Raw genomic sequence first — 57,671 nt, forward strand, 5'->3', positions numbered from 1 at the left:
TGAAGCTGGGACACCTGCAATTGGAGAAGCGATCGCACTTGGTGCTGCCATAGATTATCTTAGCAGTATCGGCATGGATAAAATTCACGCCTACGAAGCAGAATTAACGGCTTATTTGTTCCAACAATTAGAGCAAATTCCCCAAATTAGAATTTACGGCCCCAAACCAAATGCTAAAGGGGAAGGTAGAGCAGCTCTTGCATCATTCACCGTCGGAGAAGTCCACGCTAACGACTTATCTACATTATTAGATCAAGAAGGCGTTGCAATTCGTTCTGGACACCACTGTACTCAACCATTACACCGTTATTTAGGTCTTGCTGCAACCGCACGAGCAAGTCTATCTTTCTACAACACCCGCAAGGAAATTGATATTTTCATCAAAGCACTGAAAGAGACTCTGGAGTTTTTTGCAGGTTTCCTTGCTTAAAATTAGAAAATATTCAGACACTAATTGTGCCAATTATCAGCAACATATCTTGCTAATAATTGGCACAATTTAATTATCTGGATTTTTTACAGGAGCAACTAAAGTGTCATACAGTGACTTTACTTTAGATAGAGTTAGAAAAACCTTTGGTTTAACGATTGCTGATAAAATTGATATATTTGCATCTGTACATGAAGTAGAGTGTCCACCATTACTTACAGAAGTACTGCGGGAAAATGTACCATTAGCGCTTGCTAGTAATACTGAAAAATCCCGTTCAGAGATGATTATTGCACCTATTTTAATTGCTGTAAGGAAATATTTAAATAATCAAATAAGTTTATTTTCTGGTATCGATTTTACTGTTGATTCCGCACAAGGTTTAAATGGAAATTGCGATTTTCTTATTAGCCGTTCACCAGAGTTACTAATTCTTAACGCGCCAGTTGTCACAATTGTAGAAGCTAAAAAAGAAAATATCAATGCCGGATTAGGTCAGTGTGTAGCAGAAATGTTAGCAGCTAAATTGTTTAATGAACGTGAGGGTAATAACATTCAGACAATTTATGGAACTGTCACCACAGGAACTAACTGGAAGTTTTTGAAACTTATAGGCCAAGTGATTGAAATTGACTTGAGCGAGTATTATATTAATGACATAGGTAAAATTGTCGGAATTTTATCTAACATCCTCACAGAAGAAGTATTTTAACTAATTCTAGGGATTTGATAAGTTTTGTGACAGAATCCAAATACCGTTACAAATCTTAATTACGAACTTGTGCCGAGCGTACCCCTGCGGGGAAGCAAGCTACGCGTAGCGTCTCGTAGAGAAGTCGAGGTATTACGAATTACGAATTATTTTATATGCTTGTCAAGTCAACGTCTGCTGAACAAAGAACAGTGCTACAGAACATTCGCTGGGAAACCTTTGAAGCCTTGCTGAGAGATACAGGTGAGGACAGAGGCTCAAGATTTGCTTATGACTGCGGTGTTTTAGAAATCATGACTCCACTTTTTGAACACGAAAATCCTAAAATTCAGTTTGACCGATTGATATTCGCTTTAGCAGTGGAATTAAAAACTAAAATTAGAAGTGCTGGTTCTACAACATTAAAACGTCAACCAATAACAAAGGGAATAGAACCCGATAGTTGCTATTATATTCAAAATGAGCCACTAATTAGAGGTAAGCAAGAATTAGATTTGACAACAGACCCAGCACCGGATTTAGCCGTTGAAATTGATATTACTAACAGTTCTGTTAATAAATTTAATATTTATGCGGCTTTAGGTGTAGGAGAATTATGGAGATATGACGGTAAAGTTTTAAAATTTTATCAATTAGTAGAAGACGAGTATACTGAGATTAAGTTGAGTATAGCTTTTCCTTTAATTTCTGTTAGTGATATGAAGAGATTTATCCAGCAAAGTAAAACTATGGATGAAATTGATTTAGTAGAATCCTTCCGCGCTTGGGTGCGTGGAAAGATAGCTTAAAATCATAAATTAATTACGAATTACGAATTACGAATAACGAATTATTTTATATGCTTGTCAAGTCAACGCTTGCTGAACAAAGAACAGTCTTACACAACGTTAGCTGGGAAACCTTTGAAGCCTTGCTGAGAGATACAGGTGAAGATAGAGGTTCTCGGTTTGCTTATGACTGCGGTGTTTTAGAAATTATGACCCCACTTTTTGAACATGAAAACCCCAAAAGTAATTTTGGGAATTTTATTATTGCTTTGGCTGAAGAATTAGGGATTGAAGTGAGAAGTGCTGGTTCAACAACATTGAAGCGGAAAATATCAAAGCGGGGAATAGAGCCAGATACTTGCTACTATATCCAGAATGAACTAGCTATTAGGGGTAAGCAAACTTTAGATTTAGAAAATGATCCGCCGCCTGACTTAGCAATTGAGATTGACATTACCAGTAGTTCAGTTAACAAATTGCGGATTTATTCAGCGTTGGGTGTAACTGAACTTTGGAGATATGATGGACAAAATTTAAAATTTTATCAATTGATAGAGGGGGAATATGTCGAGTGTAAGTTTAGTCTTGCCTTTTCTATAGTATCAGTGAGTGAGATAAGCCGATTTATTGAGCAGAGTAAAAGTATGGGTGAAATTGCCTTACTGAAATCCTTTCGCGCTTGGGTGAGGGGGAAGATAGGGTAGATTGGTGAATTATTTGTACTGGAAAGACTCTACGAAAACATTAAAATATGAATAAAAGATTACTTTGTTATGAGAATATTCGCTTAGTAAATAAGGTCGATTTGTGCCACCTTAGTAATTATTATAAAAACTATTAAAAGCTTGTATCTATTAATTTAATCTTCTAACTGTACTTGGAGAAAGACGTTTACAAAATTCTTCTTGCTCAACGCTATTAGCATAGCAAATGTTAACTGGTATAGAGCCTAAAAATAAGATTATATTGAGCAAGTACATTAACAACAACCATGCACCCCATATTAAAAGTAGATATTTCCGAACTAAGTGTATCTGAACGTATACAGCTTGTCGAGGACTTATGGAACAGTATTCTTCCCACAGCCGATGAAATTCCTCTTAACGATGAGCAAAAACAAGAATTAGATAGACGCTTGGAGATGCATCGCCAAAACCCAAACCAAGGTTCAACCTGGCAATCTGTCAAGGAAAGACTAGGTTTATCTGAATGAACTATCAGTTAATCAAAGCGATCGCACCCCACAAAATTAACTCAAAGAATCTGGATCTATCCCCAACCTCCGCAATTCTTTTGCCAGCCGTTGAGCGCGTTGTTCCGCAGTCGTAGCGCGTTCTTCGGCTGCTGTAGCCCGTTCTTCTGGTGTTAAATATCTGACTCCTTGTTTGTCATACCAATACAACCAATCCCGCGTAATTCCCTGATAGGTTCCCCGTTCATAACCAATTGCTAAACCTATCTCTGATAACCAAAGGAGATTTCCTGGTTGCAATACATATTCACCATTTACAAAGCGATAAACTTCTAAAGGTGGTTTTCTCCGGCGTTGAGGATTGTAGACAACATAATACAAAATCTCCATATCCGCATAAAGTTTCTTTTTGTTGGTGTATTCTCCACGTCGTCTGTGAGAAACAACTTCTAAAGCCATAATTGGCATCACTTTTTCTTCCCACAACACATAACTTAAACGCAAGTTCTCATCAAAAACTCGCTCAACTCCTAAACTTAAAAATCCATCAGGCACAATTGGCGGTAATTCGGGATCATAATATATGCCCATATCAACCCCAAAAAACCAATCCATCCGGTTTGCCCACAGCCAAGCTAAAATGGCTTCTAGCAAGCCCGGAATCAAATGTTGTAGTTGATTATCCACAGGTTCATCGTCAGAATCGGGCAGATCCTCGGCGGAGGGTAAGCAGTGCAATGGGTTGTAATTTAACATGATGGGTGTGAGGCAAACTTATAATATTGATGATATCTATCCACCTCTGACTTTTTCTTGCGATAATTCCCAAGGGGGACGCGCTCTCCACTGGTTAGTAAAAGAGGGATAGATGACACTCAAGCGGTTAATTTTAGTTTTTATACTGACGCCCATAGCAGTTCTGTTTGCAGTTTCGGCTTTATTCAGTAGTTGGCAAGAACCTCAGTTTCAAAGTCGCCTGGAACTCTACCAAACCAATATTGCTCTCCAAGCCCAAGCTTGGCAATCAGAAGATAGCAGCGATCGCAATCTCCAGGCGATTCGGGAAGCAATACTTGGTGAGCAACCCCTGGAGGGCGCTACAAAGCAGTATCAGGAGGCGCGTCAATCAGTTCAAGCTAATTTAGACAAAGTTAACAACAAACTTGCACAATTACGCTCTCAATCGGAAATAACTCCCACACCTCCCAAACCTTTACCGGACGTTCCTCCCACTACTAAAACCTCTCGACGCGGACAGCACCAAGAGTTAGAGAAGTCCCTCAAGCAATTACAAAAATTACTGGCTGAGTTAGACTTGCGCCTGGGAATTTTGCAAGCACAGCAAGGACAGACGGATACAGCCCTCAAAACTTGGAACGAATTACAACAACGCTCAGATATTAATCCAGAATTTGGACAAACTGCTGCTGTATTAAGTGGACTGTGGAGCAATCCTTCCCGTATCCTCCCAAATCCCCAAGAAGCGATTCAAAAGAATTTAGAAGGTTGGTTTCGCTCTACTGCTTTGGTTCAGTTATACCAACTCCAACAACGACAAGATGCTTTATCAGCAGTTAAAGCTGCACAACAAGAATCTTCTGCTCAAGCAGTGTTAAAATTAGCGGTTATTGGCACTATTCCCACCTTGGCAGCTTTAATTGGTTTAATACTGCTGATTTTCTTATTTGCTCAACGCTTGTTGAAAGGAAAAACCTCATTACTAGCTCAAAATGCTGATATTCCTTGGTCAACACCTTGGGATGGTGAAACGGTTTTGCAGGTTTTTATTGTCGGCTTTTTCTTTATGGGGCAACTTTTTGTGCCCTTAGTGATATCGCTGCTACCCATCCCGCGTCCCATCGTCGATGTGCGACTTCAGGCGTTTTCTGTTTTGGTTAGTTACCTGTTGGTAGCATTAGGGGCGCTGTTAGTGCTGTATTTCTCTCTCAAGCCCTTTTTTCCACTACCGCAATTTTGGTTTCGCTTCCGTTTTCAAGATAACTGGTTTTTCTGGGGACTAGGAGGCTATTGCACGGCTTTACCTATAGTTGTGGTGGTATCTTTGATCAATCAACAGCTATGGCAAGGACAAGGTGGGAGTAATCCCCTGTTGCAACTAGCCCTAGAAAGCCAAGATGCTGTAGCACTTGGCATATTTTTCTCTACAGCTGCGATCGCCGCTCCATTTTTTGAAGAAATTCTGTTTCGCGGCTTTTTGTTACCCTCTCTGACTCGTTACTTACCCGTGTGGGGATCAATTCTGATCAGTAGTTTGTTGTTTGCGATCGCTCACCTCAGCTTGTCAGAAATTCTTCCCCTCACCGCCTTGGGGGTTGTCTTAGGAGTAGTTTACACGCGATCGCGCAACCTTCTGGCTCCTATGCTCCTCCATAGCCTCTGGAATAGTGGTACACTGTTAAGCTTATTTATTTTAGGTAGTAATTAATGCTTGCTACGTACGGTTGCTTAAAACAGAAATATCTGTTTTTATCTCCATAAGTAGAAACAATTTACGAATTACGAATTATTTTAATTGTCTTCCCGAACCATTTTTAGCTGTCATGAATTGGATTGCAATTCCATTTTGCGCTCATGGAAGTAGGGATCGGCAACTAAAGAGGGGTTAGAAAAATATGGAAGATGCCTCTTGCGCTTCTAGATTCCCACTAGCCACATAACTTAGTGTGATGGCGTTTTACGCCCGATGCAAGCGATGTCTATGACGGGCTACATTTACGCAAAAGAATCCGGAAATAATACTGATGGACTTGTAAAAAGTTGTGTATGTAGCAGCTTCTGCTGATGATTGAGGTCTGACAATTCAGGTTATGTGGAAAAGTCCACCAAAAACCCAACCCCCTAACCCCCAACTCGTCGCGGGAAGGGGAAAATTCAAAGTATTTCTCCTTTTAGGAGAGAGATTTAGAGAGAGGTTTTCTAGATGCCATGAAAAATCAGTGATTGAGGTTTATTCTTCCCAAGATAAATGTCTTACCTAAAAATCAGCAAAACTGCCGCACCAGGGTTTGCAATCATCAAATCCACCCAAAGTAAGGAGCGCCAGATTTTTAGACTATGCTGCAAGACATCTTAGCATCCGCTCTGCAATAGAAGCACGCTAATTTTGGTTATTTGTCTTGGGGCTTACTCATACTGAAAAAATTAAAAATCTATTTATTAAGCACGGGACTTACGCAAAATCATGAAAAAACGAACCGCAAAGGACGCAAAGGAACAAGAGTTTCAGAGAGTTTTTGCGTAAGTCCTAAAGCAAATACATTTACTTGCTTTCATTACTATAAGTAAGTCGGCAAGAATAAATCAAACTATGTTACGAAACGTAAATACACCTTAAACCCTTACAAATGACGAAGGACAAATGACAAATGACAGCCTTAGCCAGTTAGCTTTATTTGCGTCGCTCTACTTAAGTACTTTATTTCTATACTCACTTATCAAGGAGAAGCACTCATATGACAAATCTCAACCCCAGTCACCCCACCAAACAACTTCTAGCTGGTTACTGTGGCATTATCCTGGGGGCATTTGGGGTTCATAAGTTCATTCTAGGATATGCCCCAGAAGGCTTTATCATGTTGGTGATTTCTGTGGTTGGGGGTTCTTTCACCTACGGCGTTGCCTTATTGATTATGCAACTTCTGGGTTTAATTGAAGGCATGATCTATTTGAACAAGTCCCCTGAAGAATTCGTAAATACCTACTTTGTAAATAAGCAGGGCTGGTTCTAGAAACTTATATTTCACACTTGGGTTCCTGTGTGAATTTATATATCTTGAGTGTCTCTTTGAAACAGATCCGTCAATGTAAACATTGACGGATCTGTCTAGTGGACGAGAGTTTGTGTAGTGGCGAATTCTATTCGCCGAATACTTTTCAAACATCCTCTTAAATATGACTAAATATTCTAGCTAAAAAATTATGAATACTACTGATACGCTAACCATAAAACGTAAACATCTGACCTGGATCATCTTCTTGTTGTTGGGCTTTGGCTATTTCAGTGCCATGTCTAATTTAGAAGTTCACAATTTTTGGAAAAGCCTAATTGTCTTTATGCCAATGCAGGTTGGAGCTATTATTTATGTAACTTACCTACGCTGGAGCCGACGTTGACCCTCAGCTAGGTATGAAAAATTAATAATTTAAATATGGTTGACATTCGGTCATAGTTCCAGATTTCGCCTACGCTCAAATTAGAGACGCTTTTAGTCAGGCGTTGAATTTCTGTAGCGAATCTAAACACTTGCCATGCAACTTCTCCCGAAAACTAAGCTAGCCCCAGAACTTGACCCAATCTTAGAGAAAATTATTCTCGATGTTGGGGGCATGAAGTGTGCTGGGTGTGTGAACGCAGTAGAGCGACAGCTAACCCAATATCCAGGAGTCAAGAGTGTCTGTGTGAACTTGGCTACAGAGGTAGCAGTTGTAGAGTCAGAAAGTGGTGCAGTAGATGCAGATGCACTGGCACAGCGATTAACAGCCGTTGGATTCCCGACTCAAGAGAGAAAAGCTAGCGGCACAGTAGCAGGCGAGATATCTAGCTTACCAGACCCAGCAGAACGACAACGCCGAGAAATGCGCTCTTCTGTTAGGCAGTTAGCGATCGCCGCGATGTTGCTGTTATTGTCCGCAAGTGGACATTTTGGTAATTTTGGTAGCTCCGTGCTGCCAGTGCTAAATAATATCTGGTTTCACTGTGGACTGGCGACAGTAGCGCTATTAATTCCCGGTCGCCCGATTTTAGTAGATGGCTGGCTGGGCTGGCGGCGAAATGCGCCGAATATGAATACATTGGTGGGATTAGGAACACTGACAGCCTACATTGCTAGTTTAATAGCGCTACTCTTTCCCCAAATGGGTTGGGAGTGCTTCTTTGACGAACCAGTAATGATGCTGGGCTTTATTCTTTTGGGAAGGACATTAGAGCAACAAGCTAGAGGTCGCGCCGCCGCCGCATTTAGGAAATTGCTAGCACTCCAGCCACTCTTAGCGCGATTGATTGCCAACCCAGAGAAAGTTGCAGTCGGGTCTTCTAGTGTAGAGATTCCTGCTGAACAGGTGCGTGTCGGTGAATGGTTACAAGTGCTGCCAGGTGATAAAATCCCTGTGGATGGTGAAGTGGTAGTTGGTCAAACAACGGTCGATGAGTCAATGCTGACTGGGGAAGTTGTGCCAGTAATCAAGCAATCAGGAGATATGGTGACAGGAGGGACGCTAAACCAGTCAGGAGCGATCGCTATTCAGGCAACCCGTACTGGAAGTGATACAACTCTAGCTCAAATTGTCGCTTTAGTAGAAGCCGCTCAAACTCGGAAAGCCCCAGTACAGAAATTAGCAGATACAGTAGCTGGTTACTTTACCTACGGGGTGCTGACAGCATCTATATTAACATTTGTCTTTTGGTACTTTTTCGGCACTCACATCTGGACTAATATCACCATGTCTGGTGGCATGGAAATGATCAGCCACGCTCCCAACTCCCAACTCCCCACTCCCCACTCCCCTCTATTAATCAGCTTAAAACTAGCGATCGCAGTTATGGTCGTCGCCTGTCCCTGTGCTTTGGGACTTGCCACACCAACAGCCATTCTTGTCGGGACTGCTATGGGTGCAGAACGGGGTCTGTTAATTAAAGGCGGCGACGTTTTAGAAAAAGTACACCAACTAGACACTGTAGTATTTGACAAAACTGGCACTCTGACCACAGGTAATCCCATCGTCACAGATTGCCTGTTAATTGGAGGAGATGAGGGAGATGAGGGAGTAGGGGGAGATGAGGGAGTAGGGGGAGATGAGGGAGTAAGCGAACATTATTATTCTTCCTCATCCCCCTCATCCCCCTCATCCCTAATCCAAGTCGCAGCAGCCGTAGAAAGCGGTACTCACCACCCCCTAGCAAAAGCGATTCAGCAAGAAGCACAACGGCAACACTTATCTATTCCAGAGGCTGTGGACTTTCACACGGAAGCAGGACTAGGTGTATCTGCTGTGGTAGATGGCACAGTTGTACTATTAGGCAACTGGGAATGGTTGAGTTGGCATGGTATTGCTATTAGTGAAACTGCGCAACAGGTAGCACAGGATTTGGCAACAGATGGTAAAACAGTCGTTTGTGTCGCAATTGGGGGAACTTTAGCCGGACTAATTGGTGTTTCTGATACCCTCAGACCAGATGCCCGATCCACTGTAGATAAGTTGCGTCAGATGGGCCTACGGGTAATGCTGCTCAGTGGCGATCGCAAAGAAGCAGCTAGTGTCATAGCCAAACAACTAGGATTAGATAGCGCTGATGCGATCGCAGGTGTTCCCCCAGCGAAAAAAGCGGCTGCAATCCAGTCTCTACAACAAGCCGGAACAAAAGGAACTCCTCAATCTGTTGTCGCAATGGTAGGAGATGGAATCAACGATGCTCCAGCTTTATCCCAAGCAGATGTAGGAATTGCTTTACACTCCGGGACAGATGTGGCGATGGAAACTGCTGAAATTATTTTGATGCGCGATCGCTTAAACGATGTCGTCGAATCTATTCAGCTCAGTCGCGCCACCTTCAATAAAATCCGCCAAAACTTATTCTGGGCTTTTGCATATAACACAGTTGGTATTCCTTTAGCAGCCGGTCTTTTGTTCCCTAGTCTGGGTTTTGTTCTTAACCCATCTGGTGCTGCTGCATTAATGGCTTTTAGCTCTGTTAGCGTCGTCACAAACTCAATATTATTACGGCGATTAGCTCATCACCCGTAGAATACTCTTTTATGCGTAAAATTTCCAAGCACAAATCTTGGTTATTCCCATATAAAGTTCAAGGGTACAAAGCTATCTTGAGACAGTTAATTTCTTCATAATAGCTTGAAAGAGTAGAAGGCCATATTCTACTCTTTCAAGCTATTATGCAATTTTAAAGCTTATTTAGGTCAGCACCACAGAACTTATGGTGCGCGAAAATGGCAGAATCCGAAACAAATCTTGATTATTCACAGTTCTACCGATTTGTCAATGGCAGCAGAAACCAATGAAAACCATCTATTGATTATTGAAGACGATCAAGGTCGCAAAGAATTTTCTCTGGATCAACCCGTCTACTCTATCGGTAGAGACCGTGAGTGTAATATCCGTTTGATATCGCAGTTTGTCTCCCGCCGCCATGCCACATTAGTGAGATTGCCACGAGAGCATAATAGTCATGCCTACTACTACCGGATTGTAGATGGCGATGCCAAAGGTAAACCTAGTTCCAACGGTTTGATGATTAATGGACGTAAGATACCATCTCACGATCTCAGAAATGAAGACGAGATCATTTTTGGTCCTCAAGTACGTGCCATTTATTACCTTTTAAGAAATACTCAACGTTTGTCCCAAACGGATTCGAGTGAGTATGATATTACACTAATAAACCCCGGTATGGCTGAGGATTTAGAGGAGATAGGAGAGTGAATTATAACTACCAATTACAGTCTGACATTCTCAGAGTTTCAATGGGTGAGAGTGTCTATAGAATCATCAAAGTATCTATCCTGCAAGACTTTCAATCAAATGCCAATGGCGGCTACTTTCAATTGTCTGCTTGATGAATTCAAACATTTGTCGGCAGTAATTATTTAATTGGAGTGGTAGTTCTTGATTTTTAATCACAATACTCATCCGGGTTTCGGTTTCAGTAGATTTTGATTTATCGATCAGTACTTCTACGGTTACCAATTTAGGAAAAGGAACATTGCCAGGAACCTGACGAGCGATAATGTAATCGGGTGTGTGGTATTGAATATCCAACTGACAGTCCTGTAGAAGTTCTACAAGTAACGGCAACAGATGGTCACTAGGAACAGAAACAATAAATAAACACGTATACCGAGCCATAATAGCCCCAGGGCTTGCAACACTCCGTCCATCCTATGATACCGAAGCATCTGAGCAGAAAGTTATTAAAAAAGCAAAGTTTTTGAGTTTTGAGATCAGGCATTAAGTAGGTCGGCGCAATTAAAGTTAACTGGCTAAGGCTGTCATTTGTCATTTGTCATTCGTCATTTGTCATTCGTAAGGGTTTTAAGCACCAACGTACTTACATCTGTTTTAGCCACAAGGAAAGTCCCACAAGCTAAAAGTTTGATCAAAAACTTTACAATAAAGCTTTGGCTGAGGTAGAAAATGAAAGTCGCAATTACTGGAGCAACAGGATTTGTCGGTAGTCGTTTGGTACAACGACTTCATGGAGAAGGTCATAAAATAGTAGTGTTAACTCGGAACACCGTCTTTGCTCAAAAGGTTTTTCCATCTGAAGCTTACGCCAATCTAGAAATTGTTGCCTATACACCAAATACTTCTGGTTCTTGGCAAAGTGTCATCGCTGGTTGTGATGGCGTAGTTAATCTAGCAGGAGAACCTATTGGTGAAGGACGCTGGACACCAGAACGCAAACAAGAAATTCTCAATAGCCGAAAACTAGGTACACAAAAAATAGTTGAAGCAATAGCCAAGGCTAACCCCAAAACAGCAGTTGCGACAACGGGCAGCCACACTCTCGCGGAAGTTCCCGACCTTGAGGGAAGTGGCGTCGGAATCTTTGCAACGCATTGCCTCCCTAGGGTGTTAATTAACGCTTCTGCTATTGGCTACTACGGCACCAGTGAAACGGCAACCTTTGATGAAACAAGTTTATCTGGTAACGATTTTCTCGCCCAAGTCTGCCAAGCCTGGGAAGCAGAGGCGATAAAGGTAAAAGATGCTGGTGTGCGGTTGGTAATTCTGCGTTTTGGAATTGTTCTGGGCAATGGCGGTGCTTTAGGTAAAATGATTCCGCCTTTTAAACTCTTCGCTGGTGGCCCCATTGGCAGTGGTCGGCAGTGGTTCTCATGGATTCATCTAGACGATTTAGTTAACCTGATTGTGCAAGCTTTAACTAAACCGGAAATAGAAGGCGTATATAATGCCACTGCTCCTGAACCTGTGAGAATGACAGATTTAAGCCAAACTTTGGGACGAGTGATGAATCGCCCCTCTTGGTTGCCTGTTCCTGCTTTTGCCATCGAAGCTCTTTTAGGAGATGGGGCTATAGTAGTTTTAGAAGGTCAGCAAGTCATCCCAAAACGTACCGTAGAAACAGGCTTTGAGTACAAATATCCTAATTTGCAATCAGCACTAACACAAATTCTTAATTAAAAGGGAGTGGGGATTAAGAATTTTAGATTTTAGATTTTGGATTTTGGATTAAATTTTAATCTGAAATCCGAAATTGAACGAACTTTGGGGGTTTAAGTCAAGAGTCTCTACAGGCAGAACGTTTTTGGTCGGGGTCTAAATCCCCGGATGCTCTCTACGAGACGCTCTGCGCGTTCGCAGACTCGCTTTCGGCGTCGCTAACACAAAACTTAATTACGAATTACGAATTACGAATTACGAATTATTTTAATTGCCCCATTCCCAATTCTTTGACTATTGACTAGAGAGAAATTTTCTGGAAACCCAACTGATAATACCACTGAGAATAGCACCACCCATGAGGATGCCAATTGCTGGGTTAAACACGGGTTGCCACAGTTTATGCCACAAATCTAAACCCAGGTTTACTCCCGCAGCATCACCGATCGCTGCGATCGCTAACCAGCCAAAGCCAAACAAAACTAAAAAAACATCTGCGACTAAAACCATGTTTAGCCAATTTAACAATTTATCTTTCATGATTGGAATGGGGAATGGCGAATGGGCAGTCGGGAATGAGAAATGAGGAGTTTGTATTACCAAGAAACAAGGTAGGACGCAAGAGAGAGACTCATTCAACAATTTTTCCTTGTCCCCAGTTCCCATCCTCATTCTTCAAACAGCCAATTTTTGACTTTTTTCAAACTCTGCCAATCTGGTTTTCTACTTAAACCGTCTTCAATACTATTTTTTATTTCATCTTGCCACTCTTCATTGACAAAAATTAGCTGTTGTGCTATGTCAATATGTTCTCGCAGACCTTTTTGACCTGTTTCTAGCATTGCTAAGGCAAGATTTATTCTCGCCTGTGGATCTTGTGGGTTTGTCTTGACTGCTTTCTGTGCAGCTTTGTAAGCCAAGTTGGGTTTGTTATCGAGTAGATACAACCACGCTAAACAGACCCAAGCAGCACTAGTTTTGGGAGCGCGATCGCACACTTCTTTAAACACGGGGATTAAAGAATCTACTGCCTCTCCAGCTTTATAGCGTTCTAAACCTGTATCAAACAGGGATTCAACTGTATTAGTCATTGGTCATTAGTCATTGGTCATTGGTTATTGGTCATTAGTCATTGGTCATTAGTCATTAGGCAACTGCAAATAATAAACGACAAATGACAAGGGATAAATGACAAATGACAATATTACACCCCAAATGACTTGCCGCAACCACAAGTTTGGTTGGCATTGGGGTTAGTGAATTGGAAACCACCGCCAATCATGGCATCGCTGTAATCGAGCATTAAACCGTAGAGATATAACAGACTCTTGCGATCGCTGACAATTTTGAAGCCATCATAATCAAAAACTTCATCTTGAGGGGTGATCTTGCTAGTGTCTTCAAAGTCCATCATGTAAGACATCCCAGAACAGCCACCCTGACGTACTCCTACCCGTAAGCAGAAGTCTGTGCCTTGCCTGTCCCGGAGGGATTTTACCTGGTGCAATGCGGCTTCGCTCAACAGAATTCCGCGTTGTTGAGGCTGAATTGCTTGTGTCATCTGCTTTTTCAACTCCTTAATTAGTCTAAACCTTACCCTGTATCGGCTTGTTAATGCCTCTGGGTTTGCCCTTGGTGTTTTTGTATTCATTGTAGCGGCTTAGATGTCCCAAGATGCCAAATTGTAAACACTTCGTCAAAAGCGGCCAAAGATTTTTATTCTAGAATTGAGGGACTCAGTGTGTTTAGACATTCGGTATTTTTGAAGTTCAATCCCTGCGGCAACCTGAGAAGCAACCACCTTTCAGGTGCAGCCATAAAACTTTAACCCCAGGCTAGCTATTCTCCAAAGTTTACTCCCAAATTGCTTCTTTTGGTTAACTTACTCTATGACAAGTTTTAATCGCTCTACCAGTCGTCGGTTGAAGAAATTAACTCAAATTCCTTCTGTATGGGAGGGCGATCGCCGTCCGTTGTCATCACCAAACCAGCAGCACTCAGACTCAGAGGCAAAGGGAGAATGCATTCTTTGGGTAGATTACTCCCAGGGTCTTGTCCGAGGAATGGATGTGGTGGCTTCAGAGATCGGCCCAGAAGCAATAGTTCGCACTTTAATGCAAGCAATGGAGCATCCCCAAAGTCCGGCAAGACCTGCCAGACCCCAAAGAATTGTAGTCAAAGACCGCGAGATTCAATTTTACCTGCGGGGGGTGCTGCAAGATTTGGATATCGCCATTGACTACGCGCCAGAACTGCCTTTAATTGACGAACTATTTCGGGGATTTACCGACCTCCTCGATAGTCAAACCCCCGACTTACCCCCACAGTATGCACAAATCTTGCGAGAGAAAGCATTTGCAATTTGGCAAGCAGCACCTTGGGAATTTTTGGAAGAACAGCAAATTTTGTCAATCGAGATTAATAAGTGGGATGTCGAGACACTCTATGCCTCAGTTATGGGAATGCTGGGAATGGAGTATGGGATTTTGTTTTATCGCTCCCAAGAGTCTTTAAAACGGTTTCGCGCCGCAGTTTTAAGAGATGAACAATCAACGGAGCATCTAGAAGAAGCATTCCTCAAGCAAGATTGCCTGTTTCTTACTTTTGAGAGTACTGATGAAACCGATGAAGATGAGGATGAAAAAGGTGATTTGGCGGATCTGCCATTATCAGAAATTGATCCCAATTTTGGTAATATCCACCCCTTAGAAGGATTACGGTCTGTTTTATATGACGAAGAAGCACTGGTAATCTTCGTTGCCATAGAAAGCCTGAGCCGCTTTATTCGCGATCGCCGTCAAGAGCTTCATCAGGACATCTTCCCTACCCTCAGCCGTCGCTATCGCATTTCCCTACCGCAGTCGGAAGAATCAACTAAATCTGTGGCTGTGACAGTCTCGACCATGCCGCAGTTGGCAGCAGAATTAGAGGAAATGGCAGGCTTTGGTGACGATGATCAGGAAATTGGTAACCTTGGCTCACCCACCTTCCAATCATTGCAAGATGACTTGATACCAGAAGATTCCTTCTTGAGCTTAGGTGTAGTGTCCTGGGAAATGTTGGAGTACCTGCGAAAGGGAGTCAGCTACCATCCGGTTGGTGAAATCAAGCAAGTGGGTGACGGTTTCCCGGTGATTTTAATTCAAACTTCTCGCCCCAAAGCTAAGACTGTAATTGAAAGAATTGAAACAGCAGGGGGATTGAGAGCAATTTGCTTTAATCCAGGTGCAGACCCCTTCGATGGCGATCGCTACGATCTGGGCTTACTACAAACTCAAAATGGCGAATTGTTCCTATTTGGTGAATTTTTAGATGAAGATCCAATTCATGTAGAAGCCCGGAAAAAATGGAATCAGCGCTGTAAAAAGACTAAGGGCTACTGTGGCTTAATCATTGCCAAAGGACTAACGGGAGCCTCTCGTGGCAATCCTCAGTTACGAGATATGATGGCTTTGTTTGAAGGGCGATCGCTTTCACCTAAAGATTTAGGTATTGGCACTCTGCAACTGATGCCCCAACTTAAATTTGAATAGTTGTACGAGTTGCCACAATCCCCAATCTCAAATTGTGGGTATCAAAAATTAAGTTGATGTGTATTTGATTGATATATTGACTGAAATTGCATTTGGTTGGCGAAAAGAGAAAGGCTTTACCTTTTAACGTTTACGCCTCTTCTCTTTAGCAACTGAGTGTTCAGTGAAGTCAAAAGTACTCAGGATTTTTGCATTTCTATATCCCCTATTCCTTATAGGCGGTCTTTTAACTCAGCACTATTCATCCTTCTTGATCTGCGTACCTCTCAGGGCGCGGCACTTTGTCATTTATATGTATGTATATGTCAATACTAATAGGCAGCCAATGATTAGAAGTTAACTTTACCTCATTTTCATGAAGTGCCTGTATTTTCATAGTTTTACAGTCATTCTATTTGAATATTTGCCAGTATAAACAACTACAAAAGCACACACAACTATCTGTAAAGTTTGCTGTAATCAAAACTAACTGACGCACTTAGATATCGGAATCTTTTTTTAAGAATTTTTGGAGTTTAGCATCTTGTTATATATCAATATCATCAAGCAAAACTTCAGATGTATATCTTTCTCTTTGTAATTTTTTTATAAAGGATTAAAGTTAGCTGGGTTAGTATCAAAATGAAGATTATTTAAAGTGCATAAATCATGGATATAATGAATACAATACGGAAAAAGATTGAAATACATAATTATTTTTATTGGTATATTTACCCAATATTAAATGCTTGTAAGTCAATACTATAGTCTCAGTAATTAATTTCTTAGCTTCCATCTAATAAGAATATTTACTGTCTATTTTTTTGCCCCGTAATTTGCCATAAACGGTTTATATAACCTCCAAATAGATGAGTATGAACAATGAAATAACATCACTTAATTGAAAGCAACCTATATCGCTAGAGAAAGGATAAAAACATGGCAAACTTTATCGGTCATTTACAGAAATTTATTGTAAAAACATGAAAGCAAACTAAAATATTGTGATCGGCAACAGTCAAATAACATCACATCTATTCTTGGTGAAATTATCTGTGTGAAATTACAGATAATCCTGTCAAATTTTACCAAAAAGCTTGGCTATTTACACCCAGTATACAGGGTTTTGCCCCTTTTTTTATGGCTACTAGATTGGCACGGAAAAGCAATTAACTTGATCGAGGGAAGCCAAAATTCATAACTGTTCAAGCAGCTCTTAACTTCTTGCTTACAATAATGGGTGCAGATGGGCGTTTCTACTAGAACAATCGGTTATTTGCTTACTTTTAAGAGATTATTCACGATCTATACACACTACTCTAACCCCCCTATAAGACAGCATTTCAGCATGATAATGATTGTGAAGCTTTATTTGATGATGTTGTACAAGATGTTCTCTCCAAACGGGTTTGACGAACTTCCTTAAGAGAGAAGGTCAAATGCTTTCGATAGAGAATAAATTTGAAAATCTTGATTGAGTCAAAAATAGCTGCCTCGAATTAATTTATAAAACTTCATTCTCAGGCTTTACTCATGCTGTTAGTAGGGTTATTATCTTCAAAAGCAGCTATGCGCTGTTTCTATTCTCAGAATAGTAACAAATAAAGTGTAGTTTTTTATTTCCTTTAGAAAATGATGAATCCTTTGACAAAACGAACATTTTTAATATTAATGGTATTACTTGTTTCCGGAGACAAATTCTGATAACCTTATCGGTTTACTCTTTACTTAGACCCTTTCGACGATCTAGATATACAGCAGATAGCATCATAATGACAAATAAAAAATGGGCCGTTAAACGTATAACAGTTAATCTCGCAACACAAGAAGCGGAAAAACTAGAAAAATATTGCCAACAAACAGGTAGACCGGCAACAGATGTGATTCGTGAACTAATTAGAAGTTTACCTGTCTCCGACGACGGCAAAGATGTAAACAAGTAATAAGTTACTTTCACTACTTATTCGATATAACTGCTTTGCCACCAAAAAATAGTTATGATACTTTTTTGAGTCCGCCGCTTTGCACAAGAGTTTGTCTAGCTGATACAGACGCGTTTTTCTCGCGTCTGGTCATTAACCGGGACTAAAAGAAGTGATCCAAGAGGTTTTAGTCCCGACATTGCGATACCTTAATATGCTGACGGAGTTGATATTAAGTAGCAAATTCCGACACCAACCCAGTTACAATCTGTAAAGAAACTGAAAAGGAACGACGGAATGCGCGTTGCAATCGTAGGTGCGGGACTGGCTGGGCTAGCAACCGCAGTAGATCTAGCTGATGCTGGTTGTGAAGTAGAGATTTTTGAGTCTCGTCCGTTTGTAGGTGGTAAAGTTGGGAGTTGGGTTGATGGAGATGGCAACCATCTAGAAATGGGGTTGCATGTATTTTTCGGGTGCTACTACGAACTATTTGACTTGATGAAGAAAGTGGGGGTGTTAGAAAACTTACGCCTCAAGGAACATACCCACACTTTTATTAATAAAGGGGGCCGGACTGGTGCTTTAGATTTTCGCTTTTTTACAGGTGCGCCTTTCAATGGGTTAAAGGCATTTTTCACCACTTCCCAACTATCATTGCAGGATAAATTGCAAAATGCGATCGCTTTGGGGACTAGTCCCATAGTTCGCGGATTGGTAGACTTTAATGGGGCGATGAAAACCATCCGCAATTTAGACAAAGTTAGCTTCGCCGATTGGTTCCGTAGTCACGGTGGGAGTAATGGCAGCATCAAGCGCTTATGGAACCCCATTGCCTACGCATTGGGATTTATTGATTGCGAAAATATGTCTGCCCGTTGTATGTTAACGATATTCCAGCTATTTGCTGTCAGAACTGAAGCTTCAGTTCTGCGAATGCTGGAAGGTTCTCCATCTGAGTATTTACACAAGCCGATTCTGGAATATCTGGAAGTTAGAGGCACTAAAGTTTATACGCGTCGCCAAGTTCGGGAAATTCAGTTTACTGAGTCAGACGAACAAACCCGCGTCATTGGTATAGTAGTTGCCCAAGGTGATACCGTAGAAACCATCACTGCTGATGCTTACGTTTTTGCCTGTGATGTTCCAGGAATTCAACGCATCCTACCCCAGGAGTGGCGTAAGTGGTCAGAATTTGACAATATTTACAAATTGGATGCAGTGCCAGTGGCTACAGTGCAGTTACGCTTTGATGGTTGGGTCACAGAACTGAAGGATGGAGAGCAACGTAAACAGCTAAATCAGGCGGCTGGAATTGATAATTTACTTTACACTGCCGATGCTGACTTTTCTTGTTTTGCTGATTTGGCGTTGACTAGCCCTGCTGATTATTATCGCCCAGGACAGGGGTCTTTGTTACAGCTAGTGCTGACACCAGGAGATCCGTTTATTGGACAAAGTAATGAAGCGATCGCCCACCATGTCCTCAAGCAAGTCCATGAACTGTTTCCCTCGTCGCGGCAGCTAAATATGACTTGGTACAGTGTGGTAAAACTTGCTCAGTCTCTCTACCGTGAAGCGCCAGGGATGGATGTGTACCGTCCCAACCAAAAAACACCTGTAGATAATTTCTTCCTTGCAGGGAGTTATACTCAGCAAGATTACATCGACAGCATGGAAGGTGCTACTATTTCTGGGCGGCGTGCGGCTAAAGTGATTTTGGAGAGTTTGAAGAATTGACGTAGACGCTTCGGCTTGCCGCAGGCTACCGCAAAGGGCGCAAAGGGCGTAAAGGAACAAGAGAGAATGTCAGATTGGTTAGAGCATACTGTGCAGGTAGAAGTAGAAGTTCCCATAGATTTAGTATGGAGCCTTTGGTCTGATTTGGAGCAAATGCCCCGGTGGATGAAGTGGATTGATTCGGTGAAAATTCCGCCAGATAATCCAGATATATCTCTGTGGAAATTAAAGACTGGCGGTCTGGAATTTAATTGGCAATCCCGAATTCTCAAAGTTATTCCTAACCAAATTATCCAATGGGAATCGGTTGATGGGTTGCCGAATCAGGGGGCGATTCGCTTTTACGATCGCCACAATAGTAGTATCGTTAAAATGACTATTTCGTACGCTATCCCCGGTCTTATTGGCAAAATTATGGATAACTTATTTTTGGGGCGGATAGTTGAGTCCACAATTCAAGCTGATTTGGAAAGATTTAAAGAATACGCACTGAATGTTAAAGCTAATTGATATAGATAGTAAAAACAGGCATTAGGAAATAATGTGTAAAAGTTTCTTGCTGCCTGATGGGAATTTAAACCAAAAAACTGCGATCGCATAAATTGTTCAGCATTAGTTACCACCTACTCAATCGCGTTAACGCACTCTACTTACTGTCGGTTCTGGAAGTGGATCACCTACAGCTTGGTAAGCAATAATTAGAGACTCTAATGCTTCAATTCCATTTGCCACAGCCAACTCGTAAGTATCCCCATGAGTCCGCCAGCATTGTCCTGGAAAATCAGGGAACCCGACTAAGAAGCAATCATCTTCATCAGACCATTGAATAATCATTTGGTATTTAAGCTTACTCATCTTTTTCTTTTTCTTCTACTTCCTCAATTGCCTGTTTCACTTCCTTCTCTTGGTAGCGTTTAGCATCTGCTCCGTCTTTGCCTGAAATCGTGATTTTTCCACTATAGTGCGTCCCGCTCTTAAGGGAGTCGAGGTACGAATTATTTTAATCATTGATTAGATTTTTGTTTATGCATTGACTTGTTTGTACTCAGGTAATATCCGAGGAGAAATAGTTGCCTGAATTTCTTCACCCGTTTTTTCTTCAGCTAGTCTAAGCTCATAATTTTTTTGTAAATTCATCCACAACTGCGCACCAGTACCAAACCATTGCCCTAACCGTAATGCCGTGTCAGCAGTAATTGCCCGTTCACCATTAATTATTTCAGTAATACGATTTGTTGGGACATGAAGGATACGTGCTAACTCACTTGCGCTCATCTGCAATTCATGAAGCTCATCAGCAAGAATTTTTCCAGGATGGATAGGTGGCCGTGCCATGTTATTCTCCTTTAAGGATGATTGCCTCAAAGCGATCGCTCTTAAACTAAAGCTGTTTGTCTCCTGCTTTGCGAGGGCTGAAACCCTTATTATTACGTCAATTCCTGAAAGTTTGTGATCTACTGACATTACCAAGTTGGGTCACTAAACAAATTAATCGTCAATTCCTCGCGTGGTGGTACTGCTGTGATACAAGCACGGATGATCTCTCCATCCTCTAATTCGACAGTGCAAGCGTGACAAGACCCCATGAGACAACCGGTGGGAATAAAGACCCCAGCCCGGTCTGCTACATCTAATAGGGCTTCTCCCACTTCGGCATCTACTGTGACATCATCTGGTAAAAAGCGGACACGAACAATCATTAGTCATTAGTCATTGGTCATTGGTCATTGGTCATTGGTCATTAGTCATTAGCGACTAATGACACTCTGATCGAAAAAATCTGAGATTTTTATGCACTTTAGTTTAAGACAAAAATGGAGTTAAGTCTAAATGGCTTTCAACTTCTGTGGCTAGGGAGTCTAAAATTTGCTCTCGCTGTTCCCGGTAGTTAGCAACACCTGTGGGCAAGGATTTTAAACCACGCTGTTGACGGAGGCGATTTAACCAAGCCCGTCGCCACGGGCCATTGTCAAAAAGCCCGTGGAGGTAACTTCCCCACACTGATTGACAACTATCTACTAATCCTAAATTAATATCATCAAATAGGGCATGGTAGGATTGGGGATCTACTCCTTGCTGTTCAATGCGCGATCGCCCTTGGTGGATTTCAAAGCCATTAACTGGCAAGCCCTGTTGGGGATAATTTGAGCTAACTTGGCGCTGGCGAGCAATTTTTTGTCCTGTAATTACAGTTCTGATTGGTAAAAGATTTAACCCCTGATACCTGCCAGCTTGTCCCTCTATACCTTCTGGATCGGCGATGATTTGACCGAGCATTTGATAGCCACCGCAGATCCCTAAAACTGTTCCGCCAGAAGCAGCATAGTTTTGGATAGCTTCTGCCATACCGCTTTTTTGCAGCAGTAGCAAATCAGCAATTGTGGTCTTCGTACCTGGGAGAATTACGGCATCAGGATGTCCTAAATCTTGCTTAGGACTGAGATATTTCACGGAAACTGTACTTTCTGATTCCAGTGGGTCAAAGTCGGTGAAGTTGGCAATTCTTGGTAAGCGGATGACGGCAATGTTGAGGTCAGTCTGGGCTTTATTTGACGACGATTGACGTTCTAGCAGATCAAGGGAGTCTTCTGCTGGAAAGACTTGTTGTAAGTAGGGTATGACACCGATAACGGGGATACCCGTGCGTTCTTCTAACCATTTGATTCCCGGATCTAGGAGCGATCGCTGACCTCGAAATTTATTAATTACTACACCCTTAATTAAGGCGCGTTCATCTGGCTCTAATAACTCTAAAGTGCCAACGACATGGGCAAAAGCACCACCCCGGTCAATATCTACCACTAAAATGGTTGGCGCATTCAAATGTTTTGCCACTCGCATATTAGTTAAGTCGCGGTGCTTGAGGTTAATCTCTGCTGGACTACCGGCACCTTCACAAACCACCATGTCAAATTCTGTTCCTAAATGCTGTAGCGATTCTTCAATTGCCCGCCATCCCAGTTCAAAATATTGCTCGTAGTAATCTGAGGCACTCACTTTGCCCACAGACCGGCCTTTGATAATTACTTGGGAGGTCATATCTCCTTGGGGTTTAAGTAAAATTGGGTTCATTTCTACCCAAGGCACGACTCCCGCAGCCCAAGCTTGCACTGCTTGGGCATAGCCAATTTCTCCACCATTGGCAGTGACATAAGCATTTAAAGCCATATTTTGACCTTTAAAGGGAGCTACTCGCCAGCCACGTCGAGACAGAATACGACAAATAGCTGTAGTTAATAGTGATTTCCCTGCATGGGATGTTGTCCCCACTACCATAATTGATTTCATAGTCTTTATTAGTTAGTTTTTCAAGATACAGGGTGAATTTTTAGGAGTGAATAGTCATATGACAATCCATCCATCAGTTAAAGTGCGTCCCGCTCTTAAGGGCAGTACAAGTGCCCCATGCCCCATACTAAATGCTCAATGCCTAGCATCACAAATTCCAATTAGATAATTATAGGAAATATGCCTAAAACCCTTGAGTAACAGCAACGTAGTTGCGTCCAAAGTACTTCAGGCTGCGTGATGTTCGCCCTTGGCGCTAGCTTCTCCCAAAGGGAGAGGCTAGCGCCAAGGGAGAAGGACGCCAAGGACACCAAGGAAGAGAGAGAAAAATCAATAGGTAATCTTGTAGGGGGAAGGGAGTAAGAATCTCCCCATCCTAGTGGTCGGAGAGTGTCAAGGTAAAGATTTCATGAATAGATGTGATGTTTCCGTAGATATTGTTCCCTTTGATTCCCTAATCCTAACTATTTGATTTTTTATTCTAAAAAGGTATCCGCAACCAACGGATCACAGCATCCGATAACCGATCGCGCCATGAAGGAGTCCGCCAATTTTTTCCCTGGTATTGTTCCACCAACTGCCGTCCCAAGGGAGTGAGACGAAAACTATCTGTAATCCCCTGTCCATCGACTTCCCGCCGCAATACACCCACTTGAATCAGCCAGCCCAAGGCGTTATCACAGGCTAATTCTGATAAAGGGCGTTTAGTATAGCCGTGCTTGAGTCCATTTTCTAAGGCGATCGCACTCAATGACACACTCTGGTGTCCCATGACTTCAAATAAACATAAATTGAAGGGTGAACACACTAGCGATCGCTCGGCTCTTTGTAGTGTGCTTTGAGGATAGACAAAAATATTTGGGTTTTGGGAATCAACGGCAGGCATTGTATGTGGGGATAAATTTTTCTTTTAATAAAGATTAATTTAAGAATATATTTTTTTGTATCCAGATAGCTTATTTAACCAAAATTAGTTACCTGAAGTATATATAGGACTAGTCCTATATTTTTTAATAATTATATTTAAACATTATAAATTAATGTAAAATTTCAATTGCATCAACTAATCAGAAACAGGAAAGGTTAATTATGCCTCTAGCAGTTGGTACGGATGCACCTGCATTTACCGCCAAAGATACAAACGGCAACACAGTTTCGTTATCTGATTTTGCCGGGAAGACAGTGGTTTTGTATTTTTACCCCAAAGATGACACACCGGGCTGCACCAAACAAGCCTGTAGTTTTCGCGATGCCCAGCCTCAATATCAAGGTAAAGATGTTGTAGTGCTGGGAGTGAGTGCAGATGATGAAGTATCCCATCAGGCATTCACCCAAAAATATAATTTGAATTTTCCCCTACTGGCTGACACTGACAAATCACTCATTACAGCTTTCGATGTAGATGGCGGTGGTTATGCCAAGCGTGTCACCTACGTAATTGACCCCAGTGGCAAAATTGTCCATGTTGACGCTAGTGTAAATACTACCACCCATGCTAGTGATGTTTTAGCTGCACTTGGGCTGTAGTTTTTTACCTGATAACTAAGGATTTTTGAAATGGTTTCAGCCCCAAGCTTAGAGGCTTGGGGTTATTTTTTGGAATTCAGTTACCTGATGACGGTGTAACCAATGGCAGCGTAACTGATGGCTGTGTAACTGATGGTGAACTGGGAGTTGCTTGCTGTTGTTGACCTTGAATTAGTTTTTGTTGCCTTGCTTTAAAGGCTGCTGCGGCTGAGTCTAGTTGTTCGTTCTGTTGGTCAGAATTCCAGTTGAGATTTCCGAAATTCGCCCGATGAATCAGGTCAAACATATTGAAGTTATCTGAGTTCGTGCGGGAGAACGGATCGGTATTTTCGTCTGTTGTATTATTACTGGGAAAAGCATCAGTTGGGCTGACTTGAGCCGAACTTGGTTGAGCCATGAGCAAGGAAGCAAAGCTAATTCCGGTCACGGTAGCCACAAAGAGTCTAGGAATTTGTAAAAATAGTTTTTTCATCGGATTTTGACCCTAAAATTGCTCTATTTTATCTCCTTAAGCAAGAGTCCGCCGCAGTTGGGGTTGAATACTAACTAAGGCGACAAGGGCAAAGCCAAATAATACCAGCAAGGCTCCCCCAAAGGTAACATCGCCCCAAGGAGCTTGCATTACTACACTACCTAATCCCCAATTACTGTGGAGATAGAGATAGCGAATTGGTTCGATCGCATAGCTGAGGGGATTTAGGGTAGCGATAACCTGCAACCACTGAGGCATGAAGGATAAAGGAGCCAAAGCAGTACTAGCAAACAATAATGGCAGGTTGGTGACGAAAATCACTGCAATCAATTCAATGTGACCAGGTAGGGCAAAAGCTAAACCGAGGGAGATAGCTGTTACACCCAAAGCTAAAAGCAAGACAATGAGAGCGATCGCACTTAAACCCGTTGCATCGGGTAGTCCAGCCCCCAAGAATGCTGCCACCGCCACAATTACTGCTGCTTGTAGCAAACTTTGGCTGATGATGAAGATTGCTGAGGCAAAGACAATGGAAAACCGCGATGCTAACGGTGCTACAAGTAAACGATTCAAAAAGCCGAACTCGCGGTCAAACATTACGGGTAAACCAGCATTTAGCGCCCCAGCAAAGGCTGTAAACACAATTATGCCGGCAGCCAAAAATTGACCGTAATTTGTTGTGTTGCCAAAAATACCCTTAGGTGCATTTTGGAACAAAGCACCAAACAGTATCAACCACATTACTGGCTGAATAATTCCGGCCAGCAAAGATGAGGGACGGCGTTGCAACTGAATAAACAAGCGACGAGTTAAAGCCAACGTCTCTTGCACCAATTCACCGAAAAAGTTAAAAGCAGCATTAGCATCAACTTGCGCCGATGCTTGTGGCTGCCAATTTATATCAGATTTAGGAGTAACACTCATAGCAATTTTGGATTTTGGATTTTGAATTTTAGATTGGGCATTAAAAGTTAGGAGTTAGGAGTTAGGAGTTAGGAGTTAGGAGTTAGGAGTTAGGAGTTAGGAGTTTTGTTTATCTCCCTCATCTCCCTCATCCCCCTCATCCCCCTCATCCCCCTCATCCCCCTCATCCCCCTCATCCCCCTCATCCCCCTCATCCCCCTCATCTCCCTCATCCCCCTCATCCCCCATTTCCTATCTCATATTCTGCTTTTTCTCAGCTTTCGGATCGCGAGTAGCAACTGCTGCTAGTTCTGCATCCATCAGTGTGCGTCCTGTAGCGGCGAGGTAAACGTCATCGAGGCTGGGGCGAGATTGGGCAATGCCAAATATGGGCAAGCCAGCAGTATTCAGGGCTTGCTGTATGTTGATAAGAACATCATTCTGAGGTGTCACTACCAAGTTGAGGGAATTGCCTTGAGCGCCGTTGATGATCACTTCTTGGACAAATGACAAAGGTTGCAAGAGGTTTTTAGCAATTTCTGCTTCTTCAATGGGGGAAAATTCGCGGATTCGCAAGGTGATGCGATCGCCCCCTACTTGATCTTTTAATTGTGAAGGTGTCCCACCAGCAATCACAACGCCCCGATCTATAATTGCCACGCGATCGGCTAGAGCGTCAATTTCTTCTAAGTAATGGCTGGTAATTACTACTGTCGTCCCAGAGGCGCGTAATTTTCTCAGAAAATCCCATACCACAAAACGCGTCTCTATGTCAAGCCCTACAGTTGGCTCATCTAATACCAAAACATCTGGTGCATGGAGTAACCCAGCAGCCAAGTCTAGGCGCTTGCGTAAACCGCCGGAATAGGTTCCTGTTTTTTTGTTCGCGTATTCTTGCAAACCGAGTAAATCTAATACCGTCTGAATGCGCTGTTTGGCTACTGCGCCTGGGAGGTGATAAAGTGCTGCTTGCAATTGCAGCAGTTCTTTTCCAGTTAGCACTTTATCGATGGCAACTTCCTGAGCAACATAGCCTAGTCGTTGTCTTGCCACTCTCGGATTATCTAACACAGAGATGCCAGATACTTCGATTTTGCCAGCATCGGGTGTGGTCAGCGTACATAAGGCACGCAAGGTAGTAGTTTTCCCGGCACCGTTGGGGCCCAATAAACCAAAGATTTCTCCTGATTCTACCTGAAAGGAAACATCCTGGACGGCGACCACTGTGCCGTAGCGCTTTTGCAAATTTTGAATGAAAACGGCGGGAGCCATGACAGCTTTTCCCCAACTATACAAATCTCAATAAAGTCTATCTTTATTGTAGAAGGTGGAGAGTCTTGGGAGGATAAAAATTAAATTTTCAGCACTTTCAAAGTTTTGCAGCTTGTATCATTGCAACCGCTAATAAATCCTCCCATCGCCTGAATTTGTTGCAGATAGTCAAGAACGGCTTCGGTGATCACTTCTCCCGGCATTAATACAGGAATTCCTGGGGGATAGGGACAGATGATTTCGGCACAAATGCGATCGCTTGTTTCTGCTAAGGGTAATGTTTCACTGACAGCAAAAAAAGCTTCACGGGGAGAAAAATGTAAAGTATGGCTCACTTTACTCATTAGATTCTCCCAAATCTGCCTGTTGAAAGTCAAGTTGGTTCGACGATATTCTTTGCTGAGGGTGGTAAAACCTTGGACTAATTGCTCAATATCGGCTGAGGTGTTGCCCAAACTAATAATAAACGTGAGATGTTGCAGTGAGGCGAATTCGGCAGTGACAGCAAATTTTTCATCGAGAATTTCCTCTGCCGCAAATCCGGTTAAACCTAAACCGGAAACAGTGACTGTTAATCGGGTTTTATCTAACGCCATAAAACCGGGAGATCCCCCCAACTCCCCTTGTGAAGGCTTGCTCAAGACTGATAATCCAGGAATTTGACTGATTTTTGTTCTAGCTTCATTGGCAAGTTGCAAGGTGCGAGACATCAGCATTTTTCCGTCGAGTGCCATTTGCTGACGCGCTGCATCTAGAGAAGCTAAAAGTAGATAACTAGGACTAGTAGACTGGACAAGCTGCAAAGCTTTATTGATGCGATCGCCATCTATCCGATTACCTTGGATGTGCAGCATTGATGCTTGGGTCATTGCACCGAGTACTTTGTGGATGGATTGTACAGTTAAATCGGCACCTGCGGCTAAAGCTGAAGTGGGTAATTCGGGATGAAAGGCAAAATGTGCGCCGTGTGCTTCATCTACAAGTAGAGGAATATTATATTGATGGGTAATGTTGGCGATCGCACTCAAATCGCCACAAACGCCGTAATATGTTGGGTAAACTATCAACACTGCTTTAGCGTCTGGATGTTGTTGGAGTGCAGATTTTACAGCATTGGGCGTGATGCTGTGGGCAATATCTAAAACTGGGTCGTATTCAGGATTGAGAAAAATTGGTATAGCACCGGAGAGAATTAAACCAGCGATCGCCGAAGAATGTACATTGCGAGGCAGAATGATTTTGTCGCCTGTGCCACAGGTAGCAAGAATTGCTGCTTCAACACCACAGGTAGAACCGTTGACAAGAAACCATGTTTGTAAAGCACCAAATGCCTCAGATGCCAGTTGTTGTGCTTCTTGAATAACGCCTTGGGCTGCAAAAAGATGATCTAAATCTGCTAACTCGGTTAAATCAGCGCGAAAGACAGCTTTACCAAGGAAATCAGCCAAGAGTTGAGAAACTCCTTTACCTTGTTTATGTCCTGGGGTGTAAAAAGGCGCATGGGGTCTTGCTGCATTGGCTTTTAAGGCATCTAATAAGGGTGTTTGGTTTTGATTGAGCATTAAAATAATTCGTAATTCGTAATTCGTAATTAAGTTTTGTGACGGGGATTTACCGCAAAGTTCTGATCGCCGGTTTCCGGCGATCAGAACTTTGTAAGACAGACCCCGACCCAAAACTTACCGATTTTAGAACCGGGGGACTTAAACCCACGGAACTAGTTCAATCCGTGAAATCCAAAAATCAGTTAAATCCGTGGTTAAACTTTTGGATACTATTGCTACACTTAGACCGATTCCCATTGAGAGATTACAACTAATAGAAGAAGATTATATTTCTATCAAAAGCTTACCCAGTGGGCAAGTTGGAACAATTGTAGAAGTGTATGAGCAAGAAGAATATCATTATTTAGTCGAGTTTGCTGATACCCAAGGCTGTGAATATGCAATGGCGACTTTGAGATCAGACGAAATTTTAGTTTTACATTATGATTTGGCAATTGCTTAAGTTTTTACTTTCGGGTCTGTATCTCAATTGAGGTGCGATCGCTGATAAATTATTTCTCATGCACAGCAGAGAGTCATAATTACGAACTTGTACTGAGCGTAGCCGAAGTATTACGAATTATTCACATGAGACCTGATCATCAAATCCCAATTTTCGACTGTGGTGAACCGCTAATAGAGATTCCTTTAGAATTATTTGCGGTGGAATCTCCCCATCCTTATGAAAAATTAGGTGCTACTTATGGTGAAAAATCCCCCTATTATCTTCGTGAAAGCGTTATCGAAAATTTGATCCAAGCCCAAAATTATCTTGATGTTCTGCATCCCAACTGGCGGATCCAAATCTTTGATGCTTATCGCCCGATCGCAGTTCAGCAGTTTATGGTAGATTACAGCTTCGCCCAAGCAGTGCAAGATAGGGGATTGGCTGAGGTAGAGTTATCACCAAACCAACGCCAAGAGATTTGGGAAGCGGTTTATGAAATTTGGGCTGTACCGAGTTGGGATGAAAAAACTCCCCCACCTCACAGTACAGGTGCCGCGGTGGATGTAACACTAGTAGATGATGCAGGGCAAATAATAAACATGGGTTCGCCAATTGATGAAATGTCAGGGCGATCGCACCCAGATTATTATGCCAATTTTGACCACCAACAAGGGCAAAAATATCACACTCACCGTCAGCTATTGCGAGATGTAATGTTACAAGCTGGCTTTCAACGCAATCCTAGAGAGTGGTGGCATTTTTCTATTGGCGATCAAATGTGGGCTTGGTTGAATAATCAATCTAATCCAGCCAATCCGGTAACAGCACGTTATGGGCGTCTCGTTTAGCAGAGAGAAGAATTTTAGATTTTAGATTTTGGATTGAACAATCTAAGAGGGTGTTTGAAAACTTTAGGACTTACGCAAAAACCCTCTCAAACTCTCATTCCTCCGTGACCTCTGCGTCCTCTGTGGTTCGTTTTCCGTTCCCTTTACGTAAGTCCTAAAGTTATTTTATTATTCATGTATCAAATATTTTTTTATTCCACCCTAACCCTCCCCTTACCAAGGGGGAGGGCAAGCAAAGCGTAGCTTTGGCGGGGTAGGGTTCTTACTAGGCATCTTGAGGATTCAATTCTTTTAACTCGTCAGTGGTGTAAGTACCAATGGGAGTCCAAACCAAATAAGGAAGAAGCAATAGCGCCGCCATTAGAGAAATCGGCAAAACGCAGACTGCGACGACAACGCCTAAAATCAAACCGATTACTCCCAGAATTTCCCCGACTTTGAGACTGCGAAACCTCAGCATTAGAGGTATGTAGGCGACGGTGATAATTTCTACCAAGAGGTATAAAGCCATTAGCAGCCAAGTAATTATGTTTCCTGGATTTTTTTCCCAGACAATATTAGCTGAAGCTGCACCGCAAATAAAAATCACAGTCCAGATCAACGGAATTAGCGCCTCAAAAACTAGCCAGCGAGGGCGACTTAACTGTGCGAACCATTTAACATCACGCGGCGTGATCAAGAAACTACCAAGGGCGATGAAGAAAGTTACAGCCCCAATTATTATCCAAGATGGAATCATAATGCACTCAAGCTTTGTGTATTTTGTCAAGTCATACACTGCAAGTTTGACAATTTAGGGCATAGGTTGAATCATTCCTTGGTGCGAATCTTAGGCATCTTGAGGATTGAGACTGATCATCTGCCAAGTGGTATAAGTACCAATGGGACTCCAAAGTAAATAAGGAACTAGTAACAGTGCTGCCCAACGAGAAAAACCTAAGACTGCAAGTATCAATAAAGCACTAATGATAAAACCTGTGCCACCCAGAATTGTGCCTACTTTTAGACTGCGAAACCTAAACATTACAGGCGTATAGGCAATAGTAATAATTTCTAAAAGCAAGTATAAACCCATGATTAACCAAGTTAAGGTGCTTCCTGGGTCTTTTTCCCAGACAATATAAGCCGACCAAGCACCACAAATAAATATTACAGTCCAAATAATTGGAATTGCCCCTTCAAAGGTTAGCCATCTCGGTCGTTGTAAGCGCTTGAACCACTGGCGATCGCTAGGCGTAATCAAGTTAGCTGCCAAGGCAACTAAAAAAGCCACACCCCCAATCACCATCCAAGATTTAATCATGCCCTTTATCCTTTGCAAGCGCTGTCTATCGCTTAAATACCACTCTTCATAGTGTAATTTTGTCAATTTAATTGCTAATTACTCATCATCCCTGAGTTGGAAACTTTCAGATCATTTGGCATGATTTTACAGCTATTTTCCGTTATTGGACTTTGGACAAAAAAGATGGTTCGCGTAAATTATCAGGAAACCAAAAAACTAGGCATCATAAAGGTTAACAATATTCGTAGGTTGGGTTGAGGAACGAAACCCAACATTTTCTTTCTCTTTCTTGGGTTTCGCTTACGCTAAACCCAACCTACACATTTTTATTTTTAGTCTTAACCGAACCGTATTGTTTAGACTACTTTCGCTATTAGACTCAGAATTCATTCTGAGGCGGGCTAGATGAGAATGAAATAGCCCTGGATTGATACCCCTAATTTTTAGCACCTCACTGTTATGGCGTTGCTTCCATAGAGAAATGAGTTGGACAAAGCAGTTCATGTAATGATGCTAATTCCTCAGAATATACCAAGTGCCATTACTCGGTCGCCATACTGCGAAGTCACTCTTAATAGAGAAATTATAAATGCCAGGGACAGGAATATCACCCTTTTCGCCCAATTGTCTAGTAACTAATTTACCTGTAGAACTGTTAATTACATACCAAGTACCGTTACTCGGTCGCCACACTGTAAAATCATCTCTACGATCATCATCGTATTTGCCAGTGGTAGGAATATCACCATTTTCGCCCAATTGTCTAATAACTACTTGACCCGTATAACTGTTAATTACATACCAAGTACCATTACTCGGCCGCCAGACTGCAAAATCAGTTCTACTATCATTATCATAATCGCCGACAACGGGAATATCGCCATTTACACCCCATTGTCTAGTAACTGTTTCATCTGTAGAACTGTTAGTTACATACCAAGTACCATTACTTGGTCGCCAGACTGCAAAATCAGTTTTACCATCATTATCGTAACTGCCGGGAACAGGAATATCGCCAGCTACGCCCAACTCTTTAGTAACTACTTGACCTGTGGAACTATTAATTACATACCAAATACTATTACTGGGTCGCCACACTGCAAAATCAGTTATCCTATCACCATCATAATCGCCGGGAACGGGAATATCGCCATTTACACCCCATTGTCTAGTAACTGTTTCATCTGTAGAACTGTTAATTACATACCAAGTAGCATTACTTGGTCGCCAGACTGCAACGTCAATTCTACCATCAAGATCATAATTGCCGGGAACGGGAATATCACCAGCTACACCCAATTCTTTAGTAACTTGAGCTTGTGCTTGAAAATTTAAAATTCCCAGAAATAATGGAATAGTTAAAGCAAGCAGGAATAATTTGTAACTAATCTTCATGAGAATATCAACCTCATAAAATCGCGTTGCTCCCATTGGGGATTATACTTTCATCTATCCCTTGCAAATGTTCAGCAGTAACTTGAGTTTCCCAATTGTTAATGAAGCTGGTTTGCACTAATTGTTCCACTGTTGCTGCTTTACTTGCGCTAAAGTTCCAAGAGCGATCGCGTCATAAAACACCTTGTCAAAGAGTGATGTCGGCTTTGTTATCCTACTAATGGGTTTTTGTTCACTGCTACTGAGTTGACGGTTTGTTCAATTCTCTTCAACCTTGTCTCTGGACGTTTTGCACTATCAATCCAAAACAGGATATTCTTTTTGGCTGAGTTATTAAATGCTTCAAAATACTCTTTGGCAATTGTGTTTGCTTCTAACGCTTGCTTGAAATCTAAGGGAATAATTAATGCTTCAATTGCATCTAAAGAGTTCCACGAACCATTTTGTTTTGCGGCTTCAATTTTTTCCAGCCCGACTGTAGTCATTAAACCTTGTTCTATAAGTTCTTCAATATATTGTTTATTTAATTTTGACCACACGCTTTTCGGTTTTCGAGGTGTAAATATTTGCATATAACGTTCTTCGTCTAAGGATTTGACTTTACTGTCAATCCAACCAAAGCATAAGGCTTCTTTGACTGCTTCGCTATATCGAACACTTGGTTTACCACTTTTTACTTTGTAGTAAATAAGCCATACACCAAAACAGGTGCGATGGTTTTTCTCTAACCATCTCCGCCATTCTTCGCGACTTGGGGGACAGAAGGTGTGGAATTCATTAGACATTTCCAGAAATTAATTATGCGTTGGCTGAAACCCTTGTAGAGACGTAGCAGTGCTACGTCTCTACATCCATTTTCACCAGATGTCTATTATTAAGTTTAGACATCCCTACCGCGTGGTCTATTTACCTGAAAATAGCTGTAAAATAATTACAATTAAAAAACGCCCCCATTTTTGGAGGGCGCTTTTTATTTAGGCTAATACTAAAGTATTAACCGTTGATAGCAGGAGCAGTCATTGCTACAGGAGCAACTTCACCAGCAGCTAAGTCTAGGGGGAAGTTGTGAGCGTTACGCTCGTGCATTACTTCCATACCCAGGTTAGCGCGGTTGATTACATCTGCCCAAGTGCTGATTACACGACCTTGGGAATCAATGATGGATTGGTTGAAGTTGAAACCGTTCAAGTTGAATGCCATCGTGCTGATACCCAAAGCGGTGAACCAGATACCGACGACAGGCCAAGCTGCGAGGAAGAAGTGCAGTGAACGGCTGTTGTTGAATGAAGCGTATTGGAAGATCAGACGACCGAAGTAGCCGTGGGCTGCAACGATGTTGTAGGTTTCTTCTTCTTGACCGAACTTGTAACCGTAGTTTAGTGATTCGGTTTCGGTGGTTTCACGCACCAGGGAAGAAGTTACTAGAGAACCGTGCATTGCAGAGAACAATGAACCGCCGAATACACCAGCCACACCTAACATATGGAAGGGGTGCATCAAGATGTTATGTTCTGCTTGGAACACAATCATGAAGTTGAAGGTTCCAGAGATACCCAAAGGCATACCATCAGAGAAAGAACCTTGACCGATGGGGTAGATCAAGAATACTGCGGTAGCGGAAGCTAAAGGTGCGCTATAAGCTACGCAGATCCAAGGACGCATACCCAAGCGGAAGGAAAGTTCCCACTGACGACCGAGGTAGGCTGCACAGCCGATTAAGAAGTGGAAAACTACCAACTGGTAAGGGCCACCGTTGTATAGCCACTCATCTAAGGAAGCAGCTTCCCAAATGGGGTAGAAGTGCAAACCAATGGCGTTTGAAGAAGGAACAACTGCACCAGAGATGATGTTGTTTCCGTAGATCAAAGAACCTGCAACTGGTTCGCGGATACCATCGATGTCCACTGGAGGAGCAGCGATGAAGGCGATTACGAAGCAGGTGGTTGCAGCTAGCAGGGTAGGGATCATCAATACGCCGAACCAACCGATGTAGATACGGTTATCGGTGCTAGTGATCCACTCGCAGAAGCGATCCCATACGCTAGCGCCAGAGCGCCGTTGTAAGGTTGTGGTCATTGTTTTATAAGTGCTATGGGTTGTTAAATATGGAACAAGCGGATTTGTTTTCCCTTGCTGAAATATAGTCTACATGAATTTGCCAAGACGCGATCTTTGCCTTAATATTCCTTAACATGATTCTTTAACAAGTTCATCGAACTGTAAAGTTTTCCTACTATAAACAATGATGATCAGTAAGCCGGCAAGAATAAATCAACTATATTAAGAAACGGAAATATACCTTAAACCCTTATAAATCAATACAGTTCAGTTAAGGCTAAAACTCTTTGTTAAAGTCAATTTTGTTAACGAACCGCAAAGGCCGCAAAGTCCGCAAAGGAAGAGAAGAGAGAAGGAAGAAATGCTTAACCCAACTGTATTGCCTTATAAATGACGAAGGACAAATGACAAATGACAGCCTTAGCCAGTTAGCTTTATTTGCGTCGCTGTACTTAAAACTAAATGTTTCAGTTAAAAATCAAAGTAGATGTAGGGTAAACTACCTTCAGGAGCTAATAACCAAACAGCGTAGAAACATAGAGGCACAAAGACGAGCTTAAGAGGCCAGTTAAACTCTAACTTTAGTATCCGATTGAAGGCATAGACTACAACCATCAGGGCAGCTAAAGTTAGAAGTACCCAAGTGAGTTGGTATTGACTCATATTTAAGGCATCCACATAGACCTTTTGAGCAAACTGGGCATCAGCTGGATAACCCCAAAGATGCCGAATTACTAAAGAAGAGTCTTGGAGGTTAGGTAAGCGAAACCAGATCCAAGAGGTAAAAACCATTAGTTGGGTCAATAACCAAGCGACAAAGATACCCAGAGGATTTTGCCAGAATTGTTTTAATTTTTCAAAGCGATCGCTCATAGTATGTGTAAGTCGATGAACCGCCAAGGCTAACCCGTGGAATATACCCCAAACGACATAACCCAAAGCGGCACCATGCCAGACACCAGCGATTAGCATCACAATAAATAAATTACCGCAGGTACGGACTAAACCCCGACGGGAACCACCCAAAGGAAAATATATGTAGTTACGCAGCCAATCTCCCAGAGTCATGTGCCAGCGCCGCCAAAATTCTGCAATATTGGTGCTAAAATACGGAAAGTCGAAATTCTCAGGTAGAACCAAACCGAAAAGCAAAGCACTACCACGGGCGATGTCTACGTAACCGTTGAAATCTAGATATAACTGCAACCCGTAAGCGAATGTAGCTATCCAAAGATCGGTACTACCTGCACGTTGTAAATTACCAAAACATAAATCTACGAAAATTCCCAGGTGGTCTGCAAAAATACCTTTTTTGACTGCACCTCTTGCAATTAACCACAGCGCCTCAGCTACTCTCTCGCTACTGGGCAATTCTAGTGTATTGAATTGATTTGCTAAGTTGTGGTAGCGGGTAATCGGGCCGGAAATCAGTTTAGCGAAGAATAATTTGTAGGTGGCAAATTTGAGAAAATTCTCCGTAGCGGGGGCCCCACGATAGACATCTATTAAATAGGCTATGCATTCAAAGGTAAAAAATGAGATTCCCAAGGGTGCAATCAATTTAAAAGAGCTATCTGATGAGTTTGTTTGCACATGAAAAACAAACTTGAGGAAAGGGGTAAAATACTTAAAAACTAATAATACTAAAACATTTAGAGTTATACCCAACCACAAAAGTTTTAAACGACGAAAATTCCAGTCACTTTGGGTAAATTGCCACTCTTCATTAGAAATTTGCCAATCAAGAGAATGTTTTTCTGGTGATGTGTTTTTTCCCATCTCCAGTGCTACACGAAAATTAATAAATGTCAATGCTAATAGTAATGGGATGTACTGGATGTGCAGAGATGCGTAGAAAACTAAACTAGCAATTAGCAGCGTCCATAATCGCAATTTATGTTGTGCTAAAGACCAGTAAATTCCTAACACACTCAATAAGAACAGCCCATAAAAAATTGATATAAAGTTCATTTTTAGTCATTTGTCATTTGTCATTGGTCATTTGTCATTTGTTATTTGTCATTTGTCATTTGTCATTTGTTATTGGGCATGGGGTATTGAGGATTAATCAATAATTATTTTTCCTGTACCTCCCCTGCTTCCTCCACTCCCTACTTGGCTGGCCAAGGAATCATCGGATCATTAGCTAGCTTTTTCGAGACTTCATATGCACCGAAGCGGTTGAGGTGGCTAGGGTCAGAAAAGTAGTCATTGGCTTTTATCCACTGTTGGCTCAAATCACGATAAATAAAGTTAGGATTAGTAGCCAAACGCAACATATATTGCTGAAATTCTTGCTCATATTGTCTACGTACTGGATCTAAATAATCTTCTGTCAGAGGCATATTGACAAACACTAAGGAAATTTTCTGAGACTGAGCGAACTCAAGCACTTCTTGAAAGGCAGCATCTTGCTCTCCTTCGACTTGAAAAGATTTATAGTCGTTGTCGTAATTTCCGGGAACTCTCGAATGTTTTTGATAGTATCTAGCGGGATTGAAGCGAATAGATAAAGCTAGAAAGCCATCAAAGTCAACTGCTTGCTGAGAAATACTCTCATCTGAAGTACCGTCTGTTAGCTGTCTTTCTGATGCAACTGTCTGATTACGACCAGGTATGGGCAGTTGTTTTTGCAGTAAACTTTTTATTTGTTCACGGTTTTGATAGCTCGCAGAAACGGATGCTAGAGCCTGATTTAACGACTGATTGACAGCTTCATAGGTACTAATTTCCTGTTTTTCTTCCTTTGTCTTTTGTTTTCCCGAATTTACTGTATTTTCGGGTAAATCATTGCTATTTGCAGCTGTTGGTGTTTTTTGGAATGCTTGTTTATAACCGGCTGATGCAGCGATCGATTTAAAGGTGATATCCTCGCGTCCTCCGTTGAAAGCACGCGCACCATCTGCCCAGAGAATTATTTTAGGCAGTTCTGATGATTCTAGTACGTGGCGAATTACAAAGTCTACAACTTGTGCGGTAGCACCGTTGATCCCAAAGTTAAACACGTCAAGATTTGGATAGCCCTGAGTCGCTAAAGCTTTAGAAAGTGCGGCTGGATCTACTCCTCTGAGGGCGCGGGAGGAGCCAATAATCAACACATCTGGCGGTCTACCTGTTCTAGCTAAACGCTGTTTATACAGTGCTAGTTGCTCGTCTAACTGTCTGACATTGAAACTTGGCATCTGCGATCGCGCTGCTAAAAGAATCGCGGTAGCGGTTGCTTTTTCCTTCAGTGGTGCGGCTGCCAAATTATTTGTCACAGTATCATCACTTTGGGTAAATTCTGAAGCATTAAATACAGAACTCTGATTTGGAGGAGATTTGGTCTTGGAAGTGTTGGTCAAAAATGTCGTTTTCTCACTCTGATTTTTTTCAGATGTCAAAGATGCCTTGTGTTCAGAAGATGATGGGAGCGAGATATTAGCGACCTTTGGCGAACTCGGCATAGAGCGTGCAATAATTCGACCCAGTACCCAATCACTTTGGAGGGTTAGTAATAATCCTAGTGTTCCCCAAACCAGAGCAACCTTAAGTCCTTGAACATCAGGATTATATTCTGCTGACTGGTGGCTTTCGGTAAATAGCTGGCTTTTCAACAGAAATTTTTTCGCTGTTGCACTCGCCGTTACGATCCAATGTCGCGCTACTTCTGTCACCAAACTTTGAACTTCTTGTGTGGTGAAGTTGGGGCGCAAAATAGGTTCGTTAGTTTCAGAGGTTACTAGATCGTTAACGTATTTAGAAGTAGCAGCAAATTCTGGGGTTGCTTCTGGGACTAAACGTTGGCGATGCTCAAGATCAACGCCATAGTGCCAAAAAGGTTCTTTATTCCCAGCACGGCGACCGTAGACACGTATCCCCATAATGCCGGGAATTTTTAATTGGCGGAGCAAGTGTGTAATTTTACTTGCTACTTGTTGACGGGCTGGACAAACAGGTGCATCACACATGATGTGCAATAAATCATTTTTGTTCAACAGCAGTACGCGAATTCCACCTGTCAATAGTCGCCAATCTAAGTCAGGATTGAGTAAACGCTCCAGTAAAAATACGATGGCTGGTTCATCGCCAGTATTGGCCAAATCTAGCGGTGATGTGGCAAAGACGGGATGCTTGGCTGCGGGTAAAGTCAGCCAATCAATCCAAGTGGGTTCTTTGTCACCTGCTTTTTGTCCGTATACGGTGGCGGCGAGAATGCCTTGAGGAGCGATCGCTTCTAGCTGGGGTAAAATCGCCTCTAAGCACACTACCTTGTCTGGGATGGGCGCAGTTCCTATAGGATCAAAAGCTGGGATACAAAAGATATGTAGCGTTGATTCTTGCAGAGAAACTTGGACACCAACTTTTAACCCTGATAGTACCTCAGTTAATAATCGAGCGATCGCTTGGACATCGCCCCAACGCGCCCACTCTTTGAGCATTACCTCTGGTGGTGTCAAATCTACCCGCAGCAGCCAATCAGGGGCAGTTTCGCCGCTCACCTGAGAAACAATTATGGCATCTTGATAGCCGGAAAGCTTGAGATAACGCAACTTCTGTGCTATTGGTTCAGCCAGCAACGATGCATCAGGGCTATAGCTCGACTGGCAAAATATCCATAGGCGATTTTCTTCCGGTTGAGAATTCTTGGACTTATATGGCTTAATCTTTGCCTGTACCGATACACCTAACGTACTCAGAGTTTCGCTGAGATATCTGGCGATCGCCTCTGGGTTCCCTTGGCGTGCCAAACTTTCGTTAGAGACAATTAGCGCCCCACCCAATTGTTTTGATTTTTCCGAGTCTGCTAGCAAGGCTTGCTCCACCTGCTCCAGATGCTGATCTATTTGATTCAAGTGAACCCGATGGCACCATTTGGGGCGCTGTTCCCCTTTTCTTCGGCCATAGACAAATACTTGATATATTGATGTTTGTTCGCTGCTTGTCAGGATATCCAAGTCTGTTTGCTGTAGTGCTTGCAGCAAGTCAGACAAAGTGCGCCAACGCTGCGGACATTCTGTACCTTCACAAAGAATATGAAGGTCATTTCCCCGCAACCGGACTTTCACTCCGAAAGTGTTGATCCCTGTTGCTTGGCTTACCCATTGCACTAAGGATTGCTGGCGATCTGGTAATACTGTTTTCATCTGAAGTTAAATTAACAGGAAGCGATTTTTGGAGGATAGTGCCTGCACTTGTAAACTAAAACCATAGGTTTATCACACTCTGACGGTTTTTTTTAACAATTTTGTTACCTTCGTAGCTCACAAAATCGGACAAGATAGTCTTGTACAGGTTGCAAGTCCGACTAATGTTGAGTTTTGCGTTTATTTTACTAATAAGGAGTCAGAATTCTGAAGTTAGGAGTTAGGAGTTAGGAGTTAGGAGTTAGGAGTTAGGAGTTTGGAGTTAGGGGTTTGGAGTTTGGAGTTTGGAGTTTGGAGTTTGGAGTTTGGGGTTTGGAGTTAAGAGTTCGGAGTCAGAATAATTCTATATGATTAGTTGATGACTTGTCCTTTAAAACCTGATTTGCATCCCAGTGTGCTAACACGCCCCTGACAGGCGAAACAAACAACAAGCTTATCTCATTTAAACTCCCTCCCTTTATCCTTGGAGTCATCTTAACCCCGAACCCCGAACCCCGAACTCCTAACTCCTAACTCCTAACCCCGAACCCCGAACCCCGAACCCCGAACCCTGAACCCCTAACTCCTAACTCCTAACTCCTAACTCTTTAATTCCCATAACCAAAAATTAGCAATGCCTCCTGTAAAACAACAGCCTTCACCTAGCCCCACGTTCAATGTCGATTTATTTACCGTTCCTCAGTCTTTCCTTTTACAAATAGGTACAGCGTCTATATTACTGCTGCTCATTACCGGAAAAACTACAGCAAGAGCGCTAGGAGCGATAGGGGAAGCCAGTGAAGAATTATTTCGAGGCGATCGCCTACCGATTCTCGACTTCCCAGATGAACACGAAACCAATCAAGATGAGAAGATATACACCAAATAATTATTTGCTCAGGAACAACCCGGTGGGCATTAAGTGCAAAACCTAGAACCGTAAACAGTAATTAGCTTTACAAAAATAGAGAATATGGGTTCCCTTTTATACTCTTCGTCTCAAACTGCGGATATATACCCGGTGTCGGAATTATTTTTACGCCATCGTCTCCAGGTAGTGGAAGAATTGTGGGAGTCAGTTCTCCGGCAAGAATGCGGTCAAAATATGGTTGATCTGTTGCGACAGTTGCGCGATTTATGTTCACCCGAAGGACAAGCAACAAATGACCAAGCATCCTCAGCCGTCAAATTAATTGAACAACTAAATATCAACGAAGCAATTCGCGCCGCTCGGGCTTTCGCCCTGTATTTTCAGTTGATTAACATCATAGAGCAGGAATACGAACAACGACAGCAATTGAGTCGCTATGAGGTAGAAACGGCTACAGAGCCAGAAACATCATCCAATGTCAACTATTCCTCCAATCAAAGAGAAGATGATGCGCCTGTTAGCAAGGGAATAGCAGCAGACTTGCTGAGAAAGAGTTATCTAGAAAAAGCGCAAGTCAAGCCAAAAGGTACTTTTGCTGCCTTATTTCCCTATTTATTCAAACTGAATGTACCACCTCAGCAAATACAACGTCTAATTGCACATCTCGATGTGCGCTTAGTTTTTACAGCGCACCCGACGGAAATTGTGCGTCATACCATCCGAGATAAGCAGCGACAGGTGGTACAACTTTTGCAAAAACTGGATGCTTTGGAAAATCATTCCGGGACTACACCAGGTGCATATCCTTGGGAAGCAGCAGATGTCCGTGAACAATTGCTCGAAGAAATTCGCTTGTGGTGGCGCACAGACGAACTTCATCAATTCAAACCCACGGTGCTAGATGAAGTAGATTATGCTCTACACTACTTCCAAGAAGTTTTATTTGATGGCATTCCCCAACTATATAAACGTTTCAAACACACCCTATCCAATACCTTTCCTTGGCTAGAACCACCGAGTAAAAACTTTTGCTCTTTCGGTTCCTGGGTAGGCTCAGACAGAGATGGGAACCCATCAGTCACACCCGAAATTACCTGGAAAACAGCTTGCTATCAGCGCAAAATGGTACTGGGAAGATATATTCAGTCAGTGAAAAATCTGATTGAATTGTTGAGTGTGTCGATGCATTGGAGTGATGTTTTACCAGACTTACTCGAATCTCTAGAAGCGGATCAGTCTCAGTTGAGCGAAGTATACGATGCACTGGCGCTACGTTATCGACAAGAACCCTATCGGCTGAAACTGGCTTATGTGCTGAAACGGCTAGAAAATACTCGCGATCGCAATCTAGCTTTGTACAATCGGGAAACGCCAAAAAATCAAGATAGCCCCCTCTATCGTTCGGGAGCCGATTTTTTCGCAGAACTGCGGATGATTCAGCGCAACTTAACAGAAACAGGTTTAAGCTGTCGAGAATTAGAAAATCTCATCTGTCAGGTAGAAATTTTTGGTTTTAACTTGACACAGCTAGACATCCGTCAAGAATCATCCCGCCACGCCGATGCGCTCAATGAGATACTAGAATATCTGCAAATATTACCCCAACCTTACAACGACCTCTCTGAGGAGCAAAGAGTCGCTTGGCTCACAGGAGAACTGCAAACCCGTCGGCCATTAATTCCGGCAGAACTGCCATTTTCCGAAAAAACCAACGATGTCATTGAAACCTTTCGCGTGGTGCGATCGCTCCAACAAGAGTTTGGTCTCAAGATCTGCCAAACTTACATTATTAGTATGTGCCGCGACGTCAGCGACGTGCTGGAAGTACTACTCTTAGCCAAAGAAGCCAGACTTTTTGACCCCGCCATTGCTGTGGGAACGATTCAAGTAGTCCCCCTATTTGAAACAGTAGAAGACTTACAGCGCTCCAGAAGCGTCATGCGGAAACTGTTTGAACTCCCGTTATATCGCGCTTTATTAGCCGGCGGCTACGAACAGACAAAAGCAGAGAGTGTTCTTATGGATGAAAATTCATCCCCCCCCGCTCCCCCTGCTCCCTCATCCCCCCCTGCTCCCTCATCCCCCCTCACCCCCAACTTGCAAGAAGTAATGCTGGGGTATTCTGACAGCAATAAAGACTCTGGTTTTTTAAGTAGCAACTGGGAAATTCATAAAGCCCAAAAATCACTGCAACAAATAGCAGAAAACTACGATATAAATTTGCGGATTTTTCACGGACGCGGCGGTTCTGTGGGCCGGGGTGGGGGCCCCGCTTACGAGGCGATTTTGGCTCAACCAGGTCATAGTATCAATGGCCGAATCAAGATTACCGAACAAGGAGAAGTTTTGGCTTCCAAATACTCCTTGTTGGACTTGGCACTATACCACATGGAAACCATCACCACAGCTGTAATTCAAGCTAGTTTGCTGCGGACAGGGTTTGATGATATTGAACCCTGGAATGAGATTATGGAAGAATTAGCAGCGCGATCGCGGCAACACTATCGTGCCCTAATCTACGAACAGCCTGATTTTGTTGACTTCTTCCACGAAGTAACTCCCATTGAAGAAATTAGCCAGTTGCAAATTAGTTCCCGTCCCGCACGCCGTCCATCTGGTAAGAAAGATTTAAGCAGTCTGCGAGCTATTCCTTGGGTATTTAGCTGGACACAAACCCGCTTTTTGCTGCCTTCCTGGTATGGCGTTGGCACAGCTGTAAAAGAATTTTTGAATGAAGAACCAGAAGAACACTTGAAACTGCTGCGCTACTTTTATGTTAAGTGGCCCTTTTTCAAGATGGTGATTTCCAAAGCCGAGATGACTTTGGCAAAAGTAGATATGCAAATGGCACATCACTATGTTCAGGAATTGTCAAAACCAGAAGATAAACTTCGTTTTGCCAAAGTTTTTGACCAAATTGCCAGCGAATTCTATCTGACAAGAGATTTAGTGTTAAAAATCACCGATCACAATCGACTGTTAGATGGCGATCCTGTATTGCAACGATCTGTACAGTTACGCAATGGCACAATTGTCCCCTTGGGATTTATCCAAGTTTCATTACTCAAGCGTTTACGGCACTCTCTAAATACTACTGGTACTTCTGGAGTAATTCATTCTCGTTACAGCAAAGGCGAGTTACTACGAGGGGCATTGTTAACTATTAATGGGATTGCAGCCGGGATGAGAAATACAGGTTAGTAGGGAATGAAGGAACAGAGGGGAAGTTGCAGTAAGCATTTCCATTTCTCCTTTGCCTTTGCGCTTCTTCCCAATGCTCAATGTCCGAATGGGGAGCATCCCAATGCAAGCTTAAATCTTTAACTTAGTGCCATTGGCCCTAATGACAAATGACAAATGACAAATGACAAAAAATAAAATTTTAATTTGCACTTTTTTAGCGCTGTCATCAGGTTTTTTTGGTGCTTACACTAGTGGACAAATCACCATAATGCTCCATAGTCAAAAGTGCCAAAACCAACCTTGGGGTTTGAAGGAGATGTGCAACGCTTGGATGACACCAGGAGCAGTTTGGCAAGGTAGCACCACAGGATTATGGACAGGAACTATCTTGGGAGCGTTTCTTGGTGGTTTGGTGACGCGACAAGCTCGTGATTAGTAACGTGAATTTGACCAAGGCTGGTAAAATCTACCCATAGCGAAAAAGAGCAAATCACCATGCCTACCGAAACTAACCCAGGAAATCAAACCACCACAGGGGCTGATGCAATTGACGAAGCGATCGCACAGGGAATTGATTTTGATGGTTCTCCCATTCCACCTGCCAAGCTAGAACTTTATGGTAAAGTCATGGCGCTAGAAGGCAATAGACAGCGCAGTGGCGTATCTAATACTATGCGATCGCGCATTGTGCGAATTGGCGCAAAACACATTCCCCAAGGAGAACTCGACCAATTACTTGTAGATGCTGGCTTCGCACCCCTAAAAGAGAAAGAAATTGCCTTTTTTTATAGCGGAAAATAAATATAGCCCAATACACTTGGGTTAAGCATTTCTTTCTTCTCTTTGCGTCCTTGGCGTCCTTCTCCCAGGGGGAGACGCACTCGCGTTTGCGGTTCGTAAAAAAAACTGACTTTTACTCAGAGTTTTAGCCTTAACCCAAGCGTATTGTCCTATATCTAATGCAACCTCCTACAATGCCATTGTTTCGACCAACAATGTCATTGTTTCGACCAACAATGCCATTGTTTCGACCAACAATGCCATTGTTTCGACCAACAATGCCATTGTTTCGACCAACAATGCCATTGTTTCGACCAACAATGCCATTGTTTCGACCAACAATGCCATTGTTTCGACTAACAATGCCATTGTTTCGACTAACAATGTCATTGTTTCGACCAACAAAAAGTAATATTACGCGATGTGCAACTTATCTTTAGAACCCATCTCCATTCCTCTCTCCCACTCCTGAGAGGCTTTGATTCTTGCTCTCCAACACTACAAGGGTTCGGGTTGGGGGTTACGTCTGAGAGAAAGTTGCACAGGTCGTAAAGCCCTCATCCCCTAACCCCTTCTCCCATCTTTGGGATTCGGGGAACTAGAATTATGTCTCCCCTCTCCCATATTTGGGAGAGGGGCTGGGGGTGAGGGAAAAGATTTCAGCAAATAACGCAACTTTGCTGTTAGTTTTTTTGTTCTAATGGGCACATTAAAAATGTACATTCATCCGTATTTATATATGCCTGTCCAAGATAAAACACGCCGTTTGTCCTCTCAATTAATTAGTCAAGATATAACCTCATTGCACGGCTTGCAAACCATCAGCACATACAATACAACCCGTGCTGATGCGTCTGTAGAAAACTTACAGCAAGCTTATCAAACTATGTTAGCGCAGCAACAAGCTGAAACTGAGAAGCTAACTTTATACCGTGCTGCTGCTGATGGTGCGCGATTAGCAGAATGGGAATTTCACAATGCTGTATTAGCGATGAAAGAAGTGATTCGTGGGCAATATGGCTCAGATAGCGATCAAGCCCAAGCAGTTGGATTTAAGAAAAAATCAGAACGCAAGCGTCCCAATCGGAAAAAGTCAGTTGCGATCGCCAGTTAATTAACTAAACGGCGATCGCTGACTTTTCTCTAAGTGCGATCGCCTATGCCCAAAATCTGTGAACTGTTCACTTCCTTTCTTGATTACCAATAAAAAAAATCTTTATTCAAAATTCAATCTATCAAAATAGTGAATTTATTTCATAACTAACGACGCAATAACTTCTATCTAGGGATCGATATGGCTAATAAGATAAATGAAGTAAAAATAGTATACTAAATCACACGAGATTGTATTGCATGAAATTGAATTCTTTGACAAAACAGCTTTCCACCGTAAAACGCTGGATGGCTACAACACTGTTTTGTATGTTAGCGATGGCTTTCCTTTGGCAAGGTGCATTTTTCTCGAACACCTCAGCAATGGCTGATCCTGCTGCAACCTTGATTGCATCTTCAGATGCAGGCGATCGCGCTCAAGAAAAAGCCAGTACAGATGCTGGAAGAACCAAAAATTTCATCGAAGATGCGGCAGATAAAGTTAAGCAAACTGCCAGGAACAATGCCAATAAAGTTGACGAAGCAACAGACAATGGTAGTTTTATTGAGCGCAAAGCCAAGAAAGATGCGGCTACAATTGAGAAAAGAGCGAACGAAGATGCAGATCGGACTCAAAAAGCAGTAGACGATACCAAAAATGTTGTTGAACGTACCGTTGATAACATCAAGGATGCTTTTGGTAAATAGAGAATAGATAAGCTAATCGTCATTCGTTTTTCCAGACTAATTAGACATCTGGTGGAAAAAAATGTAGAGACGTAGCAGTGCTACGTCTCTACAAGGGTTATGGGTAACGCATATTTAATTTCACCAGATGTTTATTCGCTTGTAGTAAGCGGCTCTATCCCTGGTATCATGCAACTTAAATGCTCATTAGCTTACACAGCAATCCTATTCAATACTGCTCGGTTAAGCTTAAAAATCATTCTGGCGTAGGCGTAGGTTGGGTTGAGGAACGAAACCCAACTTTTCTTTCTTTTTGTTGGGTAACACTAAAGTTCAACCCAACCTACAAATCTTCTACAAATCTTTTTAACCGAGCAGTATTGCAATCCTATTGAATTTATCAAAATTTACTAGTGAATATACTAGAAATATAATTATAAATCAAATATTTAATTTTTTTTGTCCTAAACTTTAGAGGTCAAAATTAAGTAATCTGTTTAGGGAGTTTCCGCAAGTTTCTTGGAAAAACTTGTTTTTATATACGGATCACATAGGACTTTTAAGTAACATCACTTATTGACAAATGTGATATAACTTTATCTGGTTGCAACTTCATCTGACGAATTGTTAATGGGTAACAAATTTTTCACCATTATCAATTACGAAGTTATAATTTCCACTACAACTTAGTAACAATGTAAGAGTTTAATTCTGTGGATAACCCGACCGTGGGAAAATCAAAATACCGAAAACTGAAGTTAGAGAGGAAAACCCTATAATATGCATCTGAGCGAAATCACCCATCCTAATCAGTTGCACGGTTTATCTGTTCGTCAACTGCAACAGATTGCCCGTCAGATTCGAGATAAGCATCTCCAAACGGTAGCAGTTAATGGTGGACACTTGGGCCCAGGATTGGGTGTTGTCGAATTAACACTAGGACTTTACCAAACACTAGACTTAGATCGGGATAAAGTGATTTGGGATGTAGGACACCAGGCTTATCCCCACAAACTGCTGACAGGACGCTATGATCGCTTCCACACCCTCAGACAAAAAGACGGAGTTGCAGGTTATCTCAAACGCGGTGAAAACAAGTTTGACCACTTTGGTGCTGGACACGCTTCTACAAGTATTTCAGCAGCATTGGGCATGGCTGTAGCGCGAGACTTGAAAGGGGAAAAATTTAAAGCTGTTGCTGTGATTGGCGATGGGGCACTGACTGGTGGCATGGCTTTAGAAGCCATTAACCATGCCGGACACTTGCCGAAAACTAACCTGTTGGTTGTTCTCAACGACAACGATATGTCTATATCTCGCAACGTCGGCGCGATTCCCCGCTATCTCAACAAAATGCGCCTCAGCCAACCTGTGCAATTTATTAAAGATAATCTTGAGGAACAATTTAAACAAATTCCCTTCGTTGGCGAATCTCTCTCTCCGGAACTCGGACGCATCAAAGAAGGGATGAAGCGCTTGGCTGTTCCCAAGGTAGGTGCAGTTTTTGAAGAACTCGGCTTTACCTACATTGGCCCAGTTGATGGGCATAATTTAGAAGAATTGATTGCCACCTTCCAACAGGCACATCAGATACCAGGCCCAGTTTTGGTACACGTAGCAACAGTCAAAGGCAAAGGTTATGAAATTGCCGAACTAGATCAAGTTGGCTACCACGCCCAAAGCCCCTTCAACGTAGCAACTGGCAAAGCTATTCCTTCTAGTAAACCCAAACCCCCAGCTTATGCTAAAGTCTTTTCTCACACTTTGGTGAAACTTGCCGAACAAAACCCGAAAATTATCGGGATTACTGCGGCTATGGCAACAGGGACAGGCTTAGATAAACTTCAAGCAAAACTGCCCAATCAATATATTGATGTCGGTATTGCTGAACAACACGCAATTACCCTAGCAGCAGGACTTGCGACCGAAGGGATGCGCCCCGTTGCCGCGATTTATTCTACCTTCTTGCAACGTGCCTATGATCAGATAATTCATGATGTCTGCATCCAAAATCTGCCAGTATTCTTCTGCTTGGATCGGGCAGGAATTGTCGGATCTGATGGCCCTACCCACCAAGGGATGTATGACATTGCCTATCTACGTTGCATTCCCAACATGGTAGTAATGGCACCGAAAGACGAAGCAGAATTGCAACGGATGGTAGTAACTGGTGTTAACCATACCAGTGGCCCGATCGCTATGCGTTATCCTCGTGGCAATGGCTACGGCGTTCCCTTGATGGAGGAAGGTTGGGAACCTTTGGAAATCGGCAAAAGCGAAATTCTCCGCACTGGCGATGATGTGTTAATCGTCGGCTATGGCACAATGGTCTACCCAGGAATGCAAGCTGCGGAAATTCTTAGTGAACATGGCATTGAAGCAACTGTAATTAATGCTCGTTTCGTTAAGCCTTTGGATACCGAGTTGATTTTGCCTTTAGCTAAGAAAATCGGCCGCGTTGTCACCTTAGAAGAAGGCTGTATCATGGGTGGCTTTGGTTCTGCGATCGCGGAAGCTTTACTAGATGCAGATATTCTTGTTCCTGTCAAGCGATTCGGTATACCAGATGTGTTGGTAGATCATGCTGAACCCAATGAATCTAAGACAGAACTAGGTTTAACTAGCCATCAAATAGCCGAGAGAGTTTTGCAAGCTTTCTTTAAGCAGCAAGTATCTGCTGTGGTTTAGTTCATTAGCAGGATTATCCAAAAATAACCCCTGTTCTACGTATAGACGGATGGGGTTTTCCGCGAATCTGATAAAAAAATCCCCCACCTTGCGGCAGGGGATTTTTATTACTTACCTACAAAACTAGCAGCCGAATTAACCGAACTTACCAGCAGTAGAAGCAATCAAGAATGCTGCGTAAGTCACGATGTAGCCAACAGTGAAGTGAGCTAGACCAACTACACGAGCTTGAACAATAGACAGAGCCACGGGCTTGTCTTTCCAGCGAACTAGGTTAGCTAGAGGAGTGCGTTCGTGTGCCCAAACAAGGGTTTCAATCAACTCTTGCCAGTAACCTCTCCAGGAGATTAAGAACATGAAGCCAGTAGCCCAAACTAGGTGTCCAAATAAGAACATCCAAGCCCAGACAGACAGGTTATTCACGCCGTAGGGGTTGTAACCGTTAATCAACTGAGCAGAGTTTGCCCAGAGGTAATCGCGGAACCAGCCCATGAGGTATGTAGAGTTCTCATTGAACTGAGCGACGTTGCCTTGCCAAATACCTAAATGTTTCCAATGCCAGTAGAAGGTCAACCAACCAATGGTGTTGAGCATCCAGAATGTAGCGAGGTAGAAGGAATCCCATGCTGAGATGTCGCAAGTACCGCCACGACCGGGGCCGTCGCAAGGGAAGGCATAGCCGAAGTCCTTTTTATCGGGCATCAGCTTAGAACCACGGGCATCCAAAGCACCTTTGACCAAGATCAAGGTGGTGGTGTGCAGACCTAAAGCGATCGCATGGTGTACCAAGAAGTCGCCAGGGCCAATTGTCAAGAACAGGGAGTTAGTACCAGCATTGATGGCATCTAACCAGCCTGGAAGCCAAACGTTAGCGTAGTTAGGCCATGCTGTGTAAGCAATACTATCTGGATTAGATAGCAATGTATCTAAACCGTACAGTACTTTACCGTTAGCAGCTTGGACGAATTGAGCAAATACTGGCTCAATCAAGATTTGCTTTTCAGGTGTGCCGAAAGCAACTACTACGTCGTTGTGTACGTACAGACCAAGGGTGTGGAAGCCCAAGAAAAGGGATACCCAACTGAGGTGGGAAATAATCGCTTCTTTGTGCTTCAGCACGCGCTCAAGTACGTTGCCTTTATTTTGTTCTGGGTCGTAGTCACGTACCCAGAAGATTGCTCCGTGGGCAAAAGCACCAAGCATCAGGAATCCAGCAATATACTGGTGATGCGTGTACAATGCTGCCTGAGTTGTGTAGTCCTTCGCAATAAATGCGTAGGAAGGCATGGAGTACATGTGCTGCGCTACCAGGGAAGTAACAACACCTAGCGCTGCTAAGTGCCAACCCAATTGGAAGTGCAGGGAGTTGTTGTAGGTGTCGTAGATACCTTGGTGAGGTAGGTTGAACGGGCCTTCAACAGGAATGCCGAAGAAACTCTTGGCATTTAATGCTTCCTTGAGACTGTGACCAATCCCAAAGTTTGTCCGGTACATATGACCAGCAACGATGAATAAAACTGCGATCGCTAGGTGGTGATGAGCGATGTCAGTCAGCCACAAAGCTTCTGTCTGGGGATGGAAACCACCCAAGAAAGTCAGAATTGCAGTTCCTGCACCTTGCGATGTCCCGAAGATATGTCCAGGAGTGTCAGGGTTTTGAGCGTAAACAGCCCAGTTACCTGTAAAGAATGGTGTCAAACCGGCTGGGTGGGGTGGGGTATTTAAGAAGTTATCCCAACCTACGTGCTGACCGCGAGCTTCGGGGACAGCAACGTGAATTAAGTGACCAGCCCAAGCCAATGAACTAACACCAAACAAACCTGCTAAGTGGTGGTTTAGGCGATGTTCAGCGCTCTTAAACCATGCCAAGCTAGGACGGTACTTGGGTTGCAAGTGCAGCCAACCAGCAAACAACATTACAGCAGCGAATAATAGCAAGAACACTGAACCGTTGTACAGTTCGCCGTTATTCCGCATACCGATGGTGTACCACCAATGGTAAAGACCAGAGTAGGTAATGTTTACCGGATTACTAGCGCCAGCTTGGGTAAAAGCTTCGATCGCTGGTTTACCAAAGTGGGGATCCCAAATCGCATGGGCGATGGGACGGATGTGAAGGGGATCTTTAATCCACTGTTCAAAGTTACCTTGCCAGGCTACGTGGAACAGGAGGCTGGATGCCCACAGGAAGATGATTGCCAAGTGACCGAAGTGAGTTGCGAAAATCTTTTGGTAAAGATTTTCTTCCGTCATGCCATCATGGGTTTCAAAATCGTTGCCTGTAGCGATCGCATACCATATCCGACGAGTCGTCGGGTCCTGTGCGAGATCCTGGCTAAATTTCGGAAATTTTGTCGCCATAGGTTTAATAAATCCTCTGACCTTTAGCCATCAAATACCAGCTGTGATAGTTAGGAGTTATGAGTTGTGAGTTATGAGTTGTAAGTTATGAGTTGTAAGTTATGAGTTCTAACTCCTAACTCCTAACTCCTAACTCCTAACTCCTAACTTCATTCCTAACTCCTAACTTGTAGAAAGCTGATTACTACCCTACTGAAAGGATGTGTGCATGGAAGAATGCCCAAGTTGTGGCAATTCCTCCTAAGAGGTAGTGAGCTACCCCTACAGCTCGACCCTGAATAATGCTCAGAGCGCGAGGCTGAATTGCTGGTGCTACCTTCAGTTTATTATGCGCCCAAACAATGGACTCAATCAGTTCTTGCCAGTAGCCGCGACCACTGAACAGGAACATTAAGCTGAATGCCCAGACAAAGTGAGCGCCTAAGAAGAGTAGACCATAGGCAGATAGCGCACTGCCGTAGGAATTGATGACTTGCGTAGCTTGTGCCCACAAGAAGTCTCGCAACCAACCGTTGATGGTAATAGCGCTTTGAGCAAAGTTACCACCAGTGATGTGAGTTACAGTACCATCTGCATCTACGGTTCCCCAGACATCTGATTGCATCTTCCAACTGAAGTGGAAAATTACAATCGATATGGAGTTGTACATCCAGAAAAGTCCCAGGAATACGTGATCCCAACCAGAGACTTGACAGGTACCGCCACGACCGGGGCCGTCGCAAGGGAAGCGGAAGCCCAGGTTTGCTTTGTCTGGAATCAGACGAGAGCTACGGGCGTATAGCACACCTTTGAGCAGAATTAGGACGGTGACGTGAATGGTGAAAGCGTGAATGTGGTGAATTAGGAAGTCCGCTGTGCCCAAAACAATGGGTGCAGCTGCCACTTTACCGCCAACAGCCAAGACACCGCCGCCAAAGACATAGCTAACTGGTTCTAAGGCATTAGGTGCAGTTGTACCAGGAGCCAGGGCGTGGATATTTTGTATCCACTGGGCAAATACTGGCTGTAATTGAATCCCTGTATCAGAGAACAAGTCTTGAGGACGACCCAATGCTCGCATTGTGTCGTTGTGAATGTAAAGTCCAAAGCTATGGAAGCCGAGGAAAATACACACCCAGTTAAGGTGAGAAATAATCGCATCTCGGTGACGAATTACCCGATCAAGCACGTTGTTTTGATTCACAACTGGATCGTAATCCCGCACCATGAATATAGCAGCGTGAGCTGCTCCACCGACTATACAGAATGCACCAATCCACATGTGGTGGGTGAAGATGCACAACTGCGTAGCGTAGTCAGTTGCCAAATATGGATAAGGGGGCATCGCGTACATATGATGCGCGATGATGATGGTCAGCGATCCCAAGAAGGCTAGGTTAGTAGCCAACTGAGCGTGCCAAGATGTGGTCAGGTTTTCGTAGAGACCTTTGTGACCTTCACCAGTGAAAGGGCCTTTATGGTTTTCTAGGATCTCTTTAATGCTGTGACCAATACCCCAGTTGGTACGGTACTGATGACCAGCAACGATAAAGAGAACTGCGATCGCTAAGTGGTGATGGGAAATGTCAGTCATCCACAAACCGCCTGTTACTGGGTTCAGACCGCCCTTGAAGGTCAGGATGTCAGCATACTGACCCCAGTTCAAGGTGAAGAAAGGTGCTAAACCAGCAGCAAAGCTGGGATACAACTCGGTCAACAAGTCTTTGTTCAATATGAACTCGTGGGGCAAGGGGATGTCTTTGAGAGCAACACCTGCATCCAAAAGCTTGTTGGTCGGTGCGGACACGTGGATTAAGTGACCTGCCCATCCCAAGGAACCACAACCTAGCAGTACTTGCAAGTGGTGATTCAGCATCGACTCCACATTCTGGAACCATTCCAGTTTGGGAGCGCGTTTGTGGTAGTGGAACCAGCCGGCAAATAGGAATAAGCCTGCTAATACCAAGCCACCGATCGCAGTGCAGTAAAGCTGGAAGGAGTTTGTAATCCCCCAGCCACGCCATACTTGGAACAAACCGGAGGTGATTTGAATGCCGTGGAAACCACCGCCAACATCACCGTTTAAAATGTCTTGTCCAACAATGGGCCAAACGACCTGGGCACTAGGCTTAACATTCAACGGGTCGGTTAGCCAAGCTTCGTAGTTAGAAAACTTCGCGCCGTGGAAAATCATCCCGCTCAACCAAATCATCACTACGGCTAGGTGGCCGAAGTGGGCTGAGAATATCTTGCGGGAGATGTCTTCTAAATCGCTTGTATGTGTATCAAAATCATGGGCGAGTGCGTGCAGGTTCCAAATCCATGTGGTGGTTTTGGGACCTCTGGCTAAGGATCTGTCAAAATGTCCAGGTTGCGCCCATCTCTCGAATGAGGTTGGAACTGGGTCATTATCGACGATTACTCTTGCCTTTTTTTCCTCTCGCTCCGGAGGACTTATTGTCATTCGACCTCCTCTCTTGATAAGGAATGAGGAATCATGTATACCACAAAATGAACCATTACCGCATACTCCAGAATTTTACTGAAGCCGCGATCAAGACCCGATGTGGAGAGTTGTTTCTCGTTGAATTATAGGGTCTTAACTTGTACATTGTTGGAGATATTTTAACAATAATTCAAACTTGCTGGAATATTGCTGGAATTCCTGCCTTAACTGGCTTTTAACTTCAAACTATTTGTCCAAAAGTCAATAGATTATCCATTTAATTTACAAAGGATAACAATTCGTAAAATTTATGGTTTGGCTGTATGTACCCGATGTTCCGGCTTTGACTGCTGTTAGTCGTGAATATTTATGTCATATTTCAATTTTTGTAATTAAAAAGCTGTATTAACTACCGCTTATTTTAAAATTTCTTAAGATACACAAGTTAGGACTTACGCAAGTGTCACAAAAAATAAGGGACTTCCAAATAAATAAATATCCAACTATTTATTGTGGGGTGGGCGACACGAGGGCCCATAGTCAAGGGCCCTCGTGTCGCCCACCCCACAAGATGGAATAATTTATTTCTTGGTAATCCCTAAAAGCTTTTAGTTTGTAGTAAGGGCTTCAGCCCTGATTTTGAGGACTAAAGTCCTCACTACAAACTCCAAATAATATGGCAGTTGGGTAAGTCCTAACAAGTAAGACTTACCCAAAATTACACACCTTCTGGGGCAATTAGATGAATTGCCCCTAAAAAGAAAATCAGGGTTTCGGCTATTGTTTGCCTAAGTCCTGACAAGAAAACTTATGGGATGTGAAGTAGATTTGACCTTTCGGGCTATAGTTCCCTATGGACACTTTCAGCCAAAATAATCTGTCAATTGTCAAAGACTATCACTGGGTGCAACGCATGAACTTGGGGCATAAAAGGGTGTTAGAGAAGTTCCTCCCTGAAAGATTATCGATTCTCTGGTGGGTAATGACATTGGTGCTGGTATTAAGCTTGACCAGTTGCGGCGAGAAAGCCGACAGCCAGGAAGTGTCTACTGGCTATAGAGAAAACTCTCCACAGATTTCTCAAATTTCAAAGCAATTTTCGGAAGTTTCACCTCCATCTGTGATCCAAGAACTGCGTCCAATTTTGGAAGTTTATCAGCCACAAGTAACAATTGTTACTCCAAAAATTGATGAAGTTCTTCAAGACAACAAAGTTACAGTCAGTTTTCAGGTTAAGGATTTACCAATATTTAAAGACCCACAATTCCAATTGGGGCCACATCTACACGTAATTCTGGATAATCAACCTTATATACCTGTTTACGACCTAAATCAACCCTTGGTTTTGCCAGACTTGTCTTTAGGTAGTCATACCCTGCGCGTCTTTGCTTCCCGCCCTTGGGATGAAAGCTTTAAAAATGAAGGGGCTTATGCCCAGACAACGTTTCACGTTTTTACCAAAACTGACGACAACAGCCCAGATCCCAAATTACCCGTACTAACTTACAGCAATCCTCAAGGTAATTACGGAACAGAACCCATACTACTGGACTTTTACCTAACTAACGCTCCTTTGCACCTGGTCGGCAAGGAAAATGCTCAAAACGAATTCAGTGATTGGCGCATCCGCGTCACAATTAATGATGAAAGCTTTATTTTTGATCGCTGGCAGGCAGTTTATCTTAAAGGCTTTCGTCCAGGAAAAAACTGGGTAAAACTTGAATTTCTCGATAACCAGGGAAATCGTGTCAAAAATGCCTTTAATACCACAGTTAGATTGATTGACTACCAGCCAAAGGGTAAAGACACTTTGTCGAGAATTGTCAGAGGAGAACTCACAGCAGCTGAGGTGCGCCCCATTGTAGACCCGAATTATAAACTTGCACCTAAACCCGCACCCGCGCCTTCTGTTGAAAAAACACCCCAAATACAACCCAAGGCAGGAAAACAGCCGATTCGTGAAACTGAAATTCCAGAAGAATCCAAAATACAGCCAGAACAACCAAAATTAGAAGTTCCAACGGCTGCACCATCTCCTAGCTTGTCCCCGACACCACCAGAACCACAGCTAGAGGTAACACCAACTCCTGAATCAACGCCGCTACCTGAAAAAGCTGCCCCTCAACCAACAAAATCTAAATTTGGTGGATTCTTTAACCGTGGGGCTGGTAAAGTCCCCATACCACAACCACCAATTACACCATCTCCTAGTTTGCCACCGACCCTGCCAGAGATTATTGAGTCTCCAACACCAGAACCACAGCCAGAGGTAACACCAACTCCTGAATCAACGCCGTTACCTAAAAAAGCTGCCCCTCAACCAACAAAATCTAAATTTGGTGGATTTTTTAACCGTGGGGCTGGTAAAGTCCCCACTCCAGAAGTACCAATTACACCATCTCCTAGTTTGCCACCGACGCTGCCAGAGATTATTAAGTCTCCAACACCAGAATCAACGCCGTTACCGAAAACAACCGATTCCAATTCAACAGAACCAGAATTAACCAAAGACACTCAATTGCAACTCTTGCGCTAAAGCCTCAACAAATGCGATCGCACCTACCGGATTTCCTACCCTATCCAACCCAGGACTGTAACAAGCGATCGCTCCCTCACTTGGTACTATTGCTACAAGTCCACCACCAATTCCTGATTTCATCGGTAGACCAACTCTGACTGCAAACTTGGCAGAAGCTTGGTACAGTCCACAAATTGACATCACAGCATTGACAATTTGGCGGTTTTGTGATGATAGACAGCCATTTTCACAAGCTAGGAGTTTTCCCAGCAGCCCTAAATCTTCAACTCGCCCAGATATGCAGCATATTTGCTCGTAGGTGTCAAGTGCTGTTTCAATATTTTCTAGATGACCTGTTTGGGCGAGATAATTAGCGATCGCTTCATTGGCTGTTGATCGGTTTAATCGCACTGAAGCCAGCATTACTTCATCTAAATATAGTTGGCAACCGGCTAATTGGTTGAGCCACTGACAAAATAAAGAAGTGCGTTGATTGGCATCCTTTCCTGGTAATTTATCAGACAGAGTAATTGCCCCACTATTAATCATGGGGTTGCGGGGATGGCCGCGATCGGCAATGAGTTGTTCTAAAGAATTGAAGGGTGCATCCGATGCTTCCACCCCAACCCACCCAAAAACCGTTTCTGCGCCAAAATGTTCTAGCAGATAAAGCAAGGAAAATGTCTTAATAACGCTCATTAGCGGGAAAACACAAGCTGTATCACCAAAGCTGATAGTTTTTCCCGATTCACAGCAGATATGAACTGCAAACCAACCAAGATTAGCTTTAGCTAATTGCGGAATGCGATCGGCAACTTGTCCTCGTTCAGCTTGGGTTTTAGCTTGTTGTATCCAGGCTGATAACTTCGTAGTAGTTAGTTTCTCAAGTCCTTTCAAAGTGTAAATTTTTTAATAGTTCATTTTTTATTAAATAGCAACTGACAGTATACTCTGAAGTATATCAAGATTTTATAATCCTCGTAAAAACACCAAGGCTACATCTGTAACCTGCAATGACTTCTTGCTCGTTGTTTTGAGCCTGAAAGTGCAATAGTTTTCGTCCCTGCATTGTTTTGTAAGAACTACTTAATTGCGCGACTTTACCGCGATCGCATCTCAGCACTGTTTAGAGAAAACAAAACTTTAAAACTTTGATTGGAGGTACGTTTATGAAATTATCTAAACTCTCAAAAATTTTAGGTTTAACAACAGCATTTGCAATTTCATCACAAGCTACGTTGCTAATTCAACAGAACAAGGCTCTAGCTGGTACTGGTACATCTGTCCTCTATACAGGCGAATACTTATTCGCTAGTCAAAATCAATACTTGATTTCTCCTAATAATCAGTATAAAGCTATACAGCAATCTGATGGAAACTTTGTTCTTTATGATTACAGCACTCCTCTGTGGGCATCAAACACTTACAACAGACCTGTTAACTATACCGTCATGCAAACCGACTGCAATTTAGTCAGTTATGATTATAGTGGA

General features: G+C 42.9%; 52 protein-coding genes (2 of these 52 cut by a window edge). 26 read left to right on the forward strand and 26 right to left on the reverse strand.

Annotated features, from left to right (window positions below; translation table 11 throughout):
* From LC605_RS00230 to LC605_RS00250, 5 genes are all read left to right on the forward strand, one after another.
* Positions 1–430, forward strand: partial view of a cysteine desulfurase gene (locus tag LC605_RS00230; RefSeq protein ID WP_229545570.1) — the final stretch only. It extends 833 nt beyond the left edge of the window; only the last 430 of its 1,263 coding nucleotides appear in the window; the start codon falls outside the window, past its left edge; the stop codon is at positions 428–430.
* Positions 431–533: 103 nt separating this feature from the next.
* Positions 534–1,142 carry a hypothetical protein gene (locus LC605_RS00235; protein ID WP_229545571.1) on the forward strand — a complete coding sequence of 203 codons (609 nt, stop codon included), beginning with the start codon at positions 534–536 and terminating at the stop codon, positions 1,140–1,142.
* 155 nt (positions 1,143–1,297) lie between these two features.
* Positions 1,298–1,930 carry a Uma2 family endonuclease gene (locus LC605_RS00240; protein ID WP_229545572.1) on the forward strand — a complete coding sequence of 211 codons (633 nt, stop codon included), beginning with the start codon at positions 1,298–1,300 and terminating at the stop codon, positions 1,928–1,930.
* 50 nt (positions 1,931–1,980) lie between these two features.
* Positions 1,981–2,613: a Uma2 family endonuclease gene (locus tag LC605_RS00245; protein WP_229545573.1), complete on the forward strand. Its 633-nt coding sequence runs from the start codon at positions 1,981–1,983 to the stop codon at positions 2,611–2,613.
* A 287-nt stretch (positions 2,614–2,900) separates the two neighbouring features.
* On the forward strand, positions 2,901–3,122 hold the full coding sequence (locus LC605_RS00250) for an addiction module protein (protein ID WP_229545574.1): 222 nt from the start codon (positions 2,901–2,903) through the stop codon (positions 3,120–3,122).
* 36 nt (positions 3,123–3,158) lie between these two features.
* Here LC605_RS00250 and LC605_RS00255 read toward each other — a convergent pair whose 3' ends face one another.
* Complete coding sequence (locus LC605_RS00255; RefSeq protein WP_229545575.1) at positions 3,159–3,857, reverse strand: Uma2 family endonuclease; 699 nt, start codon at positions 3,855–3,857, stop codon at positions 3,159–3,161.
* Between the two features lie 112 nt (positions 3,858–3,969).
* On the opposite strand from LC605_RS00255, the gene LC605_RS00260 reads away from it, so the two are divergent.
* From LC605_RS00260 to LC605_RS00275, 4 genes are all read left to right on the forward strand, one after another.
* Positions 3,970–5,547, forward strand: coding sequence for a CPBP family intramembrane glutamic endopeptidase (locus LC605_RS00260; RefSeq protein ID WP_229545576.1), 1,578 nt, complete (start codon positions 3,970–3,972; stop codon positions 5,545–5,547).
* Between the two features lie 1,027 nt (positions 5,548–6,574).
* Positions 6,575–6,850: a TM2 domain-containing protein gene (locus LC605_RS00265; RefSeq protein ID WP_229545577.1), complete on the forward strand. Its 276-nt coding sequence runs from the start codon at positions 6,575–6,577 to the stop codon at positions 6,848–6,850.
* Between the two features lie 520 nt (positions 6,851–7,370).
* Entirely contained in the window at positions 7,371–9,863 is a 2,493-nt protein-coding gene (locus LC605_RS00270; RefSeq protein ID WP_229545578.1) for a cation-translocating P-type ATPase, read from the forward strand.
* A gap of 252 nt (positions 9,864–10,115) precedes the next feature.
* Positions 10,116–10,556: an FHA domain-containing protein gene (locus LC605_RS00275; protein ID WP_229545622.1), complete on the forward strand. Its 441-nt coding sequence runs from the start codon at positions 10,116–10,118 to the stop codon at positions 10,554–10,556.
* Between the two features lie 75 nt (positions 10,557–10,631).
* Here LC605_RS00275 and LC605_RS00280 read toward each other — a convergent pair whose 3' ends face one another.
* The gene (locus LC605_RS00280) at positions 10,632–10,979 is read right to left on the reverse strand and encodes a hypothetical protein (RefSeq protein WP_229545579.1); all 348 of its coding nucleotides are present in this window, start codon (positions 10,977–10,979) and stop codon (positions 10,632–10,634) included.
* Between the two features lie 288 nt (positions 10,980–11,267).
* On the opposite strand from LC605_RS00280, the gene LC605_RS00285 reads away from it, so the two are divergent.
* The gene (locus LC605_RS00285) at positions 11,268–12,278 is read left to right on the forward strand and encodes a TIGR01777 family oxidoreductase (RefSeq protein WP_229545580.1); all 1,011 of its coding nucleotides are present in this window, start codon (positions 11,268–11,270) and stop codon (positions 12,276–12,278) included.
* 273 nt (positions 12,279–12,551) lie between these two features.
* Here the strand turns inward: LC605_RS00285 and LC605_RS00290 are convergent, their stop codons facing one another.
* From LC605_RS00290 to LC605_RS00300, 3 genes are all read right to left on the reverse strand, one after another.
* Complete coding sequence (locus LC605_RS00290; protein WP_229545581.1) at positions 12,552–12,797, reverse strand: hypothetical protein; 246 nt, start codon at positions 12,795–12,797, stop codon at positions 12,552–12,554.
* A gap of 128 nt (positions 12,798–12,925) precedes the next feature.
* Positions 12,926–13,348: a M48 family metallopeptidase gene (locus tag LC605_RS00295; protein WP_229545582.1), complete on the reverse strand. Its 423-nt coding sequence runs from the start codon at positions 13,346–13,348 to the stop codon at positions 12,926–12,928.
* Positions 13,349–13,461: 113 nt separating this feature from the next.
* Positions 13,462–13,818, reverse strand: coding sequence for an iron-sulfur cluster assembly accessory protein (locus LC605_RS00300; protein ID WP_152588670.1), 357 nt, complete (start codon positions 13,816–13,818; stop codon positions 13,462–13,464).
* A gap of 328 nt (positions 13,819–14,146) precedes the next feature.
* On the opposite strand from LC605_RS00300, the gene LC605_RS00305 reads away from it, so the two are divergent.
* The 4 genes from LC605_RS00305 (at position 14,147) to LC605_RS00320 (ending at position 19,938) form a co-directional block, all read left to right on the forward strand.
* Positions 14,147–15,790: a hypothetical protein gene (locus tag LC605_RS00305; RefSeq protein ID WP_229545583.1), complete on the forward strand. Its 1,644-nt coding sequence runs from the start codon at positions 14,147–14,149 to the stop codon at positions 15,788–15,790.
* A 1,751-nt stretch (positions 15,791–17,541) separates the two neighbouring features.
* Positions 17,542–17,712, forward strand: coding sequence for a CopG family transcriptional regulator (locus LC605_RS00310; RefSeq protein ID WP_114084761.1), 171 nt, complete (start codon positions 17,542–17,544; stop codon positions 17,710–17,712).
* Positions 17,713–17,988: 276 nt separating this feature from the next.
* Positions 17,989–19,428: a 9,9'-di-cis-zeta-carotene desaturase gene (gene zds, locus LC605_RS00315; RefSeq protein WP_229545584.1), complete on the forward strand. Its 1,440-nt coding sequence runs from the start codon at positions 17,989–17,991 to the stop codon at positions 19,426–19,428.
* A gap of 66 nt (positions 19,429–19,494) precedes the next feature.
* The gene (locus LC605_RS00320; RefSeq protein WP_229545585.1) at positions 19,495–19,938 is read left to right on the forward strand and encodes an SRPBCC family protein; all 444 of its coding nucleotides are present in this window, start codon (positions 19,495–19,497) and stop codon (positions 19,936–19,938) included.
* Between the two features lie 126 nt (positions 19,939–20,064).
* Here LC605_RS00320 and LC605_RS00325 read toward each other — a convergent pair whose 3' ends face one another.
* From LC605_RS00325 to LC605_RS00345, 5 genes are all read right to left on the reverse strand, one after another.
* The gene (locus LC605_RS00325; protein WP_229545586.1) at positions 20,065–20,283 is read right to left on the reverse strand and encodes a type II toxin-antitoxin system HicB family antitoxin; all 219 of its coding nucleotides are present in this window, start codon (positions 20,281–20,283) and stop codon (positions 20,065–20,067) included.
* 168 nt (positions 20,284–20,451) lie between these two features.
* Positions 20,452–20,763 carry a HigA family addiction module antitoxin gene (locus tag LC605_RS00330; RefSeq protein ID WP_229545587.1) on the reverse strand — a complete coding sequence of 104 codons (312 nt, stop codon included), beginning with the start codon at positions 20,761–20,763 and terminating at the stop codon, positions 20,452–20,454.
* 128 nt (positions 20,764–20,891) lie between these two features.
* Entirely contained in the window at positions 20,892–21,128 is a 237-nt protein-coding gene (locus tag LC605_RS00335; RefSeq protein ID WP_069073076.1) for a 2Fe-2S iron-sulfur cluster-binding protein, read from the reverse strand.
* Positions 21,129–21,231: 103 nt separating this feature from the next.
* Positions 21,232–22,716 (reverse strand): cobyric acid synthase CobQ, encoded by a 1,485-nt coding sequence (cobQ, locus tag LC605_RS00340; protein WP_229545588.1) that lies wholly within the window; start codon positions 22,714–22,716, stop codon positions 21,232–21,234.
* 481 nt (positions 22,717–23,197) lie between these two features.
* On the reverse strand, positions 23,198–23,602 hold the full coding sequence (locus LC605_RS00345) for an Npun_F0494 family protein (protein WP_229545589.1): 405 nt from the start codon (positions 23,600–23,602) through the stop codon (positions 23,198–23,200).
* A gap of 203 nt (positions 23,603–23,805) precedes the next feature.
* Between LC605_RS00345 and LC605_RS00350 the strand changes: the two genes are divergently transcribed.
* Positions 23,806–24,243 (forward strand): peroxiredoxin, encoded by a 438-nt coding sequence (locus LC605_RS00350; RefSeq protein ID WP_229545590.1) that lies wholly within the window; start codon positions 23,806–23,808, stop codon positions 24,241–24,243.
* 76 nt (positions 24,244–24,319) lie between these two features.
* Here the strand turns inward: LC605_RS00350 and LC605_RS00355 are convergent, their stop codons facing one another.
* The 5 genes from LC605_RS00355 to LC605_RS00370 all read right to left on the reverse strand — a co-directional run bounded on the left by LC605_RS00355 (position 24,320) and on the right by LC605_RS00370 (position 28,452).
* Positions 24,320–24,715, reverse strand: coding sequence for a hypothetical protein (locus tag LC605_RS00355; RefSeq protein WP_229545591.1), 396 nt, complete (start codon positions 24,713–24,715; stop codon positions 24,320–24,322).
* Between the two features lie 36 nt (positions 24,716–24,751).
* Positions 24,752–25,639: an ABC transporter permease gene (locus tag LC605_RS00360; protein ID WP_229545592.1), complete on the reverse strand. Its 888-nt coding sequence runs from the start codon at positions 25,637–25,639 to the stop codon at positions 24,752–24,754.
* 96 nt (positions 25,640–25,735) lie between these two features.
* Positions 25,736–25,867 carry a hypothetical protein gene (locus LC605_RS32695; RefSeq protein WP_267868349.1) on the reverse strand — a complete coding sequence of 44 codons (132 nt, stop codon included), beginning with the start codon at positions 25,865–25,867 and terminating at the stop codon, positions 25,736–25,738.
* Positions 25,868–25,870: 3 nt separating this feature from the next.
* Positions 25,871–26,890 carry an ABC transporter ATP-binding protein gene (locus tag LC605_RS00365; RefSeq protein ID WP_229545593.1) on the reverse strand — a complete coding sequence of 340 codons (1,020 nt, stop codon included), beginning with the start codon at positions 26,888–26,890 and terminating at the stop codon, positions 25,871–25,873.
* Between the two features lie 80 nt (positions 26,891–26,970).
* Positions 26,971–28,452 (reverse strand): aminotransferase class I/II-fold pyridoxal phosphate-dependent enzyme, encoded by a 1,482-nt coding sequence (locus tag LC605_RS00370; protein ID WP_229545594.1) that lies wholly within the window; start codon positions 28,450–28,452, stop codon positions 26,971–26,973.
* Positions 28,453–28,645: 193 nt separating this feature from the next.
* On the opposite strand from LC605_RS00370, the gene LC605_RS00375 reads away from it, so the two are divergent.
* On the forward strand, positions 28,646–28,897 hold the full coding sequence (locus LC605_RS00375; RefSeq protein WP_229545595.1) for a DUF4926 domain-containing protein: 252 nt from the start codon (positions 28,646–28,648) through the stop codon (positions 28,895–28,897).
* Positions 28,898–29,022: 125 nt separating this feature from the next.
* Positions 29,023–29,730 (forward strand): M15 family metallopeptidase, encoded by a 708-nt coding sequence (locus LC605_RS00380; protein ID WP_229545596.1) that lies wholly within the window; start codon positions 29,023–29,025, stop codon positions 29,728–29,730.
* A 265-nt stretch (positions 29,731–29,995) separates the two neighbouring features.
* Here LC605_RS00380 and LC605_RS00385 read toward each other — a convergent pair whose 3' ends face one another.
* From LC605_RS00385 to LC605_RS00415, 7 genes are all read right to left on the reverse strand, one after another.
* Entirely contained in the window at positions 29,996–30,469 is a 474-nt protein-coding gene (locus LC605_RS00385; protein ID WP_229545597.1) for a TspO/MBR family protein, read from the reverse strand.
* Between the two features lie 90 nt (positions 30,470–30,559).
* Positions 30,560–31,033, reverse strand: a complete 474-nt coding sequence (locus LC605_RS00390; protein WP_229545598.1) for a TspO/MBR family protein — start codon at positions 31,031–31,033, stop codon at positions 30,560–30,562.
* A 495-nt stretch (positions 31,034–31,528) separates the two neighbouring features.
* Positions 31,529–32,446, reverse strand: a complete 918-nt coding sequence (locus LC605_RS00395) for a hypothetical protein (protein ID WP_229545599.1) — start codon at positions 32,444–32,446, stop codon at positions 31,529–31,531.
* Between the two features lie 173 nt (positions 32,447–32,619).
* A complete protein-coding gene (locus LC605_RS00400; protein WP_229545600.1) occupies positions 32,620–33,195 on the reverse strand; it encodes a YdeI family protein in 576 nt (191 codons plus the stop codon).
* A gap of 208 nt (positions 33,196–33,403) precedes the next feature.
* Complete coding sequence (gene psbA, locus LC605_RS00405; protein ID WP_229545601.1) at positions 33,404–34,486, reverse strand: photosystem II q(b) protein; 1,083 nt, start codon at positions 34,484–34,486, stop codon at positions 33,404–33,406.
* A gap of 453 nt (positions 34,487–34,939) precedes the next feature.
* Positions 34,940–36,439, reverse strand: a complete 1,500-nt coding sequence (locus tag LC605_RS00410) for an MBOAT family protein (RefSeq protein ID WP_229545602.1) — start codon at positions 36,437–36,439, stop codon at positions 34,940–34,942.
* A 140-nt stretch (positions 36,440–36,579) separates the two neighbouring features.
* A complete protein-coding gene (locus LC605_RS00415; RefSeq protein ID WP_229545603.1) occupies positions 36,580–39,594 on the reverse strand; it encodes a DUF1574 domain-containing protein in 3,015 nt (1,004 codons plus the stop codon).
* A gap of 613 nt (positions 39,595–40,207) precedes the next feature.
* On the opposite strand from LC605_RS00415, the gene LC605_RS00420 reads away from it, so the two are divergent.
* The 4 genes from LC605_RS00420 (at position 40,208) to LC605_RS00435 (ending at position 44,428) form a co-directional block, all read left to right on the forward strand.
* Entirely contained in the window at positions 40,208–40,462 is a 255-nt protein-coding gene (locus tag LC605_RS00420) for a hypothetical protein (RefSeq protein ID WP_229545604.1), read from the forward strand.
* An 84-nt stretch (positions 40,463–40,546) separates the two neighbouring features.
* A complete protein-coding gene (locus tag LC605_RS00425; protein ID WP_229545605.1) occupies positions 40,547–43,645 on the forward strand; it encodes a phosphoenolpyruvate carboxylase in 3,099 nt (1,032 codons plus the stop codon).
* Positions 43,646–43,808: 163 nt separating this feature from the next.
* The gene (locus LC605_RS00430) at positions 43,809–44,063 is read left to right on the forward strand and encodes a hypothetical protein (protein WP_229545606.1); all 255 of its coding nucleotides are present in this window, start codon (positions 43,809–43,811) and stop codon (positions 44,061–44,063) included.
* Positions 44,064–44,122: 59 nt separating this feature from the next.
* On the forward strand, positions 44,123–44,428 hold the full coding sequence (locus LC605_RS00435; RefSeq protein ID WP_229545607.1) for a DUF4090 family protein: 306 nt from the start codon (positions 44,123–44,125) through the stop codon (positions 44,426–44,428).
* A 168-nt stretch (positions 44,429–44,596) separates the two neighbouring features.
* On the opposite strand, the gene LC605_RS00440 is transcribed toward LC605_RS00435, so the two are convergent.
* A complete protein-coding gene (locus LC605_RS00440) occupies positions 44,597–44,797 on the reverse strand; it encodes a hypothetical protein (RefSeq protein WP_229545608.1) in 201 nt (66 codons plus the stop codon).
* A gap of 349 nt (positions 44,798–45,146) precedes the next feature.
* Between LC605_RS00440 and LC605_RS00445 the strand changes: the two genes are divergently transcribed.
* The 3 genes from LC605_RS00445 (at position 45,147) to dxs (ending at position 48,874) form a co-directional block, all read left to right on the forward strand.
* Positions 45,147–45,521 (forward strand): hypothetical protein, encoded by a 375-nt coding sequence (locus tag LC605_RS00445; protein WP_229545623.1) that lies wholly within the window; start codon positions 45,147–45,149, stop codon positions 45,519–45,521.
* A gap of 239 nt (positions 45,522–45,760) precedes the next feature.
* On the forward strand, positions 45,761–46,207 hold the full coding sequence (locus LC605_RS00450; protein WP_229545609.1) for a hypothetical protein: 447 nt from the start codon (positions 45,761–45,763) through the stop codon (positions 46,205–46,207).
* Between the two features lie 759 nt (positions 46,208–46,966).
* Positions 46,967–48,874 (forward strand): 1-deoxy-D-xylulose-5-phosphate synthase, encoded by a 1,908-nt coding sequence (gene dxs / locus LC605_RS00455; protein WP_229545610.1) that lies wholly within the window; start codon positions 46,967–46,969, stop codon positions 48,872–48,874.
* A 135-nt stretch (positions 48,875–49,009) separates the two neighbouring features.
* Here dxs and psaB read toward each other — a convergent pair whose 3' ends face one another.
* Together psaB and psaA are read right to left on the reverse strand one after the other, a co-directional pair.
* On the reverse strand, positions 49,010–51,235 hold the full coding sequence (gene psaB, locus LC605_RS00460) for a photosystem I core protein PsaB (RefSeq protein WP_229545611.1): 2,226 nt from the start codon (positions 51,233–51,235) through the stop codon (positions 49,010–49,012).
* A gap of 184 nt (positions 51,236–51,419) precedes the next feature.
* Positions 51,420–53,678 carry a photosystem I core protein PsaA gene (gene psaA, locus LC605_RS00465; RefSeq protein WP_229545612.1) on the reverse strand — a complete coding sequence of 753 codons (2,259 nt, stop codon included), beginning with the start codon at positions 53,676–53,678 and terminating at the stop codon, positions 51,420–51,422.
* Between the two features lie 895 nt (positions 53,679–54,573).
* Between psaA and LC605_RS00470 the strand changes: the two genes are divergently transcribed.
* Positions 54,574–56,196, forward strand: coding sequence for a hypothetical protein (locus LC605_RS00470; RefSeq protein ID WP_229545624.1), 1,623 nt, complete (start codon positions 54,574–54,576; stop codon positions 56,194–56,196).
* On the opposite strand, the gene glsA is transcribed toward LC605_RS00470, so the two are convergent.
* Positions 56,161–57,075 carry a glutaminase A gene (gene glsA / locus LC605_RS00475; protein WP_229545613.1) on the reverse strand — a complete coding sequence of 305 codons (915 nt, stop codon included), beginning with the start codon at positions 57,073–57,075 and terminating at the stop codon, positions 56,161–56,163. The two genes, LC605_RS00470 and glsA, sit on opposite strands and share 36 nt — an antisense overlap.
* Positions 57,076–57,347: 272 nt before the next feature.
* Between glsA and LC605_RS00480 the strand changes: the two genes are divergently transcribed.
* Positions 57,348–57,671 carry the 5' portion of a hypothetical protein gene (locus LC605_RS00480; RefSeq protein WP_229545614.1) on the forward strand. It continues 129 nt past the right edge of the window, so 324 of the gene's 453 nt are visible here — the first part of the coding sequence; it begins with the start codon at positions 57,348–57,350; its stop codon lies off the right edge, out of view.

Origin of the sequence: Nostoc sp. CHAB 5836 (assembly GCF_020829445.1) — a bacterium.
In the GTDB taxonomy this organism is placed as follows: Bacteria; Cyanobacteriota; Cyanobacteriia; order Cyanobacteriales; family Nostocaceae; genus Nostoc.

What these genes read in the sequence shown, in the direction of transcription:
- LC605_RS00240 (WP_229545572.1), top strand. Translation starts at nt 1,298, where the DNA reads ATGCTTGTCAAGTCAACGTCTGCTGAACAAAGAACAGTGCTACAGAAC.
- LC605_RS00245 (WP_229545573.1), top strand. Translation starts at nt 1,981, where the DNA reads ATGCTTGTCAAGTCAACGCTTGCTGAACAAAGAACAGTCTTACACAAC.
- LC605_RS00250 (WP_229545574.1), top strand. Translation starts at nt 2,901, where the DNA reads ATGCACCCCATATTAAAAGTAGATATTTCCGAACTAAGTGTATCTGAA.
- LC605_RS00255 (WP_229545575.1), bottom strand. Translation starts at nt 3,857, where the DNA reads ATGTTAAATTACAACCCATTGCACTGCTTACCCTCCGCCGAGGATCTG.
- LC605_RS00260 (WP_229545576.1), top strand. Translation starts at nt 3,970, where the DNA reads ATGACACTCAAGCGGTTAATTTTAGTTTTTATACTGACGCCCATAGCA.
- LC605_RS00265 (WP_229545577.1), top strand. Translation starts at nt 6,575, where the DNA reads ATGACAAATCTCAACCCCAGTCACCCCACCAAACAACTTCTAGCTGGT.
- LC605_RS00270 (WP_229545578.1), top strand. Translation starts at nt 7,371, where the DNA reads ATGCAACTTCTCCCGAAAACTAAGCTAGCCCCAGAACTTGACCCAATC.
- LC605_RS00275 (WP_229545622.1), top strand. Translation starts at nt 10,116, where the DNA reads ATGGCAGCAGAAACCAATGAAAACCATCTATTGATTATTGAAGACGAT.
- LC605_RS00280 (WP_229545579.1), bottom strand. Translation starts at nt 10,979, where the DNA reads ATGGCTCGGTATACGTGTTTATTTATTGTTTCTGTTCCTAGTGACCAT.
- LC605_RS00285 (WP_229545580.1), top strand. Translation starts at nt 11,268, where the DNA reads ATGAAAGTCGCAATTACTGGAGCAACAGGATTTGTCGGTAGTCGTTTG.
- LC605_RS00290 (WP_229545581.1), bottom strand. Translation starts at nt 12,797, where the DNA reads ATGAAAGATAAATTGTTAAATTGGCTAAACATGGTTTTAGTCGCAGAT.
- LC605_RS00295 (WP_229545582.1), bottom strand. Translation starts at nt 13,348, where the DNA reads ATGACTAATACAGTTGAATCCCTGTTTGATACAGGTTTAGAACGCTAT.
- LC605_RS00300 (WP_152588670.1), bottom strand. Translation starts at nt 13,818, where the DNA reads ATGACACAAGCAATTCAGCCTCAACAACGCGGAATTCTGTTGAGCGAA.
- LC605_RS00305 (WP_229545583.1), top strand. Translation starts at nt 14,147, where the DNA reads ATGACAAGTTTTAATCGCTCTACCAGTCGTCGGTTGAAGAAATTAACT.
- LC605_RS00310 (WP_114084761.1), top strand. Translation starts at nt 17,542, where the DNA reads ATGACAAATAAAAAATGGGCCGTTAAACGTATAACAGTTAATCTCGCA.
- zds (WP_229545584.1), top strand. Translation starts at nt 17,989, where the DNA reads ATGCGCGTTGCAATCGTAGGTGCGGGACTGGCTGGGCTAGCAACCGCA.
- LC605_RS00320 (WP_229545585.1), top strand. Translation starts at nt 19,495, where the DNA reads ATGTCAGATTGGTTAGAGCATACTGTGCAGGTAGAAGTAGAAGTTCCC.
- LC605_RS00325 (WP_229545586.1), bottom strand. Translation starts at nt 20,283, where the DNA reads ATGAGTAAGCTTAAATACCAAATGATTATTCAATGGTCTGATGAAGAT.
- LC605_RS00330 (WP_229545587.1), bottom strand. Translation starts at nt 20,763, where the DNA reads ATGGCACGGCCACCTATCCATCCTGGAAAAATTCTTGCTGATGAGCTT.
- LC605_RS00335 (WP_069073076.1), bottom strand. Translation starts at nt 21,128, where the DNA reads ATGATTGTTCGTGTCCGCTTTTTACCAGATGATGTCACAGTAGATGCC.
- cobQ (WP_229545588.1), bottom strand. Translation starts at nt 22,716, where the DNA reads ATGAAATCAATTATGGTAGTGGGGACAACATCCCATGCAGGGAAATCA.
- LC605_RS00345 (WP_229545589.1), bottom strand. Translation starts at nt 23,602, where the DNA reads ATGCCTGCCGTTGATTCCCAAAACCCAAATATTTTTGTCTATCCTCAA.
- LC605_RS00350 (WP_229545590.1), top strand. Translation starts at nt 23,806, where the DNA reads ATGCCTCTAGCAGTTGGTACGGATGCACCTGCATTTACCGCCAAAGAT.
- LC605_RS00355 (WP_229545591.1), bottom strand. Translation starts at nt 24,715, where the DNA reads ATGAAAAAACTATTTTTACAAATTCCTAGACTCTTTGTGGCTACCGTG.
- LC605_RS00360 (WP_229545592.1), bottom strand. Translation starts at nt 25,639, where the DNA reads ATGAGTGTTACTCCTAAATCTGATATAAATTGGCAGCCACAAGCATCG.
- LC605_RS32695 (WP_267868349.1), bottom strand. Translation starts at nt 25,867, where the DNA reads ATGGGGGATGAGGGGGATGAGGGAGATGAGGGGGATGAGGGGGATGAG.
- LC605_RS00365 (WP_229545593.1), bottom strand. Translation starts at nt 26,890, where the DNA reads ATGGCTCCCGCCGTTTTCATTCAAAATTTGCAAAAGCGCTACGGCACA.
- LC605_RS00370 (WP_229545594.1), bottom strand. Translation starts at nt 28,452, where the DNA reads ATGCTCAATCAAAACCAAACACCCTTATTAGATGCCTTAAAAGCCAAT.
- LC605_RS00380 (WP_229545596.1), top strand. Translation starts at nt 29,023, where the DNA reads ATGAGACCTGATCATCAAATCCCAATTTTCGACTGTGGTGAACCGCTA.
- LC605_RS00385 (WP_229545597.1), bottom strand. Translation starts at nt 30,469, where the DNA reads ATGATTCCATCTTGGATAATAATTGGGGCTGTAACTTTCTTCATCGCC.
- LC605_RS00390 (WP_229545598.1), bottom strand. Translation starts at nt 31,033, where the DNA reads ATGATTAAATCTTGGATGGTGATTGGGGGTGTGGCTTTTTTAGTTGCC.
- LC605_RS00395 (WP_229545599.1), bottom strand. Translation starts at nt 32,446, where the DNA reads ATGGGAGCAACGCGATTTTATGAGGTTGATATTCTCATGAAGATTAGT.
- LC605_RS00400 (WP_229545600.1), bottom strand. Translation starts at nt 33,195, where the DNA reads ATGTCTAATGAATTCCACACCTTCTGTCCCCCAAGTCGCGAAGAATGG.
- psbA (WP_229545601.1), bottom strand. Translation starts at nt 34,486, where the DNA reads ATGACCACAACCTTACAACGGCGCTCTGGCGCTAGCGTATGGGATCGC.
- LC605_RS00410 (WP_229545602.1), bottom strand. Translation starts at nt 36,439, where the DNA reads ATGAACTTTATATCAATTTTTTATGGGCTGTTCTTATTGAGTGTGTTA.
- LC605_RS00415 (WP_229545603.1), bottom strand. Translation starts at nt 39,594, where the DNA reads ATGAAAACAGTATTACCAGATCGCCAGCAATCCTTAGTGCAATGGGTA.
- LC605_RS00420 (WP_229545604.1), top strand. Translation starts at nt 40,208, where the DNA reads ATGCCTCCTGTAAAACAACAGCCTTCACCTAGCCCCACGTTCAATGTC.
- LC605_RS00425 (WP_229545605.1), top strand. Translation starts at nt 40,547, where the DNA reads ATGGGTTCCCTTTTATACTCTTCGTCTCAAACTGCGGATATATACCCG.
- LC605_RS00430 (WP_229545606.1), top strand. Translation starts at nt 43,809, where the DNA reads ATGACAAAAAATAAAATTTTAATTTGCACTTTTTTAGCGCTGTCATCA.
- LC605_RS00435 (WP_229545607.1), top strand. Translation starts at nt 44,123, where the DNA reads ATGCCTACCGAAACTAACCCAGGAAATCAAACCACCACAGGGGCTGAT.
- LC605_RS00440 (WP_229545608.1), bottom strand. Translation starts at nt 44,797, where the DNA reads ATGACATTGTTAGTCGAAACAATGGCATTGTTAGTCGAAACAATGGCA.
- LC605_RS00445 (WP_229545623.1), top strand. Translation starts at nt 45,147, where the DNA reads ATGCCTGTCCAAGATAAAACACGCCGTTTGTCCTCTCAATTAATTAGT.
- LC605_RS00450 (WP_229545609.1), top strand. Translation starts at nt 45,761, where the DNA reads ATGAAATTGAATTCTTTGACAAAACAGCTTTCCACCGTAAAACGCTGG.
- dxs (WP_229545610.1), top strand. Translation starts at nt 46,967, where the DNA reads ATGCATCTGAGCGAAATCACCCATCCTAATCAGTTGCACGGTTTATCT.
- psaB (WP_229545611.1), bottom strand. Translation starts at nt 51,235, where the DNA reads ATGGCGACAAAATTTCCGAAATTTAGCCAGGATCTCGCACAGGACCCG.
- psaA (WP_229545612.1), bottom strand. Translation starts at nt 53,678, where the DNA reads ATGACAATAAGTCCTCCGGAGCGAGAGGAAAAAAAGGCAAGAGTAATC.
- LC605_RS00470 (WP_229545624.1), top strand. Translation starts at nt 54,574, where the DNA reads ATGAACTTGGGGCATAAAAGGGTGTTAGAGAAGTTCCTCCCTGAAAGA.